This is a genomic window from Lentzea flava (assembly GCF_014648475.1).
Taxonomy (GTDB): domain Bacteria; phylum Actinomycetota; class Actinomycetes; order Mycobacteriales; family Pseudonocardiaceae; genus Lentzea; species Lentzea flava.
The window spans coordinates 57,672-115,342 of record NZ_BMRE01000017.1 but is presented as its reverse complement, the minus strand read 5'-3'; the positions used below and the strand labels follow the sequence as shown (position 1 = coordinate 115,342).

Annotated in this window: 43 protein-coding genes and 3 pseudogenes (2 of these 46 cut by a window edge); 23 read left to right on the top strand and 23 right to left on the bottom strand. The window is 70.5% G+C overall.

The genetic code is table 11. The features are described 5' to 3' along the window. The 3 genes and pseudogenes from IEZ09_RS20800 to IEZ09_RS47925 form a co-directional block, all read left to right on the top strand. Window positions 1–1,143, top strand: partial view of a glycoside hydrolase family 13 protein gene (locus IEZ09_RS20800; RefSeq protein WP_189255388.1) — the 3' portion only. The gene continues 405 nt to the left of window position 1, outside the view; the window shows 1,143 of its 1,548 coding nt (coding positions 406–1,548); its start codon lies beyond the left edge, outside the window; it ends in the stop codon at window positions 1,141–1,143. 89 nt (window positions 1,144–1,232) lie between these two features. Beyond that, window positions 1,233–4,463: a DUF4132 domain-containing protein gene (locus IEZ09_RS20795; RefSeq protein WP_189255387.1), complete on the top strand. Its 3,231-nt coding sequence runs from the start codon at window positions 1,233–1,235 to the stop codon at window positions 4,461–4,463. A gap of 88 nt (window positions 4,464–4,551) precedes the next feature. Continuing rightward, window positions 4,552–4,698 (top strand): annotated as a pseudogene (locus IEZ09_RS47925) (WGR domain-containing protein); the annotation flags it as partial. A 41-nt stretch (window positions 4,699–4,739) separates the two neighbouring features. Here IEZ09_RS47925 and IEZ09_RS46615 read toward each other — a convergent pair. Next, window positions 4,740–5,240, bottom strand: coding sequence for a hypothetical protein (locus IEZ09_RS46615; protein WP_229812788.1), 501 nt, complete (start codon window positions 5,238–5,240; stop codon window positions 4,740–4,742). 82 nt (window positions 5,241–5,322) lie between these two features. Here IEZ09_RS46615 and IEZ09_RS20790 point away from each other — a divergent pair, with 82 nt between their 5' ends. From IEZ09_RS20790 to IEZ09_RS20760, 7 genes are all read left to right on the top strand, one after another. Beyond that, window positions 5,323–8,523, top strand: a complete 3,201-nt coding sequence (locus IEZ09_RS20790; protein ID WP_229812781.1) for a DUF4132 domain-containing protein — start codon at window positions 5,323–5,325, stop codon at window positions 8,521–8,523. 37 nt (window positions 8,524–8,560) lie between these two features. Continuing rightward, on the top strand, window positions 8,561–11,965 hold the full coding sequence (locus IEZ09_RS20785; RefSeq protein WP_189255385.1) for a DUF4132 domain-containing protein: 3,405 nt from the start codon (window positions 8,561–8,563) through the stop codon (window positions 11,963–11,965). Between the two features lie 74 nt (window positions 11,966–12,039). Then, window positions 12,040–15,573: a WGR and DUF4132 domain-containing protein gene (locus tag IEZ09_RS20780; RefSeq protein ID WP_189255384.1), complete on the top strand. Its 3,534-nt coding sequence runs from the start codon at window positions 12,040–12,042 to the stop codon at window positions 15,571–15,573. Next, window positions 15,570–16,640 carry an ATP-binding protein gene (locus tag IEZ09_RS20775; RefSeq protein WP_229812780.1) on the top strand — a complete coding sequence of 357 codons (1,071 nt, stop codon included), beginning with the start codon at window positions 15,570–15,572 and terminating at the stop codon, window positions 16,638–16,640. Before IEZ09_RS20780 ends, IEZ09_RS20775 begins: the two co-directional genes overlap by 4 nt. Beyond that, window positions 16,598–18,865, top strand: coding sequence for a DUF5682 family protein (locus IEZ09_RS20770; RefSeq protein ID WP_229812779.1), 2,268 nt, complete (start codon window positions 16,598–16,600; stop codon window positions 18,863–18,865). The genes IEZ09_RS20775 and IEZ09_RS20770 overlap by 43 nt, the downstream gene beginning before the upstream one ends. After that, window positions 18,862–19,965: a VWA domain-containing protein gene (locus IEZ09_RS20765; protein WP_189255382.1), complete on the top strand. Its 1,104-nt coding sequence runs from the start codon at window positions 18,862–18,864 to the stop codon at window positions 19,963–19,965. The genes IEZ09_RS20770 and IEZ09_RS20765 overlap by 4 nt, the downstream gene beginning before the upstream one ends. Beyond that, on the top strand, window positions 19,962–21,761 hold the full coding sequence (locus IEZ09_RS20760) for a YehQ family protein (protein ID WP_189255381.1): 1,800 nt from the start codon (window positions 19,962–19,964) through the stop codon (window positions 21,759–21,761). Before IEZ09_RS20765 ends, IEZ09_RS20760 begins: the two co-directional genes overlap by 4 nt. A 144-nt stretch (window positions 21,762–21,905) precedes the next feature. Here IEZ09_RS20760 and IEZ09_RS46610 read toward each other — a convergent pair. From IEZ09_RS46610 to IEZ09_RS20745, 5 genes and pseudogenes are all read right to left on the bottom strand, one after another. Further along, window positions 21,906–22,109 (bottom strand): annotated as a pseudogene (locus IEZ09_RS46610) (BTAD domain-containing putative transcriptional regulator); the annotation flags it as partial. Between the two features lie 855 nt (window positions 22,110–22,964). Continuing rightward, window positions 22,965–23,885 (bottom strand): ArsR/SmtB family transcription factor, encoded by a 921-nt coding sequence (locus IEZ09_RS20755; RefSeq protein ID WP_189255380.1) that lies wholly within the window; start codon window positions 23,883–23,885, stop codon window positions 22,965–22,967. 95 nt (window positions 23,886–23,980) lie between these two features. After that, window positions 23,981–24,325 (bottom strand): hypothetical protein, encoded by a 345-nt coding sequence (locus IEZ09_RS20750; RefSeq protein ID WP_268247635.1) that lies wholly within the window; start codon window positions 24,323–24,325, stop codon window positions 23,981–23,983. Window positions 24,326–24,376: 51 nt separating this feature from the next. Then, window positions 24,377–24,439: pseudogene (locus tag IEZ09_RS47475) on the bottom strand (TetR family transcriptional regulator); the annotation flags it as partial. Window positions 24,440–24,777: 338 nt separating this feature from the next. Continuing rightward, on the bottom strand, window positions 24,778–24,939 hold the full coding sequence (locus tag IEZ09_RS20745) for a hypothetical protein (protein WP_189255378.1): 162 nt from the start codon (window positions 24,937–24,939) through the stop codon (window positions 24,778–24,780). A gap of 19 nt (window positions 24,940–24,958) precedes the next feature. Between IEZ09_RS20745 and IEZ09_RS20740 the strand changes: the two genes are divergently transcribed. The 4 genes from IEZ09_RS20740 (at window position 24,959) to IEZ09_RS20725 (ending at window position 29,296) form a co-directional block, all read left to right on the top strand. Beyond that, window positions 24,959–25,570, top strand: a complete 612-nt coding sequence (locus IEZ09_RS20740; protein ID WP_189255377.1) for a hypothetical protein — start codon at window positions 24,959–24,961, stop codon at window positions 25,568–25,570. Window positions 25,571–25,703: 133 nt separating this feature from the next. Beyond that, window positions 25,704–28,262 carry an NPCBM/NEW2 domain-containing protein gene (locus IEZ09_RS20735; protein WP_229812778.1) on the top strand — a complete coding sequence of 853 codons (2,559 nt, stop codon included), beginning with the start codon at window positions 25,704–25,706 and terminating at the stop codon, window positions 28,260–28,262. A gap of 57 nt (window positions 28,263–28,319) precedes the next feature. Beyond that, window positions 28,320–28,481 (top strand): hypothetical protein, encoded by a 162-nt coding sequence (locus tag IEZ09_RS20730; RefSeq protein ID WP_189255375.1) that lies wholly within the window; start codon window positions 28,320–28,322, stop codon window positions 28,479–28,481. A 20-nt stretch (window positions 28,482–28,501) separates the two neighbouring features. Then, window positions 28,502–29,296: an esterase/lipase family protein gene (locus tag IEZ09_RS20725; protein WP_189255374.1), complete on the top strand. Its 795-nt coding sequence runs from the start codon at window positions 28,502–28,504 to the stop codon at window positions 29,294–29,296. Here the strand turns inward: IEZ09_RS20725 and IEZ09_RS20720 are convergent. Together IEZ09_RS20720 and IEZ09_RS20715 are read right to left on the bottom strand one after the other, a co-directional pair. After that, window positions 29,188–29,709 carry a metallophosphoesterase family protein gene (locus IEZ09_RS20720; RefSeq protein WP_189255373.1) on the bottom strand — a complete coding sequence of 174 codons (522 nt, stop codon included), beginning with the start codon at window positions 29,707–29,709 and terminating at the stop codon, window positions 29,188–29,190. The two genes, IEZ09_RS20725 and IEZ09_RS20720, sit on opposite strands and share 109 nt — an antisense overlap. Before the next feature lie 37 nt (window positions 29,710–29,746). Further along, complete coding sequence (locus tag IEZ09_RS20715) at window positions 29,747–30,100, bottom strand: hypothetical protein (protein ID WP_189255372.1); 354 nt, start codon at window positions 30,098–30,100, stop codon at window positions 29,747–29,749. Between the two features lie 120 nt (window positions 30,101–30,220). Here IEZ09_RS20715 and ku point away from each other — a divergent pair, with 120 nt between their 5' ends. Next, the gene (gene ku / locus IEZ09_RS20710) at window positions 30,221–31,033 is read left to right on the top strand and encodes a non-homologous end joining protein Ku (RefSeq protein ID WP_189255423.1); all 813 of its coding nucleotides are present in this window, start codon (window positions 30,221–30,223) and stop codon (window positions 31,031–31,033) included. Here the strand turns inward: ku and IEZ09_RS20705 are convergent. Then, complete coding sequence (locus IEZ09_RS20705; protein ID WP_229812777.1) at window positions 31,030–31,677, bottom strand: PP2C family protein-serine/threonine phosphatase; 648 nt, start codon at window positions 31,675–31,677, stop codon at window positions 31,030–31,032. The two genes, ku and IEZ09_RS20705, sit on opposite strands and share 4 nt — an antisense overlap. A gap of 180 nt (window positions 31,678–31,857) precedes the next feature. Between IEZ09_RS20705 and IEZ09_RS20700 the strand changes: the two genes are divergently transcribed. Continuing rightward, window positions 31,858–34,467, top strand: coding sequence for an AfsR/SARP family transcriptional regulator (locus IEZ09_RS20700; protein WP_189255371.1), 2,610 nt, complete (start codon window positions 31,858–31,860; stop codon window positions 34,465–34,467). Here the strand turns inward: IEZ09_RS20700 and IEZ09_RS20695 are convergent. The 4 genes from IEZ09_RS20695 to IEZ09_RS20680 all read right to left on the bottom strand — a co-directional run bounded on the left by IEZ09_RS20695 (window position 34,447) and on the right by IEZ09_RS20680 (window position 38,361). Then, a complete protein-coding gene (locus tag IEZ09_RS20695; protein WP_189255370.1) occupies window positions 34,447–35,994 on the bottom strand; it encodes an outer membrane protein assembly factor BamB family protein in 1,548 nt (515 codons plus the stop codon). The two genes, IEZ09_RS20700 and IEZ09_RS20695, sit on opposite strands and share 21 nt — an antisense overlap. Before the next feature lie 73 nt (window positions 35,995–36,067). Then, on the bottom strand, window positions 36,068–37,120 hold the full coding sequence (locus IEZ09_RS20690; RefSeq protein ID WP_189255369.1) for an alpha/beta hydrolase: 1,053 nt from the start codon (window positions 37,118–37,120) through the stop codon (window positions 36,068–36,070). A gap of 46 nt (window positions 37,121–37,166) precedes the next feature. Next, the gene (locus IEZ09_RS20685) at window positions 37,167–37,541 is read right to left on the bottom strand and encodes a hypothetical protein (protein ID WP_189255368.1); all 375 of its coding nucleotides are present in this window, start codon (window positions 37,539–37,541) and stop codon (window positions 37,167–37,169) included. 46 nt (window positions 37,542–37,587) lie between these two features. Then, window positions 37,588–38,361, bottom strand: coding sequence for a TetR/AcrR family transcriptional regulator C-terminal domain-containing protein (locus IEZ09_RS20680; RefSeq protein WP_189255367.1), 774 nt, complete (start codon window positions 38,359–38,361; stop codon window positions 37,588–37,590). Between the two features lie 83 nt (window positions 38,362–38,444). Between IEZ09_RS20680 and IEZ09_RS20675 the strand changes: the two genes are divergently transcribed. Both IEZ09_RS20675 and IEZ09_RS20670 read left to right on the top strand, forming a co-directional pair. Then, window positions 38,445–40,703, top strand: coding sequence for an ATP-binding cassette domain-containing protein (locus IEZ09_RS20675; protein ID WP_189255366.1), 2,259 nt, complete (start codon window positions 38,445–38,447; stop codon window positions 40,701–40,703). After that, complete coding sequence (locus tag IEZ09_RS20670; protein ID WP_229812776.1) at window positions 40,700–41,482, top strand: siderophore-interacting protein; 783 nt, start codon at window positions 40,700–40,702, stop codon at window positions 41,480–41,482. The genes IEZ09_RS20675 and IEZ09_RS20670 overlap by 4 nt, the downstream gene beginning before the upstream one ends. Here IEZ09_RS20670 and IEZ09_RS20665 read toward each other — a convergent pair. Together IEZ09_RS20665 and IEZ09_RS20660 are read right to left on the bottom strand one after the other, a co-directional pair. Next, window positions 41,472–42,806, bottom strand: coding sequence for a hypothetical protein (locus IEZ09_RS20665; RefSeq protein ID WP_189255365.1), 1,335 nt, complete (start codon window positions 42,804–42,806; stop codon window positions 41,472–41,474). The two genes, IEZ09_RS20670 and IEZ09_RS20665, sit on opposite strands and share 11 nt — an antisense overlap. 37 nt (window positions 42,807–42,843) lie before the next feature. Then, window positions 42,844–43,794, bottom strand: coding sequence for a methyltransferase (locus IEZ09_RS20660; RefSeq protein ID WP_189255364.1), 951 nt, complete (start codon window positions 43,792–43,794; stop codon window positions 42,844–42,846). Between the two features lie 126 nt (window positions 43,795–43,920). Here IEZ09_RS20660 and IEZ09_RS20655 point away from each other — a divergent pair, with 126 nt between their 5' ends. Then, complete coding sequence (locus tag IEZ09_RS20655) at window positions 43,921–45,123, top strand: FAD-binding protein (protein ID WP_189255363.1); 1,203 nt, start codon at window positions 43,921–43,923, stop codon at window positions 45,121–45,123. Here the strand turns inward: IEZ09_RS20655 and IEZ09_RS20650 are convergent. From IEZ09_RS20650 to IEZ09_RS20635, 4 genes are read right to left on the bottom strand one after another with little or no spacing between them, the layout of a single operon-like run. Continuing rightward, a complete protein-coding gene (locus IEZ09_RS20650) occupies window positions 45,096–47,408 on the bottom strand; it encodes a KGGVGR-motif variant AAA ATPase (protein WP_189255362.1) in 2,313 nt (770 codons plus the stop codon). The two genes, IEZ09_RS20655 and IEZ09_RS20650, sit on opposite strands and share 28 nt — an antisense overlap. Window positions 47,409–47,421: 13 nt before the next feature. After that, window positions 47,422–48,018: a toll/interleukin-1 receptor domain-containing protein gene (locus IEZ09_RS20645; protein ID WP_189255361.1), complete on the bottom strand. Its 597-nt coding sequence runs from the start codon at window positions 48,016–48,018 to the stop codon at window positions 47,422–47,424. 30 nt (window positions 48,019–48,048) lie between these two features. Further along, window positions 48,049–48,612 (bottom strand): SRPBCC family protein, encoded by a 564-nt coding sequence (locus IEZ09_RS20640; protein WP_189255360.1) that lies wholly within the window; start codon window positions 48,610–48,612, stop codon window positions 48,049–48,051. Continuing rightward, window positions 48,602–49,111 (bottom strand): ArsR/SmtB family transcription factor, encoded by a 510-nt coding sequence (locus tag IEZ09_RS20635; RefSeq protein ID WP_229812775.1) that lies wholly within the window; start codon window positions 49,109–49,111, stop codon window positions 48,602–48,604. Before IEZ09_RS20635 ends, IEZ09_RS20640 begins: the two co-directional genes overlap by 11 nt. A gap of 86 nt (window positions 49,112–49,197) precedes the next feature. On the opposite strand from IEZ09_RS20635, the gene IEZ09_RS20630 reads away from it, so the two are divergent. Continuing rightward, on the top strand, window positions 49,198–51,330 hold the full coding sequence (locus tag IEZ09_RS20630) for an RICIN domain-containing protein (protein ID WP_229812774.1): 2,133 nt from the start codon (window positions 49,198–49,200) through the stop codon (window positions 51,328–51,330). 60 nt (window positions 51,331–51,390) lie between these two features. Then, window positions 51,391–52,641, top strand: coding sequence for an amidase family protein (locus IEZ09_RS20625; RefSeq protein WP_189255358.1), 1,251 nt, complete (start codon window positions 51,391–51,393; stop codon window positions 52,639–52,641). On the opposite strand, the gene IEZ09_RS20620 is transcribed toward IEZ09_RS20625, so the two are convergent. Continuing rightward, window positions 52,616–52,942 carry a DUF6204 family protein gene (locus IEZ09_RS20620; RefSeq protein WP_189255357.1) on the bottom strand — a complete coding sequence of 109 codons (327 nt, stop codon included), beginning with the start codon at window positions 52,940–52,942 and terminating at the stop codon, window positions 52,616–52,618. The two genes, IEZ09_RS20625 and IEZ09_RS20620, sit on opposite strands and share 26 nt — an antisense overlap. 70 nt (window positions 52,943–53,012) lie before the next feature. On the opposite strand from IEZ09_RS20620, the gene IEZ09_RS20615 reads away from it, so the two are divergent. Beyond that, on the top strand, window positions 53,013–53,654 hold the full coding sequence (locus IEZ09_RS20615) for a thiaminase II/PqqC family protein (RefSeq protein WP_189255356.1): 642 nt from the start codon (window positions 53,013–53,015) through the stop codon (window positions 53,652–53,654). 55 nt (window positions 53,655–53,709) lie between these two features. Here IEZ09_RS20615 and IEZ09_RS20610 read toward each other — a convergent pair whose 3' ends face one another. Then, complete coding sequence (locus IEZ09_RS20610) at window positions 53,710–55,194, bottom strand: chitinase (RefSeq protein ID WP_229812773.1); 1,485 nt, start codon at window positions 55,192–55,194, stop codon at window positions 53,710–53,712. Window positions 55,195–55,289: 95 nt separating this feature from the next. Here IEZ09_RS20610 and IEZ09_RS20605 point away from each other — a divergent pair, with 95 nt between their 5' ends. Beyond that, window positions 55,290–56,054, top strand: a complete 765-nt coding sequence (locus tag IEZ09_RS20605; RefSeq protein WP_189255355.1) for an alpha/beta fold hydrolase — start codon at window positions 55,290–55,292, stop codon at window positions 56,052–56,054. Here the strand turns inward: IEZ09_RS20605 and IEZ09_RS20600 are convergent. Both IEZ09_RS20600 and IEZ09_RS20595 read right to left on the bottom strand, forming a co-directional pair. After that, the gene (locus IEZ09_RS20600; RefSeq protein ID WP_189255354.1) at window positions 56,044–56,874 is read right to left on the bottom strand and encodes an oxygenase MpaB family protein; all 831 of its coding nucleotides are present in this window, start codon (window positions 56,872–56,874) and stop codon (window positions 56,044–56,046) included. The two genes, IEZ09_RS20605 and IEZ09_RS20600, sit on opposite strands and share 11 nt — an antisense overlap. Before the next feature lie 19 nt (window positions 56,875–56,893). After that, window positions 56,894–57,671, bottom strand: partial view of an ankyrin repeat domain-containing protein gene (locus IEZ09_RS20595; RefSeq protein WP_189255353.1) — the 3' portion only. Its footprint extends 173 nt past the window's final position; only the last 778 of its 951 coding nucleotides appear in the window; its start codon lies off the right edge, out of view — the gene reads right to left on this strand; its stop codon occupies window positions 56,894–56,896.

The following is a 57,671-nucleotide window of genomic DNA, read 5'->3' as shown; positions in this document are numbered from 1 at the left end:
GACTGGGAGTCGGTGTTCGGCGGGCCGGCGTGGACGCGGGTCGCGGACGGGTCGTGGTACCTGCACCTGTTCGCGCCGGAGCAGCCGGACCTGAACTGGGAGCTGCCCGAGGTGCGCGCGGAGTTCCGCGACGTGCTGCGGTTCTGGCTGGACCTCGGCGTCGACGGGTTCCGCGTCGACGTGGCGCACGGGATGATCAAGGCGGCGGGGCTGCCCGACATCGGGCACGCGGACCAGCTGAAGCTGCTGGGCACGGAGCCGTTGCCGTTCTTCGACCAGGACGGTGTGCACGAGATCCACCGCGAGTGGCGTGCCGTGGTCGACTCGTACCCCGGTGAGCGCGTTCTGGTGGCGGAGGCGTGGACGCCTTCCGCCGAGCGCACGGCGCTGTACCTGCGTCCCGACGAGATGCACCAGGCGTTCAACTTCCACTACCTGACGGCGGAGTGGACCTGCGAGGCGTTGCGGTCGGTCATCGACTCGTCGCTGGCGGCGGTGGCTCCGGTCGGTGCGCCCACCACGTGGGTGCTGTCGAACCACGACGTGCAACGGCACGTGACGCGGTACGGCGGCGGCGAGACCGGTCTGCGGCGTGCGCGCGCCGCGCTGGCGTTGATGCTCGCGTTGCCGGGCTCGGTGTACCTGTACCAGGGCGAGGAGCTCGGACTGCCCGAGGTGCTGGACCTGCCGGACGAGGTGCTGCAGGACCCGATGTGGGAGCGGTCCGGGCACACCGAACGCGGTCGTGACGGGTGCCGCGTGCCGCTGCCGTGGACGTCCTCCGGCCCTTCACTCGGGTTCGGCACGGGCGGGGCGTGGCTGCCGCAGCCCGCGGACTGGGCGAAGCTCAGCGTGGAGGCGCAGTCGGGTGACCAGGACTCGATGTTGTCCTTCTACCGCAATGCTCTGCGGATCCGCCGCGAGCACCCCGCGCTCGGTGCGGGCGACGGTGTGAAGTGGGTCGACGGGCCCGCGGACGTGCTGTGGTTCGAACGGGACGGCTTCGCGTGCGCGGTGAACCTGTCCGGTGAGGTCGTCGCGCTGCCGGATCCGGGTGCGGTGCTGCTCGCGTCCTCGTACTACGGGGTGCGCGACGGGCAGGTGCTCCTCCCGCCGGACACCGCGCTCTGGTGGGAGCTCTGACCAGCACTTCCACTTGATCGACAACATTGTCAGACCCCCTGAGTACGGTTCGTTCACATCGGCTTCGAACCAGCTCCGGGGGTCTGACTGTGTGCAGCAACGTCGACGAGAACGCCTGGGTGATGCCCGCGCAGTGGCTGCGGCAGGCGTTCCCCAGACGTGACGCGAGACCGGTGCCGGAGTTCGGGGTCGACCGGGCTCTGGCGCAGGAGTTCCGCGAGCACGTGGCGGCGCGGGGCGGGGTGATCGAGGAGGTCCTCGCCCACCCGTCCTCGCACCCGGAGCTGGTCGGTGCGCTGCGGGCCCAGCTGGCAGGCCGCCCGTCCCCGCTGGGTGCCGCCGTGCTCGCGAAGGTGGCCGAGCTGGGCCGCTCGCCGGTGCACTGGTGGATCGACGAGTTCGGTCTGCCGTTCGCCGCGGCGGCGGCCGTGCACCACGGAGTGGTGGCCGTCAGCAACTGGAAGGACTGGCAGACCCAGAAGTGGTCCGGCACCCACCTGAGGCTGGAGCCGCCGAAGTACCTCGGTGACGAGACGTTCGAGGCCAGGGCGCTGATCGACGCCCGCAGAGCGCTGGCGGCAGCGGACAGCGCGACGTACGAGGAGGCTCTGGCGGCGCTGGAGGAGGTCGGCGCCACGTGGTTCGGCCAGGTGGCGCGCGCGTTCGTGGCTCCGACGCGGCACGACTGGTTCGACGAGGCGCACGCGGCCGAGTACGCACCGGACTGGATGGTCGACTCCTCGGCGAGCACGCCGGAGCACCTCGGCCGCCCGCGGTGCGGCCGCCTGTTCTGGTCGCCGGAAGCCCTGTACTCGGCGCTGCTCCTGCTGGGGCCCGCCCTCGCGCCGGTGCTCGACGCGGAGCTGCGCACGAGGTCCGACGGCGACGCGGACCTCCGCAAGGCGGCGCTCGAGGTGCTGGCGGCGCTGCCGACGGACGAGGCATTCCTGATCCTGCTGAACCGCATGCGGGAGAAGCACTTCCGGCCCGCGTTGCAGTCCGCGATGGCCGCGTTCCCGGTGCGGGCGGCCCGGCTGCTGGCGCCGCGCGCGGCCGTCGACCCGGACGTCCGCCACCTGCTCCGGGTGCACGTGCTGATGCACCCGGATCTCGAACTCCCGCCGCAGACCGCCGCGCTGGTGGCCGCGGCTGGCTTCGTGACCGTGCCGGACGCACCGCCGTCGGCGCTCCCCCGCGTGCTGGCCGATCCGCCGTGGCTGCGTCGCCGCGCGCAGCCGAAACCGGTGGTGCTGAAGGATCTTCCGGTGCCGCCCGCGCACCTGACGTGGCTGCCGGGCGAGCGCGAGGAGTGGCGTGAGGCCGGAGGTAGGTGGACCAATCACTCCTACGACTGGTACCCCCTCGCCCAGGCGGTCAGGCACCGCACGCACCGCATCGACGATCACAGGCTGTTCCGGCACGCGCCGGAGGAGCTGGCCCGCCCGCTGCTCGCCGACTGGGTGCCGGTCGACACCTGGCGCGGCGAGATCTGGGGCAGGAGCATCGCGGCCCGGTTCGAACTGGACGCCCTCCCCGCGCTGCGGCGCGTGGCCGCGGCGGCCCCGCGGACGAACGGCGTGATCCTGCTCCCGTACGCGGCGCCCGAAGTGGCCGAGCTGATGGCGGACTGGCTGGTGCGCCTCAAATCCGCCCGCGCGTTCGCCGTCGAGTGGCTGGCCCGCCACCGCGAGACAGCGGCCCGCCTCCTGATCCCCGCGGCACTGGGCGCGGCGGGCCCGCGCCGCCACAACGCCGAGTTCGCCCTGCGCCACCTCCACCTGGAAACCGGTGTCGACGTCATCGCCGTCGCGACCTCCCTGCAGCCGCAGGCGGGCGCGGCCATCCGCACGCTGATGGAGGCCGACCCGCTCGACGTCCTCCCGCCGAAGCTGCCGGCGATCGACTGGACCCGCCCGCACCTGCTCCCCCAGGTCCTGCTGGCCGACCGCACCGCCGCGCTGTCGACGGAGGCGGCCGCCAACCTCCTGCTGACCGCCGCACTGTCCACACCGGACGCCATCTACCCCGGCCTGCCGCTCGCCGCCGAGGCGTGCGACCGCGAGTCGCTGGCGGAGTTCGCCTGGGCGGTGTTCGGCCGCTGGCAGGACCTGGACGCACCACCGAAGGACAGCTGGGCCCTCACCGCCCTCGGCTGGTTCGGCACCGATGCCACGGTCCGCCGCCTGGCACCCGTGATCCGGGCCTGGCCGGGCGAGAGCGGCCACGCGAAAGCCGTGACGGGCCTGGATGTGCTGGCCAGGATCGGCACCGAGGTGGCCCTGTCCCACCTGAACAGCATCGCCGAGAGGGTGAAGTTCAAGGGCCTCAAGACCCGCGCCCAGGAGAAGATCGCTCAGATCGCCGCCGAGCTCGGCCTGTCCCGCGACCAGCTGGCCGACCGCCTCGTCCCCCGCCTGGGCCTGGACGACTCCGCCTCCCTGGTCATCGACTACGGCCCCCGCCAGTTCACCGTCGGCTTCGACGAACAGCTCAAGCCCTACGTCCTCGACCAGGACGGCAAGCCCCGCAAGGACCTTCCCAAACCCGGCGCGAAGGACGACCAGTCCCGCGCCCCGCTCGAACACAAGCGCTTCTCGACGCTGAAGAAGGACGTCCGCACCATCGCCTCCGACCAGATCCACCGCCTGGAACGCGCGATGGTCAACCAGCGCACCTGGACCGCCGAGGAGTTCCACACCGTCCTGGCCGGACACCCCCTCCTGTGGCACCTCGTCCGCCGCCTGGTCTGGCTCACCGACGAGAGCACCTCGTTCCGCCTGGCAGAAGACCGCACCCTCGCCACCGCAGCGGACACCGAGTTCACCCTCCCGCCGAACGCAACCGTCCGCGTAGCCCACCCAGTCGACCTGGCCGACACCCTGAAGGCGTGGGGCGACATCTTCGCCGACTACGAGATCCTGCAACCGTTCCCGCAGTTGATCCGCCCCACCCACGCCTTCACACCGGCCGAGCCCGAGATCCCGCAACTGCGCGAGTACCTCAACCGAGCCGCACCGGTGGGCAGGATCCTCGGCCTCACCACCCGAGGCTGGGTCCGCGGCGCACCCCAGGACAACGGCGTCGAAAACTGGGTCACCCGCCCGCTCCCCTCCGGCGGCGCCCTCGTCGCAACCCTGGACCCCGGCATCGCCACCGGCGCCGTCGACATCTACCCCGAGGTGAAGTTCAGCGCCATCTGGTTCTCCGAGACCGGCGAAGGCACCTGGCCTCCTCCCAACGACAACACCCAGACCGGCATCGCCATCGACCCGATCACCGCCTCGGAACTCCTGTCGGAACTGGAATCCCTGCACGCCTGACCGGGCTTTCCGCAAGATCGCCAAAATTGTCAGACCGTCTGGGTACGGTCCTCCCCATCAGCTTTCAAACCAACCCTGGGGGCAGCACATGCGCAGGTGGGAGCTCGTCTCGGGTACCTCGGCGAAGTTCTGGGAGATCGACCAGGACGGGCCCGCCGTGACCGTCCGGTTCGGACGGCTGGGAACGGCCGGCCAGACCCAGACCAAGGAGCTGGCCTCCACGGCGGCGGCCGAAGCCCACGTCACAAAACTGGTGACGGAAAAGGAAAAGAAGGGCTACAGACCCGTCAGCTCCACCGCCACCGCCGCCGCCTCGGCTCCGGCAACCCCCGCGCCCAGTTCCGCCGCCACCGCTCCCGCACCCACGCCCGCATCCGCCTCGACCGCTGCGGCCACCGCACGCGCCACCGCTCCCACCCCCGCGCCCGCGGCCGCCTCCACCGCCACACTCTCCGCCACCCCCGACCTCACGGCGCCCACCGCCGACCACCCCGCATCCCCCTCCACCGCCACCGCTCCCACTCCCGCGCCCAGTTCCGCCGCCACCGTCCCCGCACCCACGCCCACATCCACCTCCACCTCCACCGCCGCCTCATCCGCCGCCTCATCCGCCGCGGCCACCGCACGCACCACCACTCCCACCCCCGCACCCACGCCCGCATCCGCCTCGACCGCTGCCTCACCCGCCGCGGCCACCGCACGCACCACCACTCCCACCCCCACACCCGCATCCACCACCGCCACACCCTCCGCCACCCCTGGCGCCACCGCGCCCACCGCCGACCACCCCGCATCCCCCTCCACCGCCACCGCTCCCCCTCCCACCAAGCCAACCTCCGTAGACGAGAACACCTGGTCCATGCCCAAGGCCTGGCTGCGCGACGCCCTGTGGCGCCGAGACGTCGAGCCACTGCCCCCGCGCTTCACGGTGAGCCAGGCCCGCGCCCAGGAGTTCCGCGACTGGGTAGCGGCCAACGGCGAGGAAATCGCCGAGGTGATGGCCCACCCGATGTCGGACCAGAACCTGGTCCGAGTCCTGCGCGACCAGCTCGACGGACGCCCGACTCCCCTGGGCGCCGCGCTGCTCGCCAGGGTGGCGCAGCTGCACAAGCTGTCGGTGCACTGGTGGATCGCGGAGTACGGCCTGCCGTTCGCGGCAGCGGCCGTGGTGCACTGCTGCGCCGTCGTCCTGCTCGGCTACCACAACTCGCAGACCGACCGGTCGTTCAAGGCCCGCCTGGAATCCGCCGAGGGTCGCCACCCGGATCCGACCGACGTGGACGGCTGGAACCTGGTGCAGATCCGCACCGCGCTCGCGGCTGCGGACGCCGCCACCTACGACGCGGCGATCGCCGAGCTGGAGAAGGTCGGCACCACGGCCCTCGGTCAGGTGGCGCGAGCCTTCCTCGTGCCGACGCGGCACGACTGGTTCGAGGAGGCGAACGCCCACCCGCCGCGTCGTCCCGGGAACTGGATGACGCTGGGCGCGGTGAGCACGCTGGAGCAGTTGGCGCGGCTGCAGAGCCGCGACCTGACGTGGTCGCCGATCGCCCTGCACACCGCCCTGCACGCGCTGGGGCCGGCGATCGCGCCGTTCGTCGCCGAGGAGTTCGACGACAGCCGGAGCGACGCGGACCGGCGCAGGCTGGCGTTGAAGGTGCTCGCCGCGTTGCCGACCGACGAGGCGTTCGCGATCCTGCTCGACCGCCTCGACACCAAGTACGTGCGGCCGGTGCTGCTGTCCGCGATGGCCGCCTTCCCGGCGCGGGCGGCCCGGCTTCTGGCGGCGCGTGCCGCCACGAACGCCGAAGCACTGCAGCTGCTTCGCGCGCACCTGATGTCGCACCCCGACCTCGAACCACCAACCGAGACCGCCGCGCTGCTGGCCGAAGCCGAAGCGCGGATGGTGCCGGACGCGCCCGCCTCCGCGCTGCCGCGCGTGCTCGCGGAAGCGCCGTGGTCGCACCCGCGCCCGCAGCCGAAGCCCTTGGTGCTGAAGGACCTCCCGGTGCCCGACGCACACATCAGCTGGCTGCCGGGCGAGCGCGAGGAGTGGCTGGGGAACGGCAGCCACCGGGTCGTGGAGCTCGCCGCCTGGCAACGGGCAGCGGAGGAGATGCGGGCCGGCAGGCACAACCACCACGGACTGTTCGAGAACGGTCCGGAGGAGCTGGCCCGCCCGCTGCTCGCCTGCTGGGTGCCCGGCGACAGCTGGGGTGCCGAGGACTGGGGCAGGCGCATCGCGGCCCGGTTCGAGCTGGACGCCCTGCCTCCGCTGCTCCGGCTGGCCGCGAGCAACCCGCACGGGTGCGGCATGATCCTGCTCCCGTACGCCACCGCCGAGGTCGCGAACCTCATGGCGAACTGGTTGGTGCGGCTCAAGACCGCCGGCGCGTTCGCCGCGGCCTGGCTCGCCCGGCACGGCGAGGCCGCCGCCCGTCTCCTGCTGCCCGCCGCGCTGGGTGCGGCGAGTCCTCAGCGCGGCTACGCCGAGTTCGCCCTGCGCCACCTCCACCTGGAAATCGGCGTGGACGTCATCGCCGTCGCCGCCGCGGTGCGCCCGGAGGCGGGTGCGGCCGTCCGCACGCTCGTCGAGGTCGACCCGCTCGACGTCCTCCCCACGAAACTGCCGGAGATCGGTGACTGGGCCGACACCCGGCTGCTGCCCCAGGTGCTGCTGGCCGATCGCACGGCGGCGCTGTCCGCGCAGGCCGCCACGAACCTGCTGATGACCGCGGCACTGTCCAAACCGGACGCCGTGTACGCGGGCCTGCCGATGGCCGTCGAGGTGTGCGACCGCGAGTCGCTGGCGGAGTTCGCCTGGACGGTCTTCACCCGCTGGCAGGCCGAAGACGCCCCGCCGAAGGACGGCTGGGCTCTCACCGCGCTCGGCTGGTTCGGCACCGACGAGACGGTCCGCCGCCTCGCGCCGCTGATCCGCGCCTGGCCCGGCGAGAACGCGCACGCCAAGGCCGTGACGGGCCTCGACGTCCTCGCGCAGATCGGCACCGAGACCGCACTCGCCCACCTGAACGGCATCGCGGAGAAGGTGAAGTTCAAGGCGCTCAAGGCCCGCGCCCAGGAGAAGGTCGCCGACATCGCCGCCACCCTGGGCCTGAGCCGCGACCAGCTGTCCGACCGCCTGGTGCCGAGCCTGGGCCTGGACGACGCCGCCTCACTGGTGATCGACTACGGCTCCCGTCAGTTCACGGTGGGCTTCGACGAACAGCTCAAGCCCTACGTGCTCGACCCGGACGGCAAGCGCCGCAAGGACCTCCCGAAGCCGGGCGCCAAGGACGACCAGGAGAAAGCCCCGCTGGAACACCAGCGCTTCGCGGCACTGAAGAAGGACGTCCGCACCGTCGCCACCGACCAGATCCAGCGCCTCGAACGCGCCATGATCGCCCAGCGCACCTGGTCCGCCGAGGAGTTCCACACGGTGCTCGCCGCCCATCCGCTGCTCTGGCACCTGGTGCGCCGCCTGGTCTGGATCACCGACGAGGGCCTCTCGTTCCGCCTGGCGGAAGACCGCACGCTCGCCAACGCCGAGGACGACGAGATCACGCTGCCGGGCGACGCCACCGTCCGCGTGGCTCATCCGGTCGACCTCGCCGACACCCTGGAAGCGTGGGGCGAGGTCTTCGCCGACTACGAGATCCTCCAGCCCTTCCCGCAGCTGGGCCGCCCGACCCACAGCTTCGCCGCCGGCGAACCCCGCGTCCCGCAACTGCACAAGTACCTCGACCTGCCCGTGCCGGTGGGCAAGATCCTCGGCCTCACGAAACGGGGCTGGGTGCGCGGCACACCCCTGGACGCGGGCGTCGAAGAGTGGATCACGCGCCCCCTGCCCGCAGGCGGCGCGCTCGTCGCCACCCTCGACCCCGGCATCGCCGTCGGCGCGATCGACGTCTTCCCCGAGGTCAAGTTCACCTCGCTGTACTTCTCGGCCACCGGCGAAGGCCACTGGACCGCCCCGCGCGACGGCGGCCCGGACACCTTCGACGTCGACCCGGTCACCGCCTCCGAGCTCCTCTCGGAGCTGGAGTCCCTGCACCACTAGTGGCCGGCATCGGTCTCGGAATCTCATCCCAGGGGGAATGGCAGTGCGCAGGTGGGAGCTCGTCTCGGGCAGCTCGGCGAAGTTCTGGGAGATCGGCAGGGAGGGCACGGCGGTGACCGTCCGATTCGGACGGTTGCAGACCGCGGGCCAGACCCAGACCAAGGAGTTCGCCTCCGAGGAGGCGGCGCAGGCGCACGTGGCGAAACTGGTGGCGGAGAAGGAGAAGAAGGGCTACCGCCCGGTCGCCTCAGCCTACGTCGAACCCGCGCCCGACCGGCCTGCCACCGTCAAGCCGGCCGAGACCGACGAGGACACCTGGGTCATGCCCAAGGCGTGGCTGCGCGACGTCGTGCGGCAACGCGGGTTCGACCCGGCGCCGGTCTTCTCCGTCGACGCGGAGCTGGCCGCCGAAGGCCGGCAGCGTGCCGTCCGGCAGGCCGCCACCCTCGACCGCGTGCTGGCCGAGCCGGAGTCGGAGGCGCAGCTCGTCCGTGCCGCGCGGGACCACCTCGCCGGGCAGCACAATCCCGTTGGCGCGGCGGCGATCGCGGTCATGACGAAGCGTGACGTGGCGTCGGTCCACCACTGGATCGCCGACCACGGGCTGTCGTTCGCGGTGGACGCGATGATCGAGAGCATCGGCATGTACGCCAACGCGCAGTGGATTCCGCAGCAGTCCCGCTGGAGCAAGCCCCGCCTGTACCGCCACGCCGGCGCCGGACTGGTGAGCAACGGCAGCGTCGACGCCGAGATGCTCACGACCCTCAGGTACGCCCTGGCCGTCGCGGACGACGCCGAGCGCGACGCGGCGGAAGCCGTCCTGGAGCGCAAGACCGGCCCCAACGCACTGGTGGTCCGCACCTACCTGCTGCCGTCGCGGACCGACTGGTTCGACGAGGCGTGTCGGCAGGCGGACTGGTCGACCCGCTGGTGGCTCCTGCCCTGCAGCGCCAGCACCTACGACGAGTTCGTGCGGTCCGGGGCGTCGGTGTCGAACGGGTTCATCCTCCACACCGCGGTGTACGTGCTCGGCACGGCCGTGGCGCCGTTGCTCGCGCAGGAACTGGACCGTCCGCACCAGCGTGCGGACAGCCGCAAGCAGGTGCTGAAGGTCCTCGCCGCGCTGCCGACCGACGAGGCGTTCACGATCCTGCTCGACCGCCTCGACACCAAGTACGTGCGACCGGCCCTGCTGTCCGCGATGGCCGCCTTCCCCGCCCGCGCCGCCCGCCTCCTGGCGGAGCGGGTGGCCGGCGACAACGATCTGCACCAGCTGCTGAGCGTCCACCTGACGACGCACCCGCATCTGGAGGCGCCCGCCGGTTTCACCGCGACCGACACCGCGCCGGTGCCGGAAGCACCGGCGGAAGCCTTGCCGTCGCTGCTGGTTTCCCCTCCGTGGCTGCACCGCCGCCCACCGGTGAAGCCGGTCGTCGTGCCGGACGTCCCGGTGCCCGCGCCGTCGGTCGTGTGGGAGGAGGGCGAACGCGAGGAGTGGCTGAAAGCCTCCTACTGGGGCGACCGTCACGACTGGCGGGAGCTGCTCGACGCCTACGAGGCGGGCCGTGCCGGCACTCGTGCCAACGACCTCTTCCTGATCGCACCGGAAGACGAGGTGCGGCACCTGCTCGCGACGTGGGAGCCGAAGTACGGCTGGGGCGCCGACCGCGCGGGCAAACGCCTGGCCGCGCGGTTCGGCCTCGACGCGCTGCCTGCGCTGCTGCGCATCGTCGAGTCGTCCACCAACGCCGCCGTGGTCCTGCTGCCGTTCGCCAGCGCCGAGGTGGCCGCGCTGATGGCCGACTGGCTGGTGCGCCTCAAACAGATCAGGCGCGTGGCCGTCGACTGGCTGGCCAGGCACCGCGAGACCGCCGCCCGCTTCCTCATCCCCGCCGCCCTGGGCGCACCGGGCACCGACCGCCGCAACGCCGAAGCCGCAATCCGCCACCTGATCAGCACAGGCGTGGACGTGGTCGCCCTGGCCCCGGACGAGGCCTCAGCCGCGGGCCTGCGAGCACTGCTGTCCGTGGACCCGGTCGAGGTCCTGCCCGCCAAGCTGCCCGCGATCGGCGCGTGGGCCGACACCCGCCTGCTCCCCCAGGTCCTGCTGAGCGACCGCAAGCACGCCCTGTCCCCGCGAGCCGCCCACAACCTCCTGATGACAGCGGCCCTGTCCAAACCGGGCGACGTCTACGCCGGCCTGCCGATCGCCCGCGCCGCACTGGACCCCGACTCGCTCGCCGCGTTCGCCTGGGCCGTCTTCCAACGCTGGCAGGAAGTCGGCGCGCCACCCGGGGAAAGCTGGGCCCTCACCGCACTGGGCTGGTTCGGCAACGACGACACGGTCCGCGCCCTCTCCCCGCTGATCCGCTCGTGGCCGGGCGAGAGCCAGCACGCCAAGGCCGTGACGGGCCTCGACGTCCTCGCCGACATCGGCACCGAGGTCGCGCTCGCCCACCTCAACGGCATCGCGGAAAAGGTGAAGTTCAAGGCCCTCAAGACCCGCGCCCAGGAGAAGGTCTCGCAGATCGCCGCCGAACTGGGCCTGTCCCGCGACCAGCTCGCCGACCGCCTCGTCCCCCGCCTGGGCCTCGACGACGAAGCCTCCCTGATCATCGACTACGGCCCCCGCCAGTTCCGCGTGGGCTTCGACGAACAGCTCAAGCCCTACGTCCTGGACCCGGACGGCAAGCGCCGCAAGGACCTCCCCAAACCCGGCGCGAAGGACGACCAGTCCCGCGCCCCGCTCGAACACAAGCGCTTCTCGACCCTCAAGAAGGACGTCCGCGCGGTGGCCGCCGACCAGATCCACCGCCTGGAACGCGCCATGGTCGACCAACGCACCTGGACCGCCGAGGAGTTCCACACGATCCTGGCGGCCCACCCCCTCCTCTGGCACATCGTCCGCCGCCTGGTCTGGATCACCGACCAGGGCGTCTCCTTCCGCCTGGCCGAGGACCGCACGCTCGCCAACACCTCCGACGACGAGATCACCCTCCCGGACAACGCCACCGTCCGCGTGGCCCACCCGGTGGACCTCCGGGACTCACTGCACGCCTGGGGCGAGATCTTCGCCGACTACGAGATCCTCCAGCCTTTCCCGCAACTGGGCCGCCCGGTGCACCTCGTCACCGGCATAGAGGACTTCTCCGCCCGGCTGAAGAAGTACCGCGACCACCCCTACCCCGTGGGCAAAATCCTCAGCCTCACCAAGAAGGGCTGGGTCCGCGGCGACCCCCAGGACGCCGGCATCGAGTGCTGGATCACCCGCCCACTCCCGGGCGGCTCCCTGATCGCCGCCCTGGACCCCGGCATCGCGGTGGGCAACGTCGACGTCTTCCCGGAAATCAAGTTCGCCGAACTCGGCTGCTCCACCACCGGCGACCTCGACCCGATCACGGCCTCCGAAGTCCTGTCGGAACTGGAGTCCCTGCTGGCGTGATCGCCAGGAAATGTCAGACCCCATCAGTACCGTCCACGACAACAACTCCGGAACACGACCCAGGGGGTAAGGCAGTGCGCAGGTGGGAGCTCGTCGCGGGCAGCTCGGCGAAGTTCTGGGAGATCGGCCAGGACGGGTCCACCGTGACCGTCCGGTTCGGACGACTGCAGACGGCGGGCCAGACCCAGACCAAGGAGCTCGCCTCGCCGGAAGCAGCGCAGGCGCACGTCGCGAAACTGGTGGCGGAAAAGGAGAAGAAGGGCTACGTCGCAGTCGGCTCAGCGACTGCCGCCCAGGCTCCCGCAGCCGCCGCCACGCATCCCGCCGCCCCTGGCACGCCCACCCCCGCGACAGCTTCCGGGGCCCCCATCCCCGAAGCGCCCCAACCACTCCCGCCGCCCGCGGCCGACGAAGACACCTGGGTCATGCCCACCGCCTGGCTGCGCAACGTGGTCCGGCAACGCGGCTTCACCCCGGCACCGGAGTTCTCCGTCGACCCCGCCCAAGCCGCCGAAGCCCGCCGCCAGATCGCCGACCAGGCCGACACCATCGAGCGCGCCCTCTCGGTGCAGGGCTCGGAACCCGAGCTGGTCAGCGCCGCCCGCGATCAGCTGGCCGGGAAGCCGAATCCCGCGGGCGCGGCGGCGATCGCGGCCATCACGTCGTCCGGGCTGCCGGCGGTGCACGCCTGGATCGCCGACCACGGTGTGGCGTTCGCGGCCGCCGCGGTCGTCGAGTTCATCGGGCTCGAGTTCACGGAGCAGTGGAACGAGCGGCGCGGGAAGTGGACCGGCACCCGGCTGCAGTACCGGCGGGGCCAGTTCACCGCCGGGGTCACCGACGTCGAAGGCCGGATGCTGATCGCCGTGCGGCACGCGCTCGCCGTGGCCGGCGACGCGGAGTACCAGGGGGCGGAGTTCGCGCTGGGCGAGATGCGGGCGACGCCGAAGGTGCGGCAGCTGCGGGCGTTCCTGGTGCCCTCGCGGGCCGACTGGTTCGACGAGGCGTGCGGCCTGCGCTACCACCAGCCGTGGTGGCTGTTGCCGTGCAGCGCGAGCACGTACGAGGAGTTCGCGAAGATCGACCGGTCGCTGCCCAGCTCGGCTTTCGTGCTGTACACGGCGTTGTACGTGCTGGGGCCGGCCATCGCGCCGCTGCTCGCGGCCGACATCGACGAGCAGTACCAGATCGCGGACAGCCGCAAGCTGGCGTTGAAGATCCTCGCGGTGCTGCCCACGGACGAGGCGTTCACGATCCTGCTCGACCGCGTGGACGCGAAGTACGTGCGGCCGTACCTGGTGTCCGCGATGGCGGCTTTCCCGCGCCGTGCGGTCCGGCTGCTGTCGAAGAAGATCTCCAACAGCGACGTGCGGCAGCTGCTGAACGCTCACCTGCTGTCGAACCCGCATCTCGAGGTGCCGGAAGAAGTCGCCGAGGTGCTCGCGCGGTCTGCGGGCCGGGCGGTGCCCGAGGCGAGCGTGGACCAGGTGCCGCCGTTGCTCGTGTCGCCGCCGTGGCTGCGGCCTCGCAAGGCCGTGAAGCCGGTGGTTCTCCCTGATCTCCCGGTCCCGGACGCAACTGTGGTGTGGGAGCCCGGGGAGCAGGAGAAGTGGCTCGAGAAGGGCCAGGAGTGGTACTCGGACCACAGCTGGAAGAAGTTGCTCAAGGACTACCTGGCGGGCGAGGCCAGTTACTTCGAGAGCGAGTTGTTCCTCCTCGCACCCGTGGAGAAGGTGCGGCACCTGATCGCGGGGTGGCAGCCGAAGTACGCCTGGGGCGTCGAAGAGTGGGGCAGGAGGATCGCCGCCAGGTTCGGGATCGAGGCCGTGCCCGCCCTGCTGCGGCTCGTCCAGTCCAGTGCCGCGGCGAGCGGTGTGGTGCTGCTGCCGTTCGCCACCGCGGAGGTCGCCGCGGTGATGGCCGACTGGTTCGCCCGCACCAAGCAGGCCAGGCGCTGGGGTGTCGCGTGGATGGCGCGTCACCGCGAGCAGGCCGCCCGGCTGCTCGTCCCCGCGGCGGCGGGCAAGCCCGGTGCCGAGCGGCGCAACGCCGAGGCCGCGGTCCGGTACCTGCACGGCATCGGTGTCGACGTGAAGCGCGTCGCCACGGAGTGCGGTGCGGAGGCCGCGATCGACGTCGTGCTGTCCGTCGACCCGCTCGACGTGCTGCCCGCCAGGCTGCCGGTGATCGGCGAGTGGGCCGACATCCGGCTGCTGCCCCAGGTCCTGCTGCGCGACCGCGCGCACGCCCTGCCGGCCCAGGCCACGCGGCACCTGCTCATGACCGCGGCGCTGTCCAGGCCGGGCGAGGTCTACGCGGGGCTGCCGATCGTCCGCGAGGCACTCGACCCGAGTTCGCTGGCGGAGTTCGCCTGGGCGGTGTTCGACCAGTGGCAGAAGGCGGGAGCGCCGTCGAAGGAGAGCTGGGCGCTGGACGCGCTCGGCTGGTTCGGCGACGACGAGACGGTGCGCAGGCTGTCGCCGCTGATCCGCAACTGGCCTGGGGAGAGCCAGCACACCAAGGCGGTCGCGGGCCTCGACGTGCTCGCGGAGATCGGCACCGAGGTCGCGCTGTCGCACCTCAACAGCATCGCCGAGAAGGTGAAGTTCAAGGGCCTCAAGACCCGCGCCCAGGAGAAGGTCGCCCAGATCGCCGCCGAGCTCGGTCTGTCCCGTGACCAGCTCGCCGACCGCCTCGTGCCCCGCCTCGGCCTCGACGACGCCGCCACCCTCGTCATCGACTACGGGACCCGCCAGTTCACCGTCGGCTTCGACGAACAGCTCAAGCCCTACGTCCTCGACCCGGACGGCAAGCGCCGCAAGGACCTCCCGAAGCCGGGCGCCAAGGACGACCAGGTCAAGGCCCCGCTGGAACACAAGCGGTTCGCGGGGCTGAAGAAGGACGTCCGCACCGTCGCCTCGGACCAGATCCAGCGCCTGGAACGCGCCATGGTCGACCAGCGCACCTGGACGGCAGAGGAGTTCCGCACCGTCCTGGCCGGACATCCGCTGCTCTGGCACATCGTCCGCCGCCTGGTCTGGATCACCGACGAAGGCCTCTCCTTCCGCCTGGCCGAGGACCGCACGATCGCCAACGCCGAGGACGACGAGATCACGCTCCCGGAGAACGCCGCGGTCCGCGTCGCCCACCCGGTGGACCTCGCCGACACCCTGGAAGCGTGGGGCGAGGTCTTCGCCGACTACGAGATCCTCCAGCCCTTCCCGCAGCTCGGCCGTCCCGTGCACCTCGTCGCGTCGAGCAGCGATCTCCTCGCCCAGCTGAAGAAGTACTGCTCCGTGCCCCGTCCGGTCGGCAAGATCCTCGGCCTCACCAAGAGGGGCTGGGTCCGCGGCGAGCCCCAGGACGGCGGCGTCGAGTGCTGGATCACCAGGCCGCTGCCGAACGGCGGCGCGGTCGTCGCCTCCCTGGAGCCCGGCATCGCGGTGGGTGCCGTCGACGTCTTCCCGGAGGTCAGCCTCGAAGACATGTGGTTCTCCACCGACGGACGCGGCGAGTGGTCCGCTCCGAAAGACGCCCCGTCCACCTTCGAGGTCGACCCGATCACGACCTCCGAGCTCCTTTCCGAACTGGAGTCACTGCAGTCATGACCAGCACCCAGACGATGCAGCGCCCGCCGGCCGAGGTCCGCTACGCCGACGAACTGGCCAGGCTGCGCGACACCGACACCGCGCCCAAGCCGCCCGGCTGGGTGCTGAGCCTCGAGGCCGCGCGCAGGTTCGTGGTCGGCGACGACAAGCGGCAGATCACCAGGAAGTTCGTCGGCGATCCGTCCCTTGTGGACAGAGCGCTCGTCACGCTGGCCACGAGCCGCGGGCTGATGCTCGTCGGCGAACCGGGCACGGCCAAGTCGCTGCTGTCCGAGCTGATCGCGGCGGCGGTGAGCGGTGAGTCGACGCTGACGATCCAGGGCGGCGCGGCGACCACCGAGGACCAGATCAAGTACTCGTGGAACTACGCGCTGCTGGTGGCCGAGGGACCGTCGCCGCGGTCGCTCGTGCCGGCGCCGATGTTGCGCGGCATGGCCGAGGGCAAGGTGGTGCGGTTCGAGGAGATCACGCGCTGCCCGCTCGAGGTGCAGGACTGCATGCTGTCGATGCTGTCCGACCGCGTGATGGCGATCGGTGAGCTGAACGGCCCGGACGGCATGGTGTTCGCGCAGGACGGGTTCAACGTGATCGCGACGGCGAACACGCGCGACCGGGGCGTCAACGAGATGAGCGCCGCGCTCAAGCGGCGGTTCAACTTCGAGACGGTGTTCCCGATCGCGGACTTCGACACCGAGCTCGCGCTGGTCGAGCAGGAGGCGGCGAAGCTGCTCGCGAAGTCCGGCGTCGAGCTCGCGCCGAAGCGGGACGTGCTGGAGGTACTCGTCAGGACGTTCCGCGACCTGCGGGAGGGCACCGACCGGCTCACCACCGTCATGAGCACGGCGGAGGCGGTGTCGGTGGCGCACGCGGTGGGGCTGCGGGGGTGGTTCCTGCGCGGTGAGGCCGGAACGGCGGCGGACGTCGTCGAATGTCTCGCCGGGACGGCGGCCAAGGACAACGCCGAGGACCTGGCCCGCCTGCGCAGGTACCTGGAGCAGCACGCGCCCCGCAGGAAGGGCAAGCAGTGGCAGGAGCTGCACCGGGCCCGTCACCTGCTGCCCGGCTGATGGGGGCCGTGTTCGTCGGCGTCCGCCACCACAGTCCCGCCTGTGCCCGGCTGGTCGCCGCCACGGTCGAGGAGCAGCAACCCGCGTACGTGCTCGTCGAAGGCCCTGCCGACTTCAACGAGCGCATCGACGAGTTGCTGCTGGGTCACGAGCTGCCCGTCGCGTTGTTCAGCTACTCCGACGAGCACGCCTCGTGGTCGCCGTTCTGCGACTACTCGCCGGAGTGGGTGGCGATCACCGAGGCACGCCGGCACGGCGCCGAGGTGAGGTTCATCGACCTGCCCGCGTGGCACAGGTCGTTCCACGACGTCACCAACAGGTACGCCGACGCCGAGCTGCGGTACGCCGAGGTCGTCGAGCGGCTCTGCGCCGAGTTCGCCGTCGACAACGTCGACGTGCTGTGGGACCACCTCTTCGAGTCCGACCCGCAGCCGCAGGGGCTGGCCGAGTACTTCGAGCTCCTGCGCGGCACGGCCACCGCGGACGACGGCGACGCGGCGCGCGAGGAGTACATGGCGCGCTGGGTGCGCGCGGCGGTGCGGCACGCCGGCGGCAAACCGGTCGTCGTGATCACCGGTGGCTTCCACACGCCCGCTCTCCAGGCGTTGCTCGCCACCGAGAAGACCCACACCGAGAACGCCGACACCGGGTGGCCGGAGGTGCCGGAACGCGAGCGCGGCGCCAGCTACCTGGTGCCGTACTCGCACGCGCGGCTGGACGCGTTCACCGGCTACCAGTCGGGCATGCCGTCGCCCGGCTACTACCAGCAGGTCTGGGAGAACGGGCCGCGGCGCGCGGCGGACTGGCTCGTCGAGTCGGTGGCGACCCGGCTGCGCGAGAAGCAACAGCCGGTGTCGACGGCGGATCTCATCGCGGCACGCACCCAGGCGGGAGCGTTGGCGCGGTTGCGCGGGCACGCGAACCTGGCGCGCACCGACGTCCTGGACGGGCTGACCAGCGCGTTGATCTCCGAGGACCTGACGCAGCCGCCACCGTGGACGCGGCGCGGCACGCTCCAGCCCGGCGCGCACCCGGCGCTCGTCGAGATGATCGGGGCGCTCAGAGGCGACCGGACCGGGCGGCTGCACCCGGACACACCGGCGCCGCCGCTGGTCCACGCGGTGCAGGAGCTGCTCAGAACGCACGGGCTCGACCACGAGGGCACGCTCTCGCTCGACCTCACGGACGCCGGCGCGGTGGAGCGCAGCAGGATCCTGCACCGGTTGCGGGTGCTGCGGATCCCGGGCTTCGAGCGCACGAGCGGCCCGTCGGAGGGTGCTGCGCCCCAGCTGGACGAGCAGTGGGTGCTCATGCCGGTCGAGGACCGGCTGGCCGCGTTGATCGAAGCCGCCGAGAACGGTGCCACGCTGGAGGAGGCGGCGGGCGTCGCGCTCGAACGGCGGTCCCGGCACGCCCCGCTGCCCCAGCTGGCGGGAATCCTGTTCGACGCGGTGCTGTGCGGGATCTCGACGCTGTCGGGCAGGGTCAAGCAGTCCCTCAGCGCCGGCGTCAGACAGACGGGTGATCTCGCGGCGCTGGGCCACGTCCTGAGGAGCGTGCTCGGGCTGTGGCGGCACGACAGGTTGTTCGGCACGGCGAAGGACCCGTTGCTGGGCACGGTGATCGACGCGGGCACGGCCAGGGTGCTGTGGCTGATCGAGGGGCTGCACGGCGGACCGGCGCCGGCGGACCCGCATCGGCTCGTGGCGATGGCGGCGGCCAGGGACGCCGTGCTGCACGCGAAATCCGTGCTGTCGCTGGACACCGCGGACGTCACGGGCGTGGCGATCCGCGTGAGCAACGACGTGCAGGCGCCACCGGACCTGCGGGGCGCGGCGCTCGGGCTCGCCTGGACGCTCGGCACCCAGCCCGACGTGCGGAAGGTCCGCGGTATCAAGGAGCTCGGCGACTGGCTCGCCGGGTTGTTCGCGGTGGCACGCGAAGAGGTGCTGGCGAGCCCGGAGCTCGTCGGAGTGCTGGACGAGCTGGTCAGCGCGATGACCGAGGAGGAGTTCCTGGTGGCGCTGCCCGCGTTGCGGCTCGCCTTCAGCTACTTCCCGCCCAGGGAACGGGAAACGATCGCGGCCACCGTGCTCGACCACCGCGGCCTGGAGGGCAACGCGCGCAGCCTCACCCGCATCACCGTCGACCCGATGATCGTGGCGGAGGCACTCGCGGTGGAAAAGCGCGTCGACGCGCTGCTCATCAAGGGCGGGCTGGCATGACGGACCTGGAACGCTGGCGGCTCATCCTCGGTGAGCCCGCCTCCCGCTGCACCGGCGGCCTGCAGGGCGATCCCGCGGCACGGGACGCCGCGCTGCAGTGGCTCTACGGGCGCGATCCCGAACTGGCCGAACGCGGTGTGCGCAAGGGCGGCGACGCGGACTCGGTGCTGCGGACCGTCGACTGGCTGGACCAGGTGCACCGCCTGTTCCCCAGGGAGACGATCGAACGCCTGGAGCGCGACGCCGTCGAGCGGTACGAGATCACCGATGTCGTCACGGATCCCGAGGTTTTGCAACGGATCGAGCCGAACGCGGCACTGCTGCGGGCGGTGCTGCGGACCAAGCACCTGATGAACCCCGCCGTGCTCGCGATGGCGCGCAAGATCGTCGAGGCCGTCGTCCGGCAGCTGATGGAGAAGCTGAGGGCCGAGGTGCGGCAGGCGTTCAGCGGCACGAGGTCGCGGCGGCCGAGCATCCACCGCAACTCGCGCAACTTCGACTTCCGCGCCACGATCAGGGCGAACCTCCAGCGCTACCAGCCGGACGAGCGCAAGCTGTCGATCGAGCACGCGAAGTTCTTCTCCCGCACCCGCAAGCACGTCGAGCAGTGGCAGGTGATCCTGCTGGTCGACCAGTCCGGGTCGATGGCGGGCTCGGTGATCCACTCGGCGGTCACCGCGGCCTGCCTGTGGAGCCTGCCGGGACTGAAAACGCACCTGATCGCCTTCGACACCAACGTGGTCGACCTGACGTCGGACGTGACCGATCCGGTCGAGCTGCTGATGAAGGTGCAGCTCGGCGGCGGCACGGACATCGCGAAGGCCACCGCGTACGGGGCGAGCCTCGTCGACAACCCGCGCCGGGCGATCGTCGCGATCATCAGCGACTTCTACGAGGGCGGCGACCCCGACCGCCTCGTCCGCACGGTCAAAGGCCTGTGCGAGCAGGGCACGCACGTGCTGTGCCTGGCGGCGCTGGACGAGGAGGCGAACCCGGACTACGACCGCGCGCTGGGCCAACGCCTCGCGAACGCGGGCGCCCACGTCGGCGCGATGACTCCTGGTGAGCTCGCGGAATTCGTTGCGGAGAAACTCAGGTGACCAGACCCGACCTGCTGGCGCTCACGCCGGACGCGCTCGCGGCGCTCGCCAACCGCGGCCTGGTGAAGCGAGCGGCCAAGGAGCTCGACGCCGGCGTCGTCCCGGTGCTCGACACCGACCCTGCCGGTGCCGTCCAGGGCAAGTTCCCGGACGGCGTCACGACGACGCTGCCGCCCGGCACCGCCCTGGACGCGGCGAAGTGCAGCTGCGGCGCGGCGGGCGTGTGCCGGCATCGCATCGCCGTGGTCCTCGCCTACCAACGCACCCGGGAGTCCAGCGCGCCCGCGGTGCTGTGGTCGCCGGGCTCGGTGACCGACGACGATCTGACGGCGCTGATGGGGGAACGGACGCTGCGCCGTGCCCGCCGGGCGTTCCAGGCGGGCTACCGCGCGAAGCTCCGCCGCCCGACCGCGGAGGACCAGACCGCCCAGGCCGAGCTCCCCGCGTGCACGGTCACGTTCCTCGTGCCGGGCGATTTGTCGTACGTCCACACGGACGCGGTGAACCGGGACGAGGCCACGGCGCTCGCGGTGTGGGCGTTCCGCGAGGCCGACGCCCTGGGCACCGACACGGTCGACGTGGGCGGATCTCCCACCACGGCAACGGATCTGACCGCCGTCACCGACCTGCTCGACCAGCTGCTGCTCGACGGCGCCGCCAACGCGAGCGAGGTGCTCGACGTCGCGTGGCAGCGCCTGCACCGCGACCTGACCGCGCAGCGCCTGCACTGGCCGGCCGCGGTGATCACCGAGCTGCTGGCCCAGCTGACCGCGTACCGCCGCCGCAGCGCCGACTACGAGGCGGAACGGTTCGCCGCGCTGCTGACCGAGCTGCACGCGCGGACCACCGCGACGGGTCCGCGGGCGGAGGTCCTCGGTTTCGACGAACCCGCCGAGACGCCGTTGCGCCGGGTCCGGCTGACCGCACTGGGCGCCCGGCTGAGCAGCGCCACCACCGCGGACGTCTACTTCGCCTCTGGCGACGTGGTCCTGGTGCAGCGCGACACTCCCCTGCGCACGGGCCAGAAACTGGCGGCGGCCAACGTCGTCTCCGAGTCCGCGACCCGCAGCGCGAGCCGCGCGGTGACGCTGAAGACCAGCAGGGTGGCCAAGACGTCGCTCACGCCGATCGGCACGTCCTGGGACGACCTGGCGCAGGCGTTGGTGATCGACGACTACGACGCGGCCGCCAGACACCTGGCCGAGCTGCCGCCACGCCAGGTGCGGGCGAGGGTCGAGGCGGAGCTCGTGCGCGCGGTCCGGGTCGCGGAGGTGTCGGACGTCGCCTACGACCCCGCCGCCCAACGGCTGACGGCCACCCTCCACAACGGCGGCCGGTGTGTTCTGGAAGCGACCCACCGCGCGATGGCGCCGCACGCGCTCGACGCGTTGGCGACCGCCCTGCGCGCCAACCCGACGACGATCACCGGCACCGTTCGCCGGCATCGCGGCACGCTGGTCGTCGACCCGCTGGCCGTGCGGACCGACGCGGGCGTGGTGGTGCTGGACCTGGCCACCGGCACCAGCCCGCAGTCGTTGCCGCCGGGGGCGACGACGGGCGACCCGGTGAGCGCCGCGGTCGACAGCGCGCTGACCGCGTTAGCCGATGCCGCGCACCGAGGCCTGGACAACCTCACGGACAGCCTGCTCGCCCGCGTGCGCGAGGCCGGCGCGCACCTGCACCGCACGGGCCTGCGCACGGCGGCGGACCTGGTCACGGCGTTCGCCGACGGCCCGGCCGCGGCCACCTGGTTCCGCGCGCACCTGAGGCTGCTGGTGACCGCCGATGCCCGCTGACACGACCGACGCCGTCGGGTCGATGCGGTGCGACAGCACGTAGTCCTCGGCGGCTTCGGCCACCCGTCCCAGCCGGTCCAGCACGAACCCCCGGAGGTAACTGGCCCGCGCCGCACCCCACCCGCCCAGGGCCACACCGCGGCTGTAGGCCTCGATCGCGTCGTCCCACCGGCCGCACGCGGCCAGCGCGTCGCCGCGCAAGGCCCACGTCCTGTCGTCACCGGGACTGAGCCCGACCAGCTCGTCGGTGTGGTCGAGCGCGCGTTGTCCCAGGCCGACGGCCAGGTGGGTCTGCACGAGGACGCAGTGCAGCGCGAAGGCCTCGTCCGCCCACGCCAGCTGGTCCATCTCGGCCTGGCCCGGCGCGATGGACGTCAGGCACTCCAGCGCACGGCCGAGCAGCCGGTGCGTTTCGCCGATGTCGCGCCGCACGAACGGAACGGCCGCGATCGCCCGGTGCAGCCTGGCCCGCTGCAGCGTCCCGGCGAACCCGGTGTGCGGCAGCTCCGACGAGGCTTTGACCGCGAGCGCCGCACCGGCCTGCAGCGACGTGGAGTCGGCACCGCGGGCGGCGTTGCGGAACACCACGAACAGCGCGAGGTCGCGCCGCGTCTCGGCCGGGAGCCCGGATCGGGCGCCCCGCAACGCCATCGCCTCCACCGCGGAGGCCGGGAGGTGACAGCGCAGGACCGCGAGCTGTTCCATCGCGAGGTCCGGTGACAGCACGTGGCGCCGCGCGTCGATCACGCTGAGCCCGATGACCGCGGCCGCGCGTTGCGGATATCCCAGGCGCAGCAACAGATCGCAGGCGACGCGGCGCTCGGCGGTGCGCAACGAGCCGAGCGCGCGTTCGTGCACCCGCCACCACAGCTCGGAGGCGAGGTCGACGGGGAACGTCGTCATGTCGGCGCCGACGCCGTCGAGCCGTCCCCAGCTCGCCGCCGTCAGCAGTCTCAGGTGGGCCGACGGTGGCGGCGCGAAGCGGGGAACGCCCGCGGAGACACCCGTCACGAACGCCCGTGCCATCGCGTGCGTGATCTTCGCGTGCAACGGCGAGGAGGGACCGGGAGCGGACAGGCCCGCGTAGACGCCGCAGGCGAGTGGAACCCCGGCGGTGAGCAGGGCCCGCAGCCGGGTGGCCAGCGCGCGAGGGCTCGGGTCGGTGCGATACCGCGGCAGCGCGGTCATGCGGGCCTCCCAGGGTCAGTTCAGCAGTTCCCAGCCCCGTCTGGTCAGGCGGTGGCGGACGGACCTGCCGTTGCGGTGGGTCGACACGAACCCCGCGGTGCGCAGGGCGGTCGCGTGCTGTGACGCCGTCGGCAGGCTGATGCCGACGTGCTTGGCGAGTTCGGTGGTGGTGCGTTCGGACGTGAGCGCCCGCAGCACCAGCGTCCGGGTGCGGCCGAGGGCGAGCTCCAGGCTGGCGCCGCCCGGCTGCGGCGCCGCCACCGGGTAGAAGAGCAGCGGTTGCGGCTCGGCGAACATCGACACCGCCGGGCGGGTCAGCCCGTGCAGCACCGGCACGATCAGCATTCCCGTGCCGCGCAACGAGATCTCGGTGTCCCAGGAGAGCTCGACGTGCAGTGCCGGTGAGGTCCACGAGATCGACGGGTGCAGGTTGCCGAGCAGGTCGCCGAGCCCCCGCGCCACCGCCTGCGACGACCGCAGCCGGACCTCGGCGTCGAACGCCTGGCGCGTCTCCGGCCAGTTCGGTCCGATCAGGTCGCGGAAGCCGGCGTTGAGCGCGGACCTCAGGTCCTGCCGCGAGGTCGGGGTGCCGGCCGCGAACGACCGCAGCCACGGCGACGTCGTGCCCAGCATGTTCGCGATCTGGTCGCGCACCCTCGTCGAGGGCACGCCGAGCACCTGGCGCACGGCCTCGTCGAAGTCGGGGCGTGCCGAGTTGAAGAAGTCGGGAATGAACCGGCCCGGCCTGACCAGTTCGGCGAGCGGGCGGATCTGCGGCAGGAGCAGGCGGTCCCAGTTGCCGCTGTGCACCGTGAAGATCAGTTCGTACATCGGCAGCGGTGCCGCCGCGAATCTCGTGCGCGCGAGATCTTCCAACTCGAAGAGAATCGTCAACCCGCGGCCCTGGGGCGCGGATTCGGACAACACTATCGGCATTTGCTTCCCCCCGGAGTGCAACCACTTGCGACGGTACGCAGATTTCGTTGTCCGGTGTCAGCGTTGTTCCGGTTGACAACGATCGGTGGACAACGTCAAACGAGCGGCCCGGTCTGCTCGGTGAGCTTCAGCAGCAGGTCACGGGTCTGCGCACGCCCCTGCGGCGACTCCTGGCCGCGCCAGAGCAGGTCCGCCAGCGTCACTCCGTCGAGTGCACGGGAAATCAGGTCCGCGCGTTGTGGATGAAGCCCGTCGGAATCGGTTTGCCGCCGCCAGCGGGCCGCAGCGACGTCCAGGCGCTGCTGCAGTTCCGGGACGCCGAGCAGCGCGGTTACGACAGACGGGTGAGACCACAGTTCGTCCGGCGTGAACGTCGCCCGGATGTGCGCGCGGGTCCACCGGCCCGGCGTGTCCTCCGGTTCGAGCAGGCTCTCGACCATCGCGTCGTAGCGGCCGAACCACTCGTCGATCAGGCCGACGAGCAACGCCTGCTTGGTGCGGAAGTGGTGCGGCAGACCACCTTTCGACACGCCCGCTTCCCTGGCGACGGCGTCGAGGCTGACTCCGGGCCCGTGCGGGCACGTTCACCGAAGCCGTGCTGGGCACGGCGCTGGTGGCGGCCGGACTGCTCGTGGTGGCGTCTTTCGTGGCCTTCCGGCTCATCCCGGACCGGCGCGAGGTGGTCGTCAGCCGGTAGGCCTGCGGCCGGCCGCCGCCCGGTCGGATCGAGCGCGACGAGGATGCCCAACCCCGCTGGTCCACTGCAGCGGGATCCTCATCGGCCCGGCGAGCGGCGGTGGCCGCGAATCCTCCTTCCACAGCACGGGAACGAACCCGCCGACCGATGCTACGAACCGCCGGGGCTCACCACGAGGGGCCGATCCCGCGGCGCTCAGCCGGTGCTCTTCGACGCCTCGGCGTGGCGTTCCCGCAGACGTTCCCTGACCTGGTCCGGCGTGTAGGCGGCCCGGCGGCGCTGGTTGCGGGCGACCACGACACCGCTCGCCGCCACGCCCGCGAACGCGGCCAGACCGATCACCTTCCAGAGCTTCATGTGCCTAGGCTACGGGGCTATGGCGATAACCCTGGACGAAGCCGTGGACATGACCCGCACCGGTGACGTGTGGGTGTTCCGCGGCCGCAGCGCCGCGGACAGGGCGATCCAGGCGATGACGAACAGCCCTGTCAACCACGTGGGCATGGCGATCGTGCTGGACGACCTGCCGCCGCTGATGTGGCACGCCGAGCTCGGCAGGTCGCTTCAGGACATGTGGACCGGCACCCATCAGCGCGGTGCCCAGCTGCACGATCTGCGCGACGCCGTGGTGACGTGGCACGACAAGTACAAGCAGCGGGCGTGGCTGCGGCAGCTCGACCACCTGGTGACCCGCGAGATGGAGGACGCGGCGCTGAAGACCGTGGCCCGGCTCGACGGCACGCCGTTCCCGTCCACCGCGCGGCTCGCCTCCCGCTGGCTGCGCGGGCGGCTTCCGTTGCGACACAAGGCCGACGCCACGCTGGAGAGCGCGTTCTGCGCGGAGATCGTCGCGGTGACGTACGCGGAGATGGGACTGCTGCCCCACCGCCGGCCGAACTGGTACGACCCCGGCCGGTTCTGGAGCGGTGACGACCTCGAGCTGCTCGGCGGAGCCAAGCTGGGCGAGGAGATCGCGGTCACCGTGTGAGGGCCGCGCGACGCTGGTGCCGCGCTTCGACGTGATCCTTCTGTCGCAAATCGACTGACAACGATCAGCCCCTTGACCGGAGCCGGACGCCCCCAACACGATGAGAGCGGTCTCACCCTGGGAGCTGACAACGATGTCACGACTGCTCGCGATCGTGCTCGCCCTGCTGTTGCCCTCCGTGCCCGCCACCGCCGCACCGACCGCCTGGACCGTCACCGGACCGGGCCATGTCACCGCCAAGATAGCCTTGGGCAGCGGAAATCTGACGCTGTCTGTGCTGAGGCAGGGCAGAACCGTCCTGCAGCCCGCGCCGGTCGGCATCACGACGACCACCGCCGACCTGACCGAGAACCTGACCTTCACCGGCCGCTCTGACCGCGTTGTCATCGAGCGCTACGACATGCCCCACGGCAAACGGCTGCAGCGCTCCACCCGGATGACCGAGAGCAGGTTCGGCTTCCGCACCGCCGCCGCCAGCTTCGACCTGGTCGTCCGCGCCGCACCGGACGGCGTCGCCTACCGCTACGTGCTGCCGAACGCCGCGACAGTCACCTCTGAGGCGTCCAGCTTCGTCCTGAACCCCGACGCCAAGGCGTGGCTGCTGCCCTACAACGCCTGGTACGAGAACAACCGCGTCCGCACGACCGCGGGCGCGGCCACCGGCGACTTCGGCTACCCGTCGCTCTTCCAGACGGGCGACGACTTCGCACTGCTCACCGAGTCCGATGTGGACGGCCGGTACGCGGGCAGCAGGCTGCGCAGGACTGGCAACGGCTTCCAGGTCGTGCTGGCCGATCCGCAGGTCGAGTCGACCGGCACCACGCCGTGGCGCACCGCGATCGTCGGCGACCTCGCCACCGTCAGCACGTCCACGCTCGTCGACGACCTGGCCACGCCGGCGCTGCGCACCGACACCAGCTGGATCAAGCCGGGCAAGGTCGCGTGGTCGTGGCTGAGCGAGCACTCGAGCCCGGGCGACTTCGCCAGGCAGAAGCAGTACGTGGACTTCGCCGCCCGCCACGGCTGGGAGTACGCGCTGGTCGACGAGGGCTGGAGCGCCCAGTGGGTGCCGGAGCTGATCCGCTACGCCCGCGCGCGGGGCGTGGAGATCCTGCTGTGGCTGCGCTGGAGCGACCTCGACACCCCGCAGGAACGCGACACCGTGCTGCCGAGGATCAAGCAGTGGGGCGCGAAGGGCGTGAAGCTCGACTTCATGGAGTCCGACTCGCAGGCCCGTTACCGCTGGTACGACGCGGTTCTCCAGAAGACGGCGGACCTGCGTCTGATGGTCAACTTCCACGGTTCCACCATCCCGCACGGCCTCGCCCGCACCTGGCCGCACGTGCTCACGATGGAAGGCGTGCGCGGCGCCGAGAACCTCCCGCCCGCCGCCAACAACCCCGTGCAGTTCTTCACCCGCAACGTCGCGGGCTCGATGGACTACACGCCGGTGTCGCTGGAAGTCGGCACCAGGGAGGCGACGATCGCGCACGAGACCGCGCTGCCCGTCGTGTACGAGTCGGGCTGGACGCACTTCGCCGACAAGCCCGAGGCCTACGAACGGCATCCGCAGGCGTTGCGCTACCTCGACCAGCTGCCGACCGCGTGGGACGAGACCAGGCTCCTCGACGGCGACCCGGACACCCACGCCGTCGTCGCGCGCCGCAACGGGGACAGGTGGTTCGTCGGTGGCATCGCGACCCAGGACCGGACTCTGCACGCCCGGCTGGACTTCCTCGGCGGCGGCCAGTGGCTCGTCGAGACCGTCCGCGACCCGGCGACCAGGGCCGACGTCGTGCGCGACCGTCAGGTGCTGCGCGGCACCGGCACCCTCGACGTCCCGGTGCGGCGCAACGGCGGCTTCGCGGCGATCATCTGCCGCCACCGGCCGGGCCTGCAGACGTGCGACCGGCCCGTCCGGCAGGTCCCGAAGACGACGCTGACGGTCACCCCGGCCACCCCGGTCGACGTTCAGCAGGGCTCGGCCTTCGAGGTCACCGGCACGTTCACCAACGGCGACCAGGAGATCCGCGACGTCGTCCTGGCGGCCACTGCCCCCGAGGGCTGGGCAGTGGCCGGCGCGACCGTGCAGCGCCGACGGCTCGCACCCGGCGAGTCGATCAGCGGACGCTGGCAGGTCCAGGTCGGCGCGCAGAGTCCGGTCGGGCTGGTGGACGTGCCGGTGGTCGCCACGTTCGGCGACGGCGTGCACGTCGAGCAGGCGGTCAAAGCGTTCGTGCCACCGCCGGTGCCCACGAACGGCGCGCACATCAGCGATCTGCCGTTCCTGAGCGAGACCAACGGCTGGGGTCCGGTCGAACGCGACCGCTCGAACGGCGAGAACGCCGGCGGTGACGGCACAACGCTCTCGATCGGCGGTGTCACCTACACCAAGGGACTGGGCACCCACGCACCCTCCGAAATCTCCGTCTACCTCGGCCGGGGCTGTGAGCGGTTCACGGCCAAGATCGGCCTCGACGACGAGACGCGGGAACCGGGCTCGGTGGCGTTCCAGGTGTTCGGCGACGACGAGCTGATCTACGACAGCGGTGTCCGGAAGGGCAAAGGCGCGGCCATCCCGATCGACGTCGACGTGACCAACGTCCGGATGCTGAGCCTGCGCGTCACCGACGGCGGCGACGGCCGCAACTTCGACCACGCCGACTGGGCGGAGGCCGCGCTGACGTGCTGATCAACGAGGCCGGGCTGCCCGCCGCCGGCCTCACCAATTCCCTCCACAGTGGACGGTGTGCCGATCTCCGCGGCGAACCTCCCGGTCGCCCGCAAGGGGTACCGCGACGTGCTGTCCAAAGCGGGCGACGAGAGCCACTACCTGCGCCGGGCGAAGGCGGTGAACGACTTCCACGGCCTGGGCGCGTTCCTCGTCAGGAACGAGGAGTTTAGGTCCTGAATCCCAGGCAACCCAGAGGCATGTTCGACGGGTTGCGATCCGCCGCACGCGAGAGCGTGGTCAGGGCGTTGTGGGACGTGCCGAAGCTGCTGCGTCATCCGGTGTGGCGGACCGCCGATCCTGGCCAGGGCAAGGGTCTCGGCGTCGTGCTCGTCCCCGGCTTCGGCGCCGGCGAGGCGAGCCTGACGCCCGCCGCGTCGTGGCTGCGCGCCCGCGGTTACCTGCCGGCGCGGTCGGGAGTCGGGTTCACCGTCGGCTGCACGGCGGACCTGCTGGCGAAACTCCTGCACAGCACGGAAAAGCATGCCGAGCGCACTGGACGTCCGGTGGTGCTGCTCGGCCAGAGCCGTGGCGGCGGCCTCGCGCGCCTCGCCGCCGCCCGGCGGCCGGATCTGGTGCACGGCCTGGTGATGCTGGGCAGCCCCGTGCTCGACCCGATGGGCGCGCACCCCAACGTGTTGCGCATCGCGAGGTTCCTGGCGCGCCTGGCTTCCGCGGGGATTCCCGGGTTGCTGGACGACGACTGCATGCGGGGCCCGTGCTTCGACGAGCACGTGAAGACGCTCGCGGAACCGTTGCGGGTGCCCGCGATCTCGATTTTCTCGCGAATGGACGGAATCGTGCCGTGGCAGCTGTGCCAGGACCCGTACGCGGAGTGCGTCGAGGTGCACAGCACGCACACGGGCATGGGCTTCGACCCGCAGGTCTACGAGGTCCTGGAACCTCGGCTCGCCGCCTGGGCGACCGGAAGTATGCGCGCGTCCAGCAGGACACCGTCCACAACGTCCAGCAGCCCGATCGTGCCGTGCGGCTGACGCCGCTTGTCCGTGGGTGAGCCGGGGTTGAACACCCGGAACCCGTCCTCCTCCTCGTCCCACGGGATGTGCGAGTGTCCGAAGACGACAAGACGGGCAGCGGGGAAGCGTCGGCGCATCCGCGCCAGCCGTCCGGTCTTCTGGCCGCTGTCGTGGATCATCGCGACCGGCAGGCCCTCGATCTCGAACTCCGCGGTCTCCCGCGCGCCCCACGCCACCACGTCGGGCCCGTCGTTGTTGCCGCACACCGCGATCACGGGCGCATACTGGGCCAGCTCGTCCAGCACGGCGGCGACGCAGACGTCACCGCCGTGCAGGATGAGATCGGCGGACCGCAGGTGTGAGGCCACGTCGGCAGGGCACCGCTTCCAGAACCGCGGCGCGTGGGTGTCGGACAGCACCACCACTCTCACACCTGAAGACCGTAGCCGCTTGCGGTCACAGCGCTCGTCAGTAGGGCCCGCAGTCGTTCTCGTACGGCAGGTTCGCCCGCTCGTCGCCCCTGAAGTAGATCGCGCTGGCCAGGTAGCGGCCACCGCTGTTCATGCTCACCATGATCCAGATGTTGTTGTAGATGCCGTGGTCGTAGACGGTCTGCCCACGGGTCCAGCAGATGCCGATGCTGCTCGTGCCGGCGGGGATCACGTGGTCCACCGGACACGACAACGCCTCGCACGTGCGGACTTCGGCGTCAGCCCACGTCGTCACGATCGGGTACGGCGGCTTCGGCGGATCCGCCTGCGCCACACCGGTTCCCGCCACGAGCGCGAGCGCGGCGAGCAGGCTCCCCAGTACGAACCTCATTCACGTCCTCCCTCAGGGTTGTCGATCACCAACTGGAAACACGCGGCGCGCAGGGGAGGTTGCACGCGGTCAACAGTCAACGCGTGGTTCGACGTGGCCGGAAGCGGGTACTCGGCCCGCATGGCACGGGCGATCTGGAGCGGGTCGATCAGTTTCGGGCTGGTCAGCATCCCGGTGGAGCTGTACAGCGCCACCGAGGACCACACGGTGCACTTCAACCAGTTCCAGCGCGGCACGTCCGACCGCATCCGGTACAAGCGCGTCAACGAGCGCACCGGCCGCGAGGTGCCCTACGACAAGATCGTGAAGGGCCACGAGGTCGACAACGGCGAGTACGTCATCGTGGAGCCTGAGGAGCTGGAGGACATCGCTCCCGGCCGCTCGCGGACGCTCGACATCGAGGCGTTCGTCGACCTGGACGAGATCGACCCGGTGTTCTTCCAGAAGACGTACTGGCTCGGCCCGGCCAAGCCCGAGTTCTCGCGCCCGTACCTGTTGCTGGCGCAGGCGATGAAGAAGACGAACCGGGCGGGCATCGCGATGTTCGTCATGCGCGGCAAGCAGTACCTCACCGCGCTGAAGGAGGACAACGGGATCCTCGCCGTGCACACGCTGTTCTTCGCCGACGAGATCCGCAGCCCGCAGGACGTGCTGGACGTGACGCCGGAGGGACGGGCGCCCCGCGGCAAGGAGCTCGACATGGCGATCTCGCTGGTCGAGTCGATGGCCGACGACTGGCGGCCGAAGGACTACCGCGACACCTACACCGAGCGCGTCGAGAAGCTGATCGCGGACAAGCGCAAGGGCCGCGAGATCGTCGTCGAGGCCGAGCCTCCCGAGGCCACGGGCGTCGTGGACCTCATGGAGGCGTTGCAACGCAGTGTCGAGGCGAGCAAGAAGAAGCGGAGCGGCGCCAAGAAGAAGGCCGGTTAGCTGACGACCAGCGCGGTGGCGTTGTCGGTGCCGCCCGCGTACAACGCGGCTCGCACGAGCCGTTCTGCCGACGCGTGCCCGGCCATGATCGCCTCGATCCCGCCGTGCCCCAGGGGCCCGTAGACGCCGTCGGACGCGAGCACGAGCCGCGTGGCGCGCGTCGCCGCCCGCCCGATGTTCCCGGCGGTGGCGTGCCGGACCGTGTTCGTGACGACGTGCTCCATCCGCCGCTCCGGCACGAGCCCGCGCTCGCGGAAGTACTCGGCCACCGTGTGGTCCGTCGTGAGCTGCACCAGGTCCTCGCCGTCGGAGGCGTACGCACGGGCATCGCCGGCCCACGCGACGTCGAAGCCCCCGTCCGGCCTGGCCACGGCGACCACGATCACGGCGTCCCCGCTGTGCACCTGGAGCGCGTCCCTGGCGGCCAGGATCGCGGCGACCGGGTCGGTGAGCAGCGCCGCGGCCCCAGCGGCGGCGTGCGCGGCCTCGACGGCCGCCGCGGAGTCGCCCACCCCGTCCGCCACGACGAAGGTGCGACGGCCGTTGGTGGCGTACGCGTCGGCGTTGTGCGTGCGCGGTCCACGGTCCGAGGCGTACGTGACTGTCAGAGCGGTACCGAGTGGCATGGTGCGATCGATCAGCATGGCGACCTCCCTGACTCCATCAAGCCGCGCCTGTCTGGGAGTCTGCTGTCAGCACCCTGAGAATTGCTCTAGAACTTCGCCGCCCGGCGAAACGGGTCCGCACAGCACCGCCAACTGCGAGAGCTTTTTCTCTTGTGCTGGTGTCGCGCACCCCGAACGGGCCCGACTACGGTGATCATCGTGCGCTTCACGGTCTTCGGCGGGGTCTCGGCGTGGGTGGACGGCCGCGCGACCGAGTTCGGTCCGACGCGGCCGGGCGCCCTCCTCGGTGTGCTGCTCGTCGACGCCGGACGGGTCGTCGGCGCCGACGAGCTGGTCGAACGCGTCCTGGGTGACGCGCCGCCGCCTCGTGCCCGCGCGATGATGCAGACCTGGCTGACCCGGTTGCGGCAGACGTTGCCCGGCCTGATCGAGCGCGAGGCCGGCGGGTACGTGGTGCGGGCCGACCCCCTGGAGATCGACCTGCACCTGTTCCGCCACCTCGTGCGCACCGGCAGGACCGCCGAGGCCCTCGCGCTCGCCGGCCGGGAGCTGCTGTCCACACTGGACACGCCGTGGGCGCGGCAGCTGCGGCAGGGCTTCGCCGGCGAGCTGCTGGCGGCCCGTCTCGACCACGTCGACCAGCGGCTGAACGACGGCGAGCACGCGCTGCTGGTGCCGGAGCTGCAGGCGCTCGCCGCCGAACGCCCGCTGGACGAGCGGATCGCCGCTCAGCTGATCGAGGCGTTGCACGGCAGCGGTCGCACCTCCGCGGGCATCAGGCACTTCGAGCTGCTCAAGGCCCGTCTCGCGACCGAGCTGGGCGCCGAGCCGTCCCGGCAGCTCACCACCCTGCACCGGCGGCTGCAGACCGCGTCGGCGCCGCGGCAGCTGCCCGCGCCGCCCAAGCCGTTCACCGGCAGGGCGCTGGAGCTCGCCGAACTCGACCAGGCGCCGAACGGCGTCGTCGTGATCACCGGCACCGGCGGGGTCGGCAAGACCTCGCTCGCCGTGCACTGGGCGCACCGGGTGGCCGAACGGTTCCCGGACGGCCAGCTGTACGTGAACCTGCACGGCTTCGGCCCGTCCGGTGCGGCGTTGAGTCCCGGTGACGCGCTGCTGCGGTTCCTGTCGGCGCTGGACGTGCCGCGGGCGAAGGTGCCGCACGACCTGGCCGGGCAGTCGGCGTTGCTGCGGGACACGCTCGCGGACAAGCGGGTGCTGATGGTGCTGGACAACGCGACCGACGCCGACCAGATCGAGCCGTTGCTGCCGCGCACGCCGAACACGCACGTGGTGGTCACCAGCCGCACCGCCCTCAAACCGACGCACCGGGCCCGCTCGCTGCCGCTGGGCCTGCTGCCGCCCGACGACGCCCGCGAGCTGCTGGCCGCCCGCATCGGCCACGACCGCGCGCAGGCCGAACCGGACGCCGTCGACACGGTGGTCCGCCGCTGCGCGCGTCTCCCGCTGGCGCTCGCGGTGGCCGGGGCACGGGCGGCCACGCAGCCGGAGTTCCCGCTGGCGGCGCTGGCGGACGAGCTCGCCGACCTCGACGCGTTCGCCGACGACGATGACGTCACCGCGGACCTGCGTTCGGTGTTCTCGCACTCCTGCCGGGCGCTCAGCCCGCCAGCGCTGCGGCTCTTCCGGCTGCTCGGCCTCATGCCGGGCTCGGACATCAGCCTCGCCGGCGCCGCGTCCCTCGCGGGGCTGGAGCTGACGGAGACCGAGGCGTTGCTCGCGGAACTGGCCGAGGCGAACCTGCTCGACGAGTCGGAGCCGGGCCGGTTCACGTGCCACGACCTGCTGCGCGACTACGCGGCGGAGCTGGCCCCGACCGAGGAACGCGACGAGGCGCTGACCCGGCTGCTCGACCACCTCGCGCTGACGAGCGTCGAGGCGGCCGTCGTGTTCACCCCGAGCCGCCACCGCCCGGCCACCCCGCCTCCGGCCGACGGCGTGATCGTCACGCGGTTCGGCACGCACGACGAAGCGCTGGCGTGGCTCATGGCCGAGCACCCGACGCTGATGTCGGCGATGCCCCACGGCACCCCGGCGCAGACGTGGCTGATGGGCTGGTCGCTCGCCGACGTCCTCGACCGGCAGGCGCACTACCGCGATCTCCTCACGTCGCAGCAACTCGCGATCGCCGCGCTGGAACAGCTCGACGACACCGACGCGATGGGCCGCACGCTGATCAACCTCGGCCGCGGCCTCGGCAGGGTGGGCAGGCTCGACGAGTCCAGGGCGGCGTTCGAACGGGCGCTCGAGGTGTACGAGGGCAACCCGGCCGGCCAGGCGGGCGTGCTGCTGAACATCGCGATGCTGTGCCCGGACGACAGGATCGGCGAGGCGCTGGAGTACACGCGGCGCGGGCTCGCGTTGTACGAGGAGTGCGGCGACGAGTACGGCCAGGCCAACGCGCTGACCGGGCTGGCGTGGGGTTACGGCAAGATCGGCGAGTACGCCACCGCCGTCGAGTACGCCGAGCGCGTCATGCCCATGTGGGAGGCGATGGGCCACGCCATCGGCCAGGGCGAGACGTGGGACAACCTCGGCACCGGCTACTACGGACTCGGCGACTACGAACGCGCGGCGCACGCGTTCACGCAGTCCGCCGCCATCTTCCGGCTGGGCGGCGACCTCCCGCTGGAAGCCGCCGCCTACGAGCAGCTCGGCGACACCCACTTCGCCGCGGGTGACGCCGAGCAAGCCCGTCGTGCCTGGCAGAAGTCGCTGGAGCTGCGCAGCGGAGCCGGCCTCCCGGCCGACTCCGTGCGCCGGAAGCTACAGGCCGAAGGCCAGTAGCACGCGCCCGTATTGGCTCGGGTAGCCCAACCAGTGGCCCGAGTGGACGTAGACCATGCCGTTGGACACCACCGCCCCCGAGCCGGGACCGGCGATGACGCCACCGCGCCCGATCAGGCCGTTGACGCCCTGCGTGTCCTGAACGGTGTCGTAGGTCCAGAGGATCTTGCCGATCTTCGCGTCGTACGCGCGGAACTTGCCGTCCTGCGCACCCAGCCACACCACGCCGGGCGTGCTGGACACCGGCACGCCGTGCCCCGGCGCGCAGTTCGGCTGACCGGCCGCGCCGCCGGTGGAGCAGCCGTCGGCGGGTGCCGGGGTCTCCCACAGCACGGCGCCGGTGGCGGGATCCACCGCGAAGAGCTTGCCGGGGTCGGCGAGCCAGGTCGCGATGTAGAGCCGCTTGCCGTCGTAGCTCGCTCCCCACTGGATGCCGCCGATGCCACCGCTGGGCCACGGCGACCCCAGCTGACGACGCCACACGACCTGCCCCGTCCTGGCGTCGAACACGTGGTAGACACCGGACTTCTGGCCGACGCCGACGAGCTGCCGCCCGCCGGCCTCGAACAGGGTCGGTGTCGCGCCGATGTCGTAGTCGAGGTTGGTGTTGTCCTTCAGACCGGGGCAGTACCCCTCGGGGTCGGGCTCGTTACACGCCCCGCGCCAGGTGTCGGCGTCGGTGACCTGGTTGGTCCACCTCACCGCGCCCGTGCGGGCGTCGAGCGCGAGCAACGAGTCGAACTCGCCGCCCTTGCCGGTGTAGTTCTGGCCGGTGCCGACGTAGAGCGTGCCCGTCCGGCGGTCGATCACCGGCGAGCTCCACACGCCGGCGCCGGACGGCTCGAACCGCTTGGCGCCGTTGGGCCACGTGCCGACCTCGACCGGCTCCGGCACCGTGTAGTGGCGCCACACCAGCGCGCCCGTGTCGGCGTCGTAGGCGTCGACGTGGCCGCGGAACGTGCAGCACGCGTGGTCGCGCGGCAACACGTTCTCGCTGCTCGACGTCCCCACGTACACCAGTCCGTTGTGGACGATCGGCGAGCTGGTGGTCATGGACGCGATCGTGTCGTCCATCTGCACCTGCCAGCGCTGCCGTCCCGTCCGCTGGTCCAGCGCGAACAGCCGGCCCGCGCTGTCGCCGAAGAACACCTTGCCGCCGCTCACGGCCGGGCCGTCCGAGTTGTAGGCGAACCGGGTGGCGGGTGGGAGCGTGAACTCCCACTTCGGTGCGCCCGTGCGGGCGTTGCGGGCGTAGAACTTGCCGTCCGGGCCGCCGAAGTAGATCGTGTCGCCGACGACGGCCGGCTGGCTGCGGACGTGGTTGATCTCGCCGAGCGGATGCGAGAACGCCCACTTGAGCTTGAGCTTGCCCGCGTTGTGCTGGTTGAGGCGCCACTCAGCGGCGTTGTGCCGGGAGCCGTTCAGATCCTTCTGCCACCCGGCCCAGTCGCCGCTGGGATGCGCCGTGGCGGGTGAGGCGGTCAGCACTATCAGCGCCGCGGTCAGCAGCGCAGTTGTTTTGAGCATGGAATTTCCCCCTTCCACCACCACCCTGGCAGTGGCGGAAGGGGGATGCGACCGCCCAAAGTCGTGTTGTGGCTTAGCCGATCGGTTGATGCGTCACGACGTCGACACCCGGCCAGCCCCCGCTGACGATCGGGTTGTGCTGTCCGAGCAGGTACTGCCGGAAGAACGCCGGGATGTACGTGGTGGCGACCGCGCGCTGCTGCTCAGGGGTGAGGCCGGTGTCCGGGCAGCGGCTGTCGTTGTCGTAGGACCACTCGGTGTTGAAGTAGTTGTGGTTGGCGTGCTTCGGCGTGACCGCGTGGATCGGCGCGAGGTTGCGGCCCTTGGCGTTGTCGACGTACGAGCCGCCGTTCACCGCGCCGTCGCAGCTGCCGGTCATGACCGCGAACGGGATCTTCGTGATGCGGTAGTCGAGGTTCTCCGGGGCCTCGGGGTCGGGTGCGTAGTAGTCGGCGGGTGCGAGCGGCAGCACGGCCCTGATGCGCACACCGGCGGGCAGTTCGGCGGCGTGCCGGTCCGACGCCTGGTAGACCGCGCCGCGGCCACCTCGCGAGTGGCCGAGGGTGCCGACGTTGGTCAGGTCGAGGTGGTTGCGGAAGGCCTTGAGCCGCTCGGCGAGCGGACCCTTGCCGTCGTTGAGGTCGCGCAGGAGTTCGAGGTGCCTGCTCATCAGCGCCGCCCGCGCGATGTCGGCGGACTGGCCCATCTCACCGGCGTTGACGCCGTTCACGCTCACCGACACGACCACGAAACCCTGACGCGCCAGCTCCTGTCCCAGGTAGTCGTACCCGCGGTAGCTCGGGAACGCGTCTGCCTGCGGGCAGGGCCAGACCCACTGGTCGCTCTGGCACGGTTTCCAATAACCGTGCGCGAGCAGCACCACCGGCCTCTTGCCGATGAGCGTGCGTGGCGCGTGCACGACGGCGGTGAGCTCGAGGTCCGCGACGGGGCCGCCCGGTTCGGTGTGAAAGCCGGGCACCTGGAAGGCGCGATCACCGAGCGAGTACTCGATCTTCCTGACGCCGGTGCGGTGGTCGGGGGTTGCGGTGGTGTGCGGCGCGGTCAGCACCATCGCGAACGCGACGGCGGCCGTGACCGCACCGATCTTCCTGGGCGCGAGTGCCATGCCGGTGATCAAAACGGTCGGATGTGGGCGGCTTGTGAGGGTCGTGTCACGGTTCTGCCACAGAGAAGTGGCCGGCGAACCCGCGGAACCGTTCCGCCAGTGGGCCCTCGGCCCCGCTCAGCTCGCGCCACAGCTCCACGTGCCTGCTCAGCACGGCCGGATCGCCGACCAGCACGACGATGGCTCCCTGCTGCGCCAACGACTGCGCGCGGTGGTCGTCCCCGCGGAGGTGGAACACCAGCGGGCGCGTGCCGACGAGCGTGCGCGGCGAGTGGACCACCGCGTTCAGGTCGCCGACCGCGTACTCCATCCTCATGACGGCGGGCCGGTGCTCCCGCACCGGCGTGGTGGCCGCCGTGTTCGGCGCGGTCAGCACCAGCGCGAGCACGACGGCACCGAGGACTCTGGGCACGATCGCCATGAGCACGATCTCATCGGGCCCATGTGCGCCGGAGGTCCGGACTTCGTCACGGTTTTGCCACAGCGCCCTCGATGCCGTCGAGCAGGACGCGCAGGCCGTTGCGGAAGTTCTCCAGCGCGTCGTTCTCCAGGTACGGCAGGGAGGGGTCGACCGGCTCGCGATCCTGTTCCAGCAGGTGCAGCATCGGGAACTTCTTCGCGAGGTCGGGCTCGATCTCCAGCAGCACGGCCGACCGCGCGTACCACCACTCCTCGTCGGCCTCGCCGGTCGCGCCACCGGCGGCGCGCGCCTCGGCGATGGTCTGGGCGGCGCCGCGCACGAAGTAGTTGATCGCGCCGACGATGCCGCGCAGCTGCCGGCCGGGCAGGCCGGTGGAGACCAGGATCGCGGCCAGTGCCTCGGTCACGGCGAACTCGTGCGGGCCGAGCACCGGGCGTGCCTGCGACACCTGCAGCACCCACGGGTGGCGGCCGTAGCACTCCCACATGTCGTGTGCCCACCGCGTCACGGCGGGCCGCCAGCCGTCGTCGAGCGGGTAGGACGTCGGCAGCTCGGCCATCGTGCGGTCGTACATGAGGTCGACCAGCTCGTTCTTGCCCGGCACGTACGTGTAGAGCGCCATGGCGGTGTGGCCGAGGCGCTCCCCCACCGCGCGCATCGAGAACGCGAGGCCCTGTTCGTCGGCGACGGCGATGCCGGCGTCGACGATCGCGTCGACGCTCAGGCCGGGCTTCGGGCCGGGGCGGTGCTCGGTGACCGACCCGCGCCAGAGCAGCTCGATGGACCGGCGCGGGTCGCCCTGACCTGCGTAGACGACCACGGTTGCGACTCCTTACAACGTAAAGTAACCTCGTTGGTCCGATACTTTACGGCATAAAGAATCAACTGGGGTGAGAAGCCGCGATGAATGCTGTCGCCGACAGCCACGACGTGATCCAGGTCCGCGGGGCCAGGGAGAACAACCTCGCGAACGTGTCGCTCGACGTCCCCAAGCGCCGCCTGACGGTCTTCACCGGCGTGTCCGGCTCCGGCAAGTCCTCGCTGGTCTTCGGCACGATCGCGGCCGAGTCGCAGCGCATGATCAACGAGACCTACACCGCGTTCCTGCAGTCGTTCATGCCGTCGATCGGGCGGCCGGACGTGGACGCGCTGCACAACCTGAGCGCGGCGATCATCGTCGACCAGGAGCGGATGGGCGCGAACTCCCGCTCCACGGTCGGCACGGCCACCGACGCGCACACCATGCTCCGGATCGTCTTCAGCCGCCTGGGCGAGCCGCACGTCGGCACGTCCGGCGCGTTCAGCTTCAACCTGCCGGAGGGCATGTGCCCTGGCTGCGAGGGCCTGGGCAAGGTCACCACCATCGACGTGGACGCGATCGTCGACAGGACCAAGTCGCTGAACGAGGGCGCGATCGACGCCCCGAACTACGGCGTCGGCACCTGGTACTGGCAGGTGCTCGCCAACTCCGGCCTCTACTCCCCCGACAAGCCCATCGCGGAGTTCACCGAGCAGGAACTGCACGACTTCCTGTACAAGCCGACGACGAAGCTGAACATCGGCGGCACCAACGTCACCTACGACGGCCTGATCCCGAAGCTGCAGCGCACGATCCTGAGCAAGGACCGCGAGTCGATGCAGCCGCACGTCCGGGCGTTCGTCGATCGCGCGGTCACGTTCGCGACCTGCCCCGACTGCCACGGCGCCCGGCTGAACTCCGCGGCACTCAGCTCGAGGATCCGCGGACTGAACATCGCCGACTGCTGCGCGATGCAGATCAGCGACCTCGCCCAGTTCGTGCACTCGATCGACGACCCGTCCGTCGCTCCGCTGCTGGCGACGCTGCGCGACACGCTCGACTCGCTGGTCGAGATCGGCCTCGGCTACCTCTCGCTCGACCGCGAGTCCGCCACGCTGTCCGGTGGCGAGTCGCAGCGCGTGAAGATGGTGCGGCACCTGGGATCGTCGCTGACCGACATCACCTACGTGTTCGACGAGCCGACCGTCGGCCTGCACCCGCACGACATCCAGCGGATGAACAACCTGCTGCTTCGCCTGCGCGACAAGGGGAACACCGTCCTCGTCGTCGAGCACAAGCCGGAGACCATCGAGATCGCCGACCACGTCGTCGATCTCGGCCCGGGCGCGGGCGTCAACGGCGGCCACGTCTGCTACTCCGGCGACGTGGCGGGTCTGCGCGCGTCCGGCACGTTGACGGGACGGCACCTCGACCACCGGGCGAAGCTGCGGCCGCAGTTCCGTTCCCCCAAGGGTTTCCTGACGATCGAGGGCGCCAGGCAGAACAACCTGAAGGACGTCTCGGTCGACATCCCGCTCGGGGTGCTGACCGTCGTCACGGGCGTCGCCGGGTCGGGCAAGTCGTCGCTGATCCACGGTTCGCTGCGCGGGCGCCCGGACGTGGTGACGGTCGACCAGTCGGCGATCCGCGGGTCCCGCCGGTCCAACCCCGCCACCTACACCGGGCTCCTCGACCCGGTCCGCACCGCCTTCGCCAAGGCCAACGGCGTGAAAGCGGCGTTGTTCAGCGCGAACTCCGAAGGCGCCTGCCCGCACTGCAAGGGCATCGGCCTCGTCTACACCGACCTGGCGATGATGGCGGGCGTCGCGACGGTCTGCGAGAAGTGCGAGGGAAAGCGCTACACGCCCGAGGTGCTGCGCTACACGTTGCGGGGCAAGAACATCAGCGAGGTGCTCGGCATGTCCGTCGCCGAGGCGTGCGAGTTCTTCCCGTCCGGCCAGGCCCACGCCGTCCTGCGCCGCCTGCACGACGTCGGCCTGTCGTACCTGTCGCTCGGCCAGCCGCTGACCACGCTGTCCGGCGGCGAGCGGCAGCGGCTCAAACTCGCCATCCACATGGCGGAGAAGGCCTCGACGTACGTGCTGGACGAGCCGACGTCCGGCCTGCACCTCGCCGACGTCGACCAGCTGCTCGGCCTGCTCGACCAGCTGATCGACTCCGGCAACACGGTCATCGTGATCGAACACCACCTGGCCGTGATGGCGCACGCCGACTGGATCATCGACATGGGCCCCGGCGCCGGCCACGACGGCGGCCAGGTGGTCTTCACCGGCACGCCCGGCGACCTGGTCGCGAACTCGGCCACCCTCACCGCCCAGCACCTGAAGGAGTACCTGTCGTGAGCCTGCTGACCGTCACCTCCGTGCGGCCGCTGACGCCGCGCATGGTGCGGATGACGTTCACCGGCGACGGCCTCGCCGGCATCGGCACCTGGCCGGACCAGCAGCTGAAGCTGTTGTTCCCCAAGCCGGGCTGCTCCGCGCAGGTGTCGGACTCGCCGGACGTCAGCGTCTGGTACCAGGCCTACCTGGCGATCCCCGAGCCTGAACGGCCGTGGATGCGCAGCTTCACCGTGCGGTCTCTGGTCGACGGCGTGCTGACCGTGGACTTCGTGCTGCACGGCGACAGCGGCCCCGCCTCCGCGTGGGCCGCACGAGCCAAGCCGGGCGACGTCATCGGCCGGTTCGGTCCGTCGCCGGACTACGCCCGTCCGCTCGGCGTTGCGGACCTGCTGGTGTTCGCGGGCGACGAGACGGCGTTGCCCGCGATCGCCTCACTGCTGGAGCTGCTGCCCGCCTCCCAGCGACGGCTGGCGTTCGTCGAGGTCGCGGACCCGGCGGAGGAGCAGGACATCCCCGGCGTGCGGTGGGTGCACCGCAGTGCCGGGGAGGACCTGGTGTCCGTGGTGACCGCGGCCGAGGTGCCGTCGTCGGTCTGGGTGTGGCTGGGCGGCGAGGCCTCCGCGGTGCGGGCACTGCGGAGGCACTTCGTCGCGCTCGGAGTGCCCAAAAAGGACATCGAGTTCTCCGGCTACTGGCGCCGGACCCTCACCCAGGACGACGCTCCGACCGCCGAGGACCTCGCCGAGGCCCAGGAACGGATCGCCGCGCTCAGCGAGTGACCACCAGGACAGCGCTGTTGGCCGGCACGTCGACCGTGGCCTTCGTGCCGGCCACCCTGATGTTCTCGGGCCGTGGCGTGAACTTCGCGTCCTTCCCGACCTTCGACCCGGCGATGGTGATCTCCGTCGAGTCCAGTTTTTGCGCGGTCAACACGTAGACCTTGGCGTGACGGGCCTTGTGCGGCAACGTGATCGTCGCCGTCACCGCGGTCGTGTTCTTGTTGTTGACGAACGCGTTGTTGCCGATGCCCCACGCCGTGACCTCGTCCGCACCGGTGACGCTCGCCGCGTGGTAGGCACCGGGCCCGGCCAGCTTCCACAGCAGCTCACCGTAGTAAACCCCTTGCACACCAACGGGATTCAGCCCGTCGTACTTGATCGGCGAGTAGTGCAGCGGGAACTGGACCGACGTGCCACCGTGGAAGTTGATGCCCGAACCCTGCCGCGCCGCGACACCGGACATGTAGTCCAATGCCCACAGCGCCGCCGCCTGCACATCGCTCACACCCGCGGCGCCGCCGTGGTAGTAGTTGTTGGCCTCCGTGACGCGCCACTGCCTGATGCCGTTGTCCTGCCAGGCTTTCTGCATCGCGGCGCTCGCGGTGGGCAACCGCCCGGACTTGTTGGACGCAAGCATGTCCGGGATCGACGCCTTGTCGTTGCGGGCGATGTACTGGTGGGTGGAGAGGATGGTCGCGCCGCGTGCTTTCTGCGTGCGGCCGAAGTCCATGGCCCACGCGGTCTTGTTGGCCTCGCCGGGACCGTCGAACTCGGCGTCCGGCACCTTCGCCTTGATCGCGTCGGCGAACTTGCCGAACAGCGCCTCGTACTCCGGCCACGTCTTGACGTAGACGTTCGGCTCGTTGCCGATCTCGAACGCCACCAGGTCGCGGCCGAGCTCCTTGGCCGCGACCTCGGCCTCGGCGGCGGCGTTCTCGGGCGTGTTGGTCTTGAGGTTGATGCCGTAGACGACCTTCCACCCGGTGACCCTGGCGAACAGCGCCAGCTCCCGGATGTCCGACGGCGCGACCTCCTCAGCCCTGCCGCCCGCGCCCCGCGGGTTCCAGGTCGTCATGTCCACCAGGTTGCCGCCGATGCGCAGCAGGCTGGGCCCGAGGAGCCGGAAGAGCCGGACCAGGTCGGCGTTGCGGGCGTTGAACATCCGCGCGCCGACCCGGTCCTTCTCGTAGCTGAAGCCGGCGAAGTCCCTGCCGACCTGACTGGTGCTCGCGGCTTCGACCTGCACCTTCACGTCCGGCGCCGCGTGCGCGGGAGTGCCGGCGAACAGGATCAACAGGGCCGCCGCGGCCGCTGCTAGACGCATGGGAATCCCTTCGTCCGTGCGGCGGCAGAACTCGACTTTAGATCGGATGTTTCCGAAATTCGAGCACGGACCGATCGTTGGCCACTTCTGTCACCTGCTCGAGCACCAAACCATGTGGCGCAGCGAGCTTCTTGTACTCTTCGAGGCTCCGCTCCTGCCCACCGAAGTGCACGAGCATGACCAGGTCCATCTCGGTGCTGATCCCCATACCTCGGATGGATTCGACGACGAGCAGCCGAGCGTGCTCCGGCATGGCCTCGACGCACCGGGCCAGGATGCGGTGGCACTGCCCCTCGTCCCAGTCGTGGAGGACGTTGAACAGCAGGTAGGCGTCCCCACCGGCGGGCAGCGGGTCGAAGAAGCTGCCGGCGGTCGCGCGCGCCCGGTCACCGAGCCCGCTGAAGTTCTGCCGGGCGGGCCCGACCTCCAGGTCCACGAGATGGCCGCTCAGTCCGGGATGAGCGGTGAGCACGGCGGTGAGCAGGTCGCCGGGCCCGCCACCGACGTCGACGATCACCGGGAACCGCGCCCAGTCCACGGCGGCCACGTAGTCCGGGATCCGTTCCCGGATGCGCCAGGTCATCTGCCGGTCGAACGCCTCGCGCAGGTGGGGCTGCTCGGCGAGGTCGGTCCAGAAGTCCCTTCCGTAGCGCAGCGGGTAGGCGGGCTCGCCGGTGCGGACGCTGTGGGCCAGGTCGACGAAGGCGAGGTCGGCGCGCCCGGCGGCCGTGTCGTGGTGGAGGAGGTTGTGCAGGCCGTTGCCGGCGTCGGCGCAGAGGTGCGCGCCGAACTCGGTGGTGCCGTAGCCGGTGCCGACGCGGTCGACGACGCCGAGGGTGACGAGGTGGCCGAGCAGGAGTTCGAGGGCGGTCGGGTTGACGCCGAGTTCGGCGGCCAGGAGGTCGACCGTGGCGGCGGCTCTCAGGCGATCGGGAAGGCCGAGGGTCACCGCGACCCGCAATGCCATCGGGGTTGCCAGCCCTGCCATTTCCCGGAGTTTGTGCACGTCGTTTCCCACGTGAATCCACACTGCCACCACGGGCAACTGGATTTTGGTACACACTGAAGCTATAGAGAGAACAACTTCCAGCGCTCGGACGCTTACGGTGTGCGTATGAAGACCAACTGGGCCGGCAACATCACGTTCTCCGCGGCCCAGGCCGTCACGCCGACCACGGCCGACGACCTGCGCGCGATCCTCCGCGGTTCGTCCGCGGTGCACGTCGTCGGCTCCGGGCACTCGTTCAGCCCCATCGCCGACACCACCGGCACCCTGCTGTCGCTGGCCGCGATGCCCGCGGTCTTCGAGGTCAGCGGCCGCACCGTCCGGGTCAACGCGGGCGCGACGCTGGCCGAACTCGCCCCACAGCTCGACGACGCGGGCCTCGCCCTCCACACCCTGCCGTCGCTGCCGCACATCACCATCGCCGGCGCCGTCGCCACGGCCACGCACGGCTCGGGCGCGCGCTCTCTGGCAGGCGCCGTGCGGTCCGTCGAGGTCATGCGCGCAGACGGCTCGGTCGTCGAACTGACGTCAGCGGGCGCCGTCGTGTCGATGGGCGGCCTCGGCGTCGTCACGGCCGTGACGCTCGACGTCGTGCCGTCGTTCCAGGTCGCGCAGACCGTCTACGAGGACGTCGCCTGGACGACGCTGCTGAGCCAGCTCGACCAGATCTTCGACGGCGCCTACAGCGTCAGCGCGTTCATCGACTGGCAGGGCGGCGCCACCCTCTGGGTGAAGCACCGCGTGGGCGACGAGCCGTTCCGCTTCCCCGGCCACCCGGCCGACGGCCCACGTCACCCGGTGGTGGGCCAGCCCCCGATCCACTGCACCGAGCAGGGCGGCGTCCCCGGCCCGTGGCACGCGCGGCTGCCGCACTTCAAGGCCGAGTTCACCCCGTCCGTCGGCCAGGAGCTGCAGACCGAGTACTTCGTCCCCCGCACCCGCGCCGTGACGGCCCTGCGCGCCCTAGCCGAGATGTCCACGGTGATCTCACCGCTCGTCCAGGCCTGCGAGATCCGCACGATCTCCGCGGAACCGCAGTGGCTCAGCCCTGCCGCCGACCGCGACAGCCTCGCCATCCACTTCACCTGGGTGCCGAACACCCCGGCCGTGCTCGCCCTGCTCCCGCGCCTGGAGGAGGCCATCGCGCCACGGCCGCACTGGGGCAAGCTCTTCACCGTGCCGCCGACCCTGCTGGCCGCCCGTTACCCACAGTGGGACGCGTTCAAGGCGTTGCTCAACGAGCACGACCCGAAGGGCGTGTTCCGCAACGACTTCCTGACCCGCTACTTCGGATCAGCAGCCTCCAGCTGACGCCACAGCAGATCGGCCTCCGGCCCGCGCAACCGCGTCAGCAACCGATGGGCCTCCTGCCAATGGCTGATCGCCTTGGCCGGGTCCGCACCTCGGTACGCGGACACGAGTCCGATCAACGTCCGCACCTCCCCCGCCCTGTCACCAAGACTGCGGAAGGCCGTCAAAGCCTCGATGAACACATCTCGCGCTGAAGGCTTGTCACCGACTTCGAGATAGAGGTTGCCCAGCTTCTCACGCAGCCTGGCCTTGCCGATGACGTCATTCAGCTCAAGTGAGTGCACAACGTCCCCGAGAGCATCGATTGCCACGTTCGTGCCGTAGTTCTCCCGCTGTATCCGGGTGAGCTCGATGATGATGTCGGCTTTGTCCTCCGGCCGCACCGGCAAGTCACGGGCGCGCCGCAGGTAGTCCTCGGCTTCGCGCGGACGCCCGGCAGCACCTTCCAGGTACGCGAGCTGACGGAGCGCGTTGACCTCGTCGTCGAGCGGCAACGTGTTCCACTCGAGGGCCTCGGCCAGCTGGCGACTCGCCGCGTCGAAGTCGCCGACGTCGACCAGCAGCGAGCCGAGTTCGAACGCCAGCTGCGCCTCCAGCGCCACATCACCGGTGTTGAGCTCGCGTGCGGCCTCCAGATGTCGTTGCGCCACCTCGGGTTTCCCCTCGCGCAGCTCGATCCGGGAGAGCTCGCGGTGCACCAGCGCCTTCTCCCTCCGATCGCTGCCGCTCAGCGCGTCGTGGAAATGACGGACCGCTCTGCGCTGGTCCCGGTCGCGGTAGATCTCGCCAAGCAGCCGGTGAGCGCGTTGTGCCTCCCGCGAGGTCGACGCCACGAGAACGAGAACGCGGTCCAGGTCGTATTCGGCCACCTCCGGCCTGCCGATGTCCATCGCCAGCTCCCCACGCAGCAGAGACGACAGGACTGGTGTCCGCACCGCCTCGACCGCCCTGCTGACCAGCGCATAGGCACCGTCCAGATCACCCTGTGACCGGAGCTCCCTGGCGGCGGCGACCAGCACTCCCTCCCAGTGCGGCTCCGCGTCGTCCGCAGGCACCACGGTCACCACCTCGACCGCGATCTCCACCGCACTGGCAGAGCTGGTGAGCGCGTGTGCCGCGGACAGCTGTCTCGGCACGTCGTCCGCGACCACCATCACCATGCGTCCCTGGTCGAGGATCTCCTGAACGCCGGCCGACGGCAGCGCTGGTGGATCGACGATCACGAAGTGCCGCACCATCGACAGCTCCGCGAGCCGTCCGCGCACCGCTCGCACACCGAGGTCCAGGAGTTCGTTCGTGAGCTCCGCGGCTCGTTCCGACGTGCCGTGCACCAGCACGTCGTAGCGGAATCCGTGACCGATCTCGCGACGGCCGCGTTCCCGTGCCGCGGACACATAGGTGTCACGATTGCTCACCAGGACATCCGCGTCCGCCAGCCGATGAGCGAGCAACGCCGCGATGTTGTCCATGTAGTAGGAAACCGAATCAGGGCTGCCGCTGCGTTCGTCGAGAACGGCGATCTCCTCGCCGAAGCTCCAGTACGGCAGGTAAGGCACAGTCGTGCGTTCGATCAGCCCCAGCTCGGGTTGGTCGTCGTGCTGGTCCTTCGGCATCCAGCTCGCGTAGAGCGGCGCGAACTGTTCAACCAGACGGGCCCGCCACGACCGCGCGCGCTCGTACTCCTCCTTGCTGTCGAACCGCGACACCACAGGCAGGTACAGCAACCCGCCCCGGTCGTAGGGGAGCTTGTCGCGAGCGGCAGCCGCCCGCTGCGCCACCTCCAGCGCGCCCGTCAGGTTCTGCCGGTTCGGCGCAACGCAGAGGACCAGCACATCCGGCAGCTGCGCCGTGCAGATCCCGCCGATGTCCGTGATGCCGGTCCGGCTGTCGACCAGCACGTAGTCGTAGCTCTCCTCCCACTGCTCGCGGAGCTTCTCGAACCGCCAGCCGAGGTCCTCCTCGGCGAAGAGCTCAGGCCACGACAACGACTGCGCTCGATCCGCGTACGACGTGTCCGCGCGTCCCGCCGCGAGCAACGAAAGACCGTCGGTGTCCGGCACGGCAACGGACCTGACGGCCTCGGCCCATTCGGCCTCGCCGCTGATCACCTCGACCAGCCCCAGCGCGATCGGCCCGACGTACGGCCGGAAGTACTCGTGCAGGCCGGGTGCGTCGAGGTCGAAGTCCACGCACAGCACGCGATTACCCCAGCGCGCCAGCTGCACAGCCACGTTGGCCAGGCAGAACGACCGGCCGACACCGCCCTTGTACGAATAGAAGGTCACGATCACGGCAGCCTCACAACCTCGGCAAGGGGCCGGGCGGCAACGACCGGGGATCGACCGCCGGCCGCACCACCTTCCACGTCGGATCCCACGGCGGCGCTTCCTGGATCCTTTCCGCCACTTCTCCCGCCAGCTGCTGCACGGCGGCGTAGAAGAACTCGTAGTCCCGCGACCGGCTATAGGTTTCGTAGGGCAGCGGCTTGTTCCACGGCGTGAAGTCGCGCTGCTGCGCGGACCGCGCTTCCGGCGGGTAGTGCTGCCCGTCCGCGTATCGAACGGGCAGCACCAGACCCTGCGGATGGTCGAGGGTGCCGTAGCCGAGCGCACGATGGCGTTCGAGCATGCTGTCCCACTCGGCGAGGCACCACTCCGAGCGGAAGTACGGCGGGGACAACACCGCGACCATCACCTTCGACCGCAGCAACGCCGTTTCGAGGTTGTCCGGCCACGACACCCCGGTCTTCTGGTTCCAGTCCACGAAGATCCGGGGTTCCTCTGCCATCTCGTTGCCGAGCCATTCCCGCAGGGCGCGGTAGAAGTGCTCCCGCACCCACACGTCCCCGCCACCCCGGCGCGTGTAGCTCAGGAAGACGTCGTACTCGTAGCCCACGTACTCACATCGGGATCTTCGATCGGCCTATTACGAGGCGTCACCCTTCTGGCGCAACGCCTCCAGCTCGGCGTCGGAGAACCCGTAGGTGGACGCGATGGTCATCTTCGACGACGTGATCAGCAGGCCGGGACCCCACTCCTCGACCACCACGCCGCGCTGGTGAGCGGACTCGAAGAACGGCTTGCCCGAGACGTCCAGCGGCACCTCGCGGTCCCAGAACACCGTGCGGCGTGCGGCGCCCGGCTGGTACTCGTGCGCGAACTTCAGCTGGTGCAGGAAGGTGATCCAGCCCTCGGTGATGTCGTCGTAGTAGTCGTCCCACTCGGGCGACGTGCCCTTGGGCGCGCGGGTGAGCACGATGCGGGTGCCTTCGGGCACGGGGGTGAGCGCGAAGGTGTCGTGGCCGTGGACGATCAGCGTCGTGCCGTCCTCCTCGGCGTTCTGGAAGTAGATCTGGTCGATCTCGGCGTCCAGCTCCGGGAGGTCCCAGCCGTGCCAGTGCCGCAGCTTCTCCTTGTCGCGGAACGACTGCCACACCTCGTCGACCGGCGCGGCCACGGTGATCTCGATTCTCAGGTCTTCATCGCTCATCGGACACTCCTGGGTGGCCCATCGCGACCACCCGGTACGGGCGGCCTGACTCGGTGTCGTACTTCAGCGCGATCTGCCGCACCGCTTCGGCCAGGTCGCTGGTGAACTCGTGGACGTCGCCGGGCGCGCCGAAGCGCACGGTCGTCTCCACGGTGAAGGTGAGCAAGCGCTTTCCGGCCGAAGCCGCCGCAGACGACATCCGGTCGACCTCGCGTGCCACGTCCGAGGCGACCGACACCAGATGCGTTGCGGCGAACTGGTCCTGGACGCCCGCGTCCACCGCGCGGCCGGGGCGGGCGCGCAGCACGCGTTCGACGCAGCCGCGGCGCTGGCGTTCCTCGACCAGTTCGACCAAGCCGGCCTGTTCCAGCGCTCGCACGTGGTAGTTGACCCGTTGGCGCGGCAGGTCGAGCGCAGCCGCGAGCTGGGTCGCCGACGCGGGCGACTTCAGCAGCTCGAGCAACGACCGGCGCAACGGGGACAGCTCCACACCGAGCACGGTCCCATTTGACAAATTCATTTGTCAATACCGGAACCCGACCGGAAACGGTTAGGTTGCAACAAACCGGCTCCACCCTGTGAGCCGTGAGAACACCCCTGCTGGTGGCAGCGTTGGCAGCAGCAGCGATCGTTCCTGTGTGGACGGTCGCGGCGCAGGCCGACGTGGTGCCCGGAACCGCTTATCAAGTCACGAACGTCGGCAGCGGAAAGTGCGTCGAATCGCTGGGATCGGCCAACGGCGCACAGCTCCGCCAACAGTCCTGCTCCGGTCAGACCTGGAAGTTCACGCCCACGAGCGACGGCTACTTCACGGTCGGCGAGGGCGCTGTCTGGGACGTCTCCAACGTGTCCACCGCGGACAACGCGCTGATCCACATGTGGCAGAACTTCAACGCCAACAACCAGCAGTGGCGCCCCGAACAGGTGGGGACCGACACCTACCGGTTCGTGAGCCGCCACAGCGGCAAGTGCCTCGACGTGCCCGGTGCCTCGACCGGCGACGTCCAGTTGGTGCAGTACACCTGCAACGGCACCAACGCGCAGGCCTTCCGGCTGTCCACGGGCACCCCGCCGAACCCGGGCCAGCCCGACTTCGGCCCCAACGTGCTGATCTTCGACCCGTCGATGCCCGCCAGCACGATCCAGGCGCGGCTCAACGACGTCTTCCGGCAGCAGGAAGAAGGTCAGTACGACGCGCGCCGGTTCGCGATCTTCTTCAAGCCGGGCAACTACAACGTCGACGTCAACATCGGCTTCTTCACCCAGGTGCTCGGCCTCGGCCTGACACCGGACGCGGTGAACATCAACGGCCAGGTGCACGTCGAGGCCGACTGGTTCGAGGGCAACGCGACGCACAACTTCTGGCGTGGCGCGGAGAACCTCGCGATCCGGCCGCCCGGCGGCACCAACACGTGGGCGGTCTCGCAGGCCTCCGCGATGCGCCGCACACACGTCTACGGCAACATGCAGCTCGACGACAACGGCTGGTCCAGCGGCGGTTTCCTGGCCGACTCCGTGGTGACGGGCCAGGTGCGGTCCGGCAGCCAGCAGCAGTGGCTGTCGCGCAACACCGAGTGGGGCTCGTGGACCGGTGAGAACTGGAACATGGTGTTCGTCGGTGCGCGCAACGCCCCGCAGAACACGTTCCCGGAGCCGCCGTACACGACGGTCGCGCAGACCCCTGTCGTGCGCGAGAAGCCGTTCCTGAACATCGACGGCAGCGGCAACTACAACGTCTTCGTCCCGTCGCTGCGCTCCAACTCCAGCGGCACCACGTGGGCGAGCGGTCAGCAGCAGGGCACGAACATCCCGCTGTCGGACTTCTTCATCGCGAAGCCGGGCACGAGCGCCGCCACCATGAACCAGCAGCTGGCGGCGGGCAAGCACCTGATGCTGACGCCGGGCATCCACCAGGTGAGCGAGCCGATTCGCGTGACCCGGCCGGACACCGTGGTGTTCGGCCTCGGGCTCGCGACCGTCATGCCCACCAACGGGAACATGGCGCTCGATGTGGCCGATGTGGACGGTGTGAAGGTCGCGGGCCTGCTCCTCGACGCGGCTCCGACGAACTCCCCGCTGCTGATGCAGATCGGCGCACCGGGCAGCACGGCACGCCACCAGGCCAACCCGACGTCGGTGCACGACCTGTACGTGCGCATCGGCGGCGCGGCGGTCGGGCGGGCGACGACCTCGTTGGTGGTCAACAGCCACGACGTGATCGGCGACCACCTGTGGCTGTGGCGCGGTGACCACTCCTACGGTGTCGGCTGGGACGTCAACAGGGCGGACACCGGGTTGATCGTCAACGGCAACAACGTGACGATGTACGGCCTCTTCGTCGAGCACTACCAGAAGTACCAGACCATCTGGAACGGTCAGGGCGGCCGGACGTACTTCTACCAGAACGAGATGCCGTACGAGGCGCCGAACCAGGCGGCGTGGATGAACGGCTCGACCCGCGGCTACGCGGCCTACAAGGTGGCCAACCACGTGACCACCCACGAGGCGTGGGGCCTGGGCAGCTACATCTTCGCCAACGCCAACCCGAGCGTGGTGGCCGACCGGGCGTTCGAGGTGCCGAACACACCGGGCGTGCGGTTCCACAGCATGGTGACGATCTCGTTGGGCGGCAAGGGAACCATCGAACACATCATCAACAACACGGGCAACCGGGTGACCGCTGGATCCACCGAGGCCTACCTGGCCAATTATCCGTGATGTTCCACTGAGCGGTTTCCGACCGCGCATCCCCGTGCTCCGGTCCGCATAGACTGGAGCATGGGGATGTTCACTGAGCAGTTGCAGCGCATCGAGTCCTTGAACGCCGTGTACAACGCGTTGACCACCGTGTTCGACGTCAAGGCCGAGCCGACCGGGCCGCTCGCCGGAGCTGTGTTCTCGGTCAAGGCCAACATCGACGTCGCGGGCGCCGCCACCACGCACGGCATGAAGGCGTTGACCGGCAACGTGAAGACGTCCGACGCGCCGATCATCGCACGGCTGCGGGCGGCCGGAGCGACACCGATCGGGCACGCGAACATGCCGACGTTGAACGCGCGTGGCATGCACACGTGCAGCGAACTGGCCGGGCACACGATCAACCCGTGGGACGCCTCGAAGTCGCCGGGTGGCAGTTCAGGCGGTGACGCGGTGGCCGTCGCGACGGGCATGGTGCGGTTCGGGATCGGCAACGACAGCGGCGGATCGCTGCGACTGCCGGCGTTCCTGAACGGCGTGTGCGCGCTGAAGCCGAGCTACGGCCGTTATCCGCAGGGCGCGACCTTCGGCCAGGCCGATCCGTCGTTCCCGACTCAGGTCATGACGGTCGAGGGCCCGCTCGCCCGCACCGTCGCCGACCTGCGGCTGGTGCACGAACTGCTGTGCGGTGCCGACCTGGCCGACCCGCGGACGGTTCCGGTGCCCGCCTCCGGCCCGCCCGCGGCGAAGATCGCCGGTTTCGTGCCGGGTGACCCGGTGGTCGAGGACGCGGCGAAACGGCTGGTGGAGGCGGGTTACGAGGTCGTCGCGGTCACGCCGCCGCGGGTCGACGAGGCCGCGGAGCTGTCCATGCGGATGATCTCCACGCCGATCGCGCTCGGTTTCGCCGAGTACGTCGCGTTCGCCGGTGAGGAGCTCGCCGAGTACGCCCGCAACCTCCTCGCGGTGCGGCCGCCCCTGGACCTCGGCGAGTTCCTGGCGCTGACCGGCACCCGGATGTCGGTCCAGCGCGAGTGGGCGCGGCTGCTCGACCGCTACCCCGTCGTGATCGCGCCGGTCTCCACGACGCCGTCGTTCGAACCGGACGAGGACCGGCGCGGTCCCGAGGCCCTCGCCGCGTACTTCGAGGCGACGAAGATGTGCGAGGTGGTCTCGTTCGCCGGATTGCCGGCGGTCGCGGTGCCGACGGGGCTGCGGGACGGGCTGCCGACCGGCGTCCAGGTGATCTCCCGGATGTACCGCGAGGATCTGGCCCTGGACGCGGCGGCGGCGCTGGAGGTCGAGCTCAGGCCAGCCGTTTCGGCCGGTTGATCTTCATCTCGTCCATGTCGGTGACGGTGGCGCGCAGACCCCGGTAGTCGACGCCGAACGCGTCGAGGGCCGCGGTCGCGCGCCGCAGTCCCGCCTCGTCGGGCTTCTCCGACGCCGTGAGGATCACGCGGTAGCTGAAGAAGTCGAGCTTCTCGTCGAACGTCAGCGCGCCGTCCTCGCTGAACCCGCCGCTGCGCAGGAAGTCGAAGCCCTGCAGGTGCTCTCGCAACGACGCGCGCTGGTCGTCGGTCAGGTCGGCGAACCGGCCGCGGACGAGTACTCGGTAGGTGTGTTCAGCCACGAGCGAAGATGCTCCCCGAACGCCCGCCGGTCTGGCGAACGATTTCCGCGGTGCGCGAGAATCATGATCCATGAACGCAAAAGAGCTGGTCACGCGCATCCGGACGGAGCTGCACCCCGGTGAGCACGACAACCTCGTGGTCAAGCTGATCGAAACCGGCCAGGCGCCGCGCGCCGTGATCGCGACGTTCGCCGCGGAAGAGAACCACATCGTGTCGTCGGACTGGCGAACATTCCTCGCCCTCGCGGCCAAGGCGCAGGAGCCCAACGCGCGGGCGTTCTTCACGCTGCTGGCGGGCGGCGAGGAACTCGTGCTGCCGATGCTGGAGCCGCTCGCGAAGGCCGCAGGCATGTCCGCCAAGGAGTTCCAGACCTACGAGCCCTACCCCGGCTGCCAGGCCTACCCGGCGTTCCAGGCGTGGATGGCGCTCAACGGCGAGCCGACCGACGTGATCCTCGCGATCCTCGCGAACTTCACCGCGTGGGGCGGCTACTGCGCCCGCATGGCCAAGGGCCTGCGCGAGCACTACGGCTTCGACGACGAGGCCTGCGCGTTCGTCGACTTCTTCGCCACGCCCGCCCCGCAGCTGGAGGAACGCGCGATCGCGGCCGTGCAGGCCGCCCTCGACTCCGGCTGGCAGCCGAAGCACGCCTGGCGCTACGGCCGCCTCCTCCAGGCCTACGAACTCCAGTTCTGGTCCACCCTCGCCTGAACACTATGAACGGCGCTTTTGTCCGCCTGAGGTGAACAAAAGCGCCGTTCATCGTTTAACGGGGGAGGTAGGCGCGGTGGGACTTGGAGAACTCGTAGTTGTTGTACTTGTCCCAGTTGATCGACCACGTCATGAGGCCGCGCAGGTTCGGGTAGACGCCCTTCGGCCTGTAGCTGCCGCAGTTGGACCCCTTGGTGAGGCAGTCCAGGGCGGTGTGGACGTCCGCGACGGACGTGAACCCGTTGCCCGCGTACATCGCGGCGGGCAGGCCGATCGCGACCTGCTCCTGCCGCAGCCCGGCGAAGAACTTCGTCGTGTCACCGCGCACCGGGAACCCGGCGAGCACCATGTCGGTCATCGCGACGTGGAAGTCCGCACCGCCCATGTTGTGGTACTGGTTGTCCAGGCCCATCACGGGTCCGGAGTTGTAGTCCTGCACGTGCAGCAACGTCAGGTCGTTGCGCATCGCCTCGATCACCGGCAGGTACGCGCCCGTGCGCGCGTCACCGCCGCCCGCACCGCCGTAGAACTGGTAGCCGACCTGCACGAAGAACGTCTCCGGCGCCATCGTGAGCACGAAGTTGGCTCCGTAGCGGGACTTCAGCGACCGCAGCGCGGAGATCAGGTTCACGATCACCGGCGTGGTCGGGTTCCTGAAGTCGGTGTCGCCGGAGTTCAGCGACAGCGAGTGGCCCTCGAAGTCGACGTCGAGCCCGTTCAGGCCGTACTTGTCGATGATCGCCGCAACTGACCGCACGAACGCGTCGCGCGCCGCCGTGGTCTCCAGCCGCACCTGGCCGTTCTGGCCGCCGATGGAGATCAGCACCTTCTTGCCCTTGGCCTGCTGGGCGCGGATGCCCGCGATGAAGTCCGCCTCGGACTCGACGTTCGGGCACTCGGCGACCGGGCACTGCGCGAACCGCAGCTCACCGGACGTCGCGCTGGTCGGCTCGGCGAACGAGAGGTTGATGACGTCCCACTCGTCCGGCACGTCCTTCATCCGGATGTAGCCGGACCCGTTGGCGAAGCTGGCGTGCAGGTAGCCGACGAGCACCTTGCGCGGCAACGAGCCCGTGGGAGGCGGACCGGTCGTCGTCGTGGTGGTCGTGGTCGTCGTCGTAGTGGTGGTGGTCGTGGTTGTCGTCGGTGGGGTGCCACCGGTGCAGGCCGCGCCGTTGATCGTGCAGTTGACCGGGTCGGCGGTGCCGGTGGCGTTGTAGCCGAACGTCACGCTGGCGCCGGGCGCGACCGAGCCGTTGTACTCGCGGTTGACGAACGTGTGGTGGTTGCCGCTCTTGGTGAGCAGCGAGTCCCAGTACGCGCCGACGGTCGTGGACGCCGGGTAGTCGAACTCGACCTTCCAGGAACTGATGGCCGCGCTGGTCTCGTTCTTGATCGTCACCGTGGCGGTGTACCCGGTGTCCCAGGACTGCTTGGCGAACGTCGCCGTGACACCGGCGGCGCTGGCAGGGGCGAGGCTCACGATCACGGTGCCGAGCACCAATGCGGCCACCGCGCCTATTCGAGCGAACAACAACATGGGCTGCTCCATCCCACACGCGTCGGCGGCCGGCAGGGTCACCCAGATTGGACTAGACCATATACCTCCGAGTCAAGGTTCTAGACTTCTCCGTCGTGCCCCACGCTCGTGCCTCCGACGGAACCAGGCTCTTCTACTCGGTCGAGGGCTCAGGGCCACCGCTGCTGCTGATCGCGGGCCAGTCGAACTCGTCGAAGTGGTGGAGCCAGGTCCGGCCGGACTTCGCCCGGCGGTTCACCACCATCGTCACCGACCACCGCGGAACCGGTTCCAGCGACAAGCCGGAAACCCCTTACAGCACCAGGCAGTTCGCGTCGGACTGCATCGCGATCCTCGACGACGCGGGCATCGGCAGCGCGCACGTCTACGGCACGTCGATGGGCGGCAGGATCGCCCAGTGGATCGCGGCGTCGTACGCGGACCGCGTCGACCGGCTGGTGCTGGGCTGCACGTCACCCGGCGGGCCGCACGCGATCGAGCGCAGCGCCGAGGTGCGCAGGTCGCTGGCGCAGATCGACCCGATGAAGGCGCGCAGGGCGTTGGAAGCGCTGATGTACACACCGGCCTACAAAGGACCGTTCAACACCCTCGGCGACCCGAACATGCCGCCCTACGCGCGCAAGCTGCACCTGTTCGCGAGCGCCGAGCACGACGCGTGGGACGTACTGCCGTCGATCACCGCGCCCACTCTCGTGGTGCACGGAACCGAGGACATCTTCAACCCCACGGCCAAGGCTCCCCTGATCACCGAGCGGATTCCCGGCGCGCGGATGCACCTCGTCGAAGGCGCGCGGCACGGCTACTTCGAGGAGTTCCGCGAGATCGCGACACCGCTGGTGATGGACTTCCTCAGCCAGTGACCCACCGCAGGCCGCGCATCAACGCGTGGCCCGCGAACCGCACACCGGTGGCCTCGGCGATCGGCAGGTACGGCAGCCGCAGCGGAATCCGCGCCCACACCGGCAGGCTCGCCACCGCCGTCGCCGCCAGGATCGCGTACGGCCCCTTCGCCAGCACCGGCAAGGGCGCCTTGAGCAGCAGGAACCGTGCCGCCTCCCGCGCCTGCGGCGTGCCCTTCAACTCGGCCCGGTAGGAGCCCAGCCGCGCGTCGAGCTCGGCCGTCGTGCGCGGCGGTTCCGGGATGCCCATCGCGTCCGCGATCACCGCCATGTCGGCGACGTAGCCGTCGTAGTCGTCGAGCGGCTTCTCGCCGTACTTCTGGTGACAGCGCAGGAAGCTGTCGACCTCGGCCACGTGCACCCAGCCCAGCAGGTGCGGGTCGTCGGCGCGGTAGGCCCGCCCGTCCGCCGCGGTGCCGTGGATGAACGAGTGCACCCGCGCAAGCCGTTCGATGGCCTCGTGCGCGTCCTTGACCGTCCCGTACGTCGTCACGCCGACGAACAGGCTGGTGCGCTGCAACCGTCCCCACGGGTCGGTGCGGTAGTCCGAGTGCTGCGCGACCGCGGCCATCGCCAGCGGGTGCAACGACTGCAGCAGCAACGCCCGCAGCCCGCCGATGAACATGGCGTGGTCGGCGTGCACGTGCCTGATCGGCCGGTCCTCGCCGAACATGCGCGGACCCGGCGCGTCGTGGATCCGCCGCGCGTGCTTCTCCCGCTCCGGACCAGCGACCTTCTCGAACAGGCCGTCGCTCAGCTGCCTGCGCAGTGCCTCCAGCATTCACCCATCATGCGCGCCGTCAGCTGAGATCAGGAAGGAGAATCCAGCGGTCCGGCTCAGTGAACGCCCTGTTGTCCCGCGGCCGCAGTCCCGCGTAGGCGCAGCAGTAGGCGACGGCTTTGTGCGCGTAGAGGTACGCCAGGAGCACCTCGGCCGTGCTGTCCCGCTCGTTCGGACCGCCACCGGGGTGCAGATCCCAGCCGATGGTCCGGCCGTCGCGGTGGACGTTGCCCTGGTTGCCGCTCTTGGGGTTGGCGTACATGCCGTACGCGACGGTGCCCGCCGACAGCGGCTTCATCGCCTCCGGCCGCTGGACGGCGAAGTACCAGGGCTGGAACAGGATGCAGCCGCCCGGCACGGTCGTGACGCCGAGAGCGCGCTCGGTGTCCTCGCCGAACGGGTCGGGCCACCAGTCCCCGGCCGGAACCGAGTCCGGGACGTCCGCCGCGGGCACCACCACCGCGTTCAGGCGGCGCGTAGCCTCCTCGGCGTCGATGCCGGCGACGCAGGCGAGGCTGTAGCCGTCGTAAAAGGGGAAGTCCTTCAGCGCGTGCACCAGGCGGCCTGCCTCGCTGACCGCCAGCTGCTCCTCCTCGGTCAGCACCTCGCCGGACGGGATGACGTGCCGGGTCGCCAGGCTCAGCCGCGCCGGCGACCAGCCGGACATCATGGGGCGCACCGGATCGGCCCCGGCGGCCAGCAACGCCTCCGCGATGTCGGCTTTGCCCTCGTAGACGGCCCGCCACAACGCGCTCCGGCCGTCGTCGAGCTGATCCACGTCCTCGACCCGAGCGGCC

Coding starts and splice junctions, on each gene's coding strand:
- IEZ09_RS20790 (WP_229812781.1), top strand. CDS start 5,323: ATGCCCAAGGCCTGGCTGCGCGACGCCCTGTGGCGCCGAGACGTCGAG.
- IEZ09_RS20785 (WP_189255385.1), top strand. CDS start 8,561: ATGGCAGTGCGCAGGTGGGAGCTCGTCTCGGGCAGCTCGGCGAAGTTC.
- IEZ09_RS20775 (WP_229812780.1), top strand. CDS start 15,570: ATGACCAGCACCCAGACGATGCAGCGCCCGCCGGCCGAGGTCCGCTAC.
- IEZ09_RS20765 (WP_189255382.1), top strand. CDS start 18,862: ATGACGGACCTGGAACGCTGGCGGCTCATCCTCGGTGAGCCCGCCTCC.
- IEZ09_RS20755 (WP_189255380.1), bottom strand. CDS start 23,885: ATGCCGATAGTGTTGTCCGAATCCGCGCCCCAGGGCCGCGGGTTGACG.
- IEZ09_RS20750 (WP_268247635.1), bottom strand. CDS start 24,325: ATGGTCGAGAGCCTGCTCGAACCGGAGGACACGCCGGGCCGGTGGACC.
- IEZ09_RS20745 (WP_189255378.1), bottom strand. CDS start 24,939: ATGAAGCTCTGGAAGGTGATCGGTCTGGCCGCGTTCGCGGGCGTGGCG.
- IEZ09_RS20740 (WP_189255377.1), top strand. CDS start 24,959: ATGGCGATAACCCTGGACGAAGCCGTGGACATGACCCGCACCGGTGAC.
- IEZ09_RS20735 (WP_229812778.1), top strand. CDS start 25,704: ATGTCACGACTGCTCGCGATCGTGCTCGCCCTGCTGTTGCCCTCCGTG.
- IEZ09_RS20725 (WP_189255374.1), top strand. CDS start 28,502: ATGTTCGACGGGTTGCGATCCGCCGCACGCGAGAGCGTGGTCAGGGCG.
- IEZ09_RS20715 (WP_189255372.1), bottom strand. CDS start 30,100: ATGAGGTTCGTACTGGGGAGCCTGCTCGCCGCGCTCGCGCTCGTGGCG.
- ku (WP_189255423.1), top strand. CDS start 30,221: ATGGCACGGGCGATCTGGAGCGGGTCGATCAGTTTCGGGCTGGTCAGC.
- IEZ09_RS20705 (WP_229812777.1), bottom strand. CDS start 31,677: ATGCTGATCGATCGCACCATGCCACTCGGTACCGCTCTGACAGTCACG.
- IEZ09_RS20695 (WP_189255370.1), bottom strand. CDS start 35,994: ATGCTCAAAACAACTGCGCTGCTGACCGCGGCGCTGATAGTGCTGACC.
- IEZ09_RS20690 (WP_189255369.1), bottom strand. CDS start 37,120: ATGGCACTCGCGCCCAGGAAGATCGGTGCGGTCACGGCCGCCGTCGCG.
- IEZ09_RS20685 (WP_189255368.1), bottom strand. CDS start 37,541: ATGGCGATCGTGCCCAGAGTCCTCGGTGCCGTCGTGCTCGCGCTGGTG.
- IEZ09_RS20675 (WP_189255366.1), top strand. CDS start 38,445: ATGAATGCTGTCGCCGACAGCCACGACGTGATCCAGGTCCGCGGGGCC.
- IEZ09_RS20665 (WP_189255365.1), bottom strand. CDS start 42,806: ATGCGTCTAGCAGCGGCCGCGGCGGCCCTGTTGATCCTGTTCGCCGGC.
- IEZ09_RS20660 (WP_189255364.1), bottom strand. CDS start 43,794: ATGGCAGGGCTGGCAACCCCGATGGCATTGCGGGTCGCGGTGACCCTC.
- IEZ09_RS20655 (WP_189255363.1), top strand. CDS start 43,921: ATGAAGACCAACTGGGCCGGCAACATCACGTTCTCCGCGGCCCAGGCC.
- IEZ09_RS20640 (WP_189255360.1), bottom strand. CDS start 48,612: ATGAGCGATGAAGACCTGAGAATCGAGATCACCGTGGCCGCGCCGGTC.
- IEZ09_RS20625 (WP_189255358.1), top strand. CDS start 51,391: ATGGGGATGTTCACTGAGCAGTTGCAGCGCATCGAGTCCTTGAACGCC.
- IEZ09_RS20615 (WP_189255356.1), top strand. CDS start 53,013: ATGAACGCAAAAGAGCTGGTCACGCGCATCCGGACGGAGCTGCACCCC.
- IEZ09_RS20610 (WP_229812773.1), bottom strand. CDS start 55,194: ATGTTGTTGTTCGCTCGAATAGGCGCGGTGGCCGCATTGGTGCTCGGC.
- IEZ09_RS20600 (WP_189255354.1), bottom strand. CDS start 56,874: ATGCTGGAGGCACTGCGCAGGCAGCTGAGCGACGGCCTGTTCGAGAAG.